Source organism: Pseudomonas sp. 58(2021), from assembly GCF_017491585.1.
Lineage (GTDB): Bacteria > Pseudomonadota > Gammaproteobacteria > Pseudomonadales > Pseudomonadaceae > Aquipseudomonas > Aquipseudomonas fluorescens_BT.
Genome location: NZ_JAFGYZ010000016.1, coordinates 1 through 57,343 on the forward strand (window position 1 = coordinate 1; position 57,343 = coordinate 57,343).

At 60.0% G+C, this 57,343-nt stretch carries 55 protein-coding genes (1 of these 55 cut by a window edge); 12 read left to right on the top strand and 43 right to left on the bottom strand.

What is annotated here, in order from left to right:
• From J5M72_RS18865 to J5M72_RS18910, 10 genes are all read right to left on the bottom strand, one after another.
• A partial coding sequence (locus J5M72_RS18865; RefSeq protein ID WP_207866768.1) for a phage tail protein occupies positions 1-1,126 on the bottom strand: 1,126 nt, incomplete at its 3' end.
• Positions 1,127-1,762 carry a phage tail protein I gene (locus J5M72_RS18870; protein ID WP_207866769.1) on the bottom strand — a complete coding sequence of 212 codons (636 nt, stop codon included), beginning with the start codon at positions 1,760-1,762 and terminating at the stop codon, positions 1,127-1,129.
• A complete protein-coding gene (locus J5M72_RS18875) occupies positions 1,759-2,754 on the bottom strand; it encodes a baseplate J/gp47 family protein (RefSeq protein WP_207866770.1) in 996 nt (331 codons plus the stop codon). Before J5M72_RS18875 ends, J5M72_RS18870 begins: the two co-directional genes overlap by 4 nt.
• Positions 2,751-3,083 carry a phage baseplate protein gene (locus J5M72_RS18880; protein ID WP_169429086.1) on the bottom strand — a complete coding sequence of 111 codons (333 nt, stop codon included), beginning with the start codon at positions 3,081-3,083 and terminating at the stop codon, positions 2,751-2,753. The genes J5M72_RS18875 and J5M72_RS18880 overlap by 4 nt, the downstream gene beginning before the upstream one ends.
• Before the next feature lie 14 nt (positions 3,084-3,097).
• Positions 3,098-3,706 (bottom strand): phage baseplate assembly protein V, encoded by a 609-nt coding sequence (locus tag J5M72_RS18885; RefSeq protein ID WP_169429085.1) that lies wholly within the window; start codon positions 3,704-3,706, stop codon positions 3,098-3,100.
• Between the two features lie 3 nt (positions 3,707-3,709).
• On the bottom strand, positions 3,710-4,231 hold the full coding sequence (locus J5M72_RS18890; RefSeq protein ID WP_169429084.1) for a hypothetical protein: 522 nt from the start codon (positions 4,229-4,231) through the stop codon (positions 3,710-3,712).
• A gap of 73 nt (positions 4,232-4,304) precedes the next feature.
• Positions 4,305-4,643: a phage holin family protein gene (locus J5M72_RS18895; RefSeq protein WP_085647806.1), complete on the bottom strand. Its 339-nt coding sequence runs from the start codon at positions 4,641-4,643 to the stop codon at positions 4,305-4,307.
• A 94-nt stretch (positions 4,644-4,737) separates the two neighbouring features.
• Positions 4,738-5,319 (bottom strand): DUF642 domain-containing protein, encoded by a 582-nt coding sequence (locus tag J5M72_RS18900; RefSeq protein ID WP_207866771.1) that lies wholly within the window; start codon positions 5,317-5,319, stop codon positions 4,738-4,740.
• A complete protein-coding gene (locus J5M72_RS18905) occupies positions 5,316-5,510 on the bottom strand; it encodes a Com family DNA-binding transcriptional regulator (RefSeq protein ID WP_169429082.1) in 195 nt (64 codons plus the stop codon). The genes J5M72_RS18900 and J5M72_RS18905 overlap by 4 nt, the downstream gene beginning before the upstream one ends.
• Before the next feature lie 535 nt (positions 5,511-6,045).
• Complete coding sequence (locus J5M72_RS18910) at positions 6,046-6,780, bottom strand: XRE family transcriptional regulator (RefSeq protein WP_169429081.1); 735 nt, start codon at positions 6,778-6,780, stop codon at positions 6,046-6,048.
• A 210-nt stretch (positions 6,781-6,990) separates the two neighbouring features.
• On the opposite strand from J5M72_RS18910, the gene mutS reads away from it, so the two are divergent.
• Complete coding sequence (gene mutS, locus J5M72_RS18920; protein ID WP_169429080.1) at positions 6,991-9,573, top strand: DNA mismatch repair protein MutS; 2,583 nt, start codon at positions 6,991-6,993, stop codon at positions 9,571-9,573.
• 164 nt (positions 9,574-9,737) lie between these two features.
• Entirely contained in the window at positions 9,738-10,061 is a 324-nt protein-coding gene (fdxA, locus tag J5M72_RS18925) for a ferredoxin FdxA (RefSeq protein ID WP_007908827.1), read from the top strand.
• A 510-nt stretch (positions 10,062-10,571) separates the two neighbouring features.
• On the opposite strand, the gene rpoS is transcribed toward fdxA, so the two are convergent.
• The 8 genes from rpoS to J5M72_RS18965 form a co-directional block, all read right to left on the bottom strand.
• Complete coding sequence (rpoS, locus tag J5M72_RS18930) at positions 10,572-11,579, bottom strand: RNA polymerase sigma factor RpoS (RefSeq protein ID WP_007954831.1); 1,008 nt, start codon at positions 11,577-11,579, stop codon at positions 10,572-10,574.
• Between the two features lie 106 nt (positions 11,580-11,685).
• Entirely contained in the window at positions 11,686-12,567 is an 882-nt protein-coding gene (locus tag J5M72_RS18935; protein ID WP_207866772.1) for a peptidoglycan DD-metalloendopeptidase family protein, read from the bottom strand.
• A 211-nt stretch (positions 12,568-12,778) separates the two neighbouring features.
• Positions 12,779-13,414, bottom strand: coding sequence for a protein-L-isoaspartate(D-aspartate) O-methyltransferase (locus J5M72_RS18940; protein ID WP_169432601.1), 636 nt, complete (start codon positions 13,412-13,414; stop codon positions 12,779-12,781).
• A gap of 41 nt (positions 13,415-13,455) precedes the next feature.
• On the bottom strand, positions 13,456-14,205 hold the full coding sequence (surE, locus tag J5M72_RS18945) for a 5'/3'-nucleotidase SurE (protein WP_169429078.1): 750 nt from the start codon (positions 14,203-14,205) through the stop codon (positions 13,456-13,458).
• Entirely contained in the window at positions 14,193-15,251 is a 1,059-nt protein-coding gene (gene truD / locus J5M72_RS18950; RefSeq protein ID WP_134825650.1) for a tRNA pseudouridine(13) synthase TruD, read from the bottom strand. The genes surE and truD overlap by 13 nt, the downstream gene beginning before the upstream one ends.
• Entirely contained in the window at positions 15,248-15,721 is a 474-nt protein-coding gene (gene ispF, locus J5M72_RS18955; RefSeq protein WP_007954821.1) for a 2-C-methyl-D-erythritol 2,4-cyclodiphosphate synthase, read from the bottom strand. Before ispF ends, truD begins: the two co-directional genes overlap by 4 nt.
• Positions 15,722-15,764: 43 nt before the next feature.
• Positions 15,765-16,610 carry an S-formylglutathione hydrolase gene (gene fghA / locus J5M72_RS18960; RefSeq protein WP_114881646.1) on the bottom strand — a complete coding sequence of 282 codons (846 nt, stop codon included), beginning with the start codon at positions 16,608-16,610 and terminating at the stop codon, positions 15,765-15,767.
• 54 nt (positions 16,611-16,664) lie between these two features.
• Complete coding sequence (locus J5M72_RS18965; RefSeq protein WP_007954819.1) at positions 16,665-17,777, bottom strand: S-(hydroxymethyl)glutathione dehydrogenase/class III alcohol dehydrogenase; 1,113 nt, start codon at positions 17,775-17,777, stop codon at positions 16,665-16,667.
• A 115-nt stretch (positions 17,778-17,892) separates the two neighbouring features.
• Here J5M72_RS18965 and J5M72_RS18970 point away from each other — a divergent pair, with 115 nt between their 5' ends.
• Positions 17,893-18,789 carry a LysR substrate-binding domain-containing protein gene (locus J5M72_RS18970; RefSeq protein ID WP_085712852.1) on the top strand — a complete coding sequence of 299 codons (897 nt, stop codon included), beginning with the start codon at positions 17,893-17,895 and terminating at the stop codon, positions 18,787-18,789.
• Here J5M72_RS18970 and ispD read toward each other — a convergent pair.
• From ispD to rpsB, 23 genes are all read right to left on the bottom strand, one after another.
• A complete protein-coding gene (gene ispD / locus J5M72_RS18975) occupies positions 18,786-19,493 on the bottom strand; it encodes a 2-C-methyl-D-erythritol 4-phosphate cytidylyltransferase (RefSeq protein ID WP_169429073.1) in 708 nt (235 codons plus the stop codon). The genes J5M72_RS18970 and ispD overlap by 4 nt on opposite strands.
• Positions 19,490-19,768, bottom strand: a complete 279-nt coding sequence (gene ftsB / locus J5M72_RS18980; RefSeq protein ID WP_003222158.1) for a cell division protein FtsB — start codon at positions 19,766-19,768, stop codon at positions 19,490-19,492. Before ftsB ends, ispD begins: the two co-directional genes overlap by 4 nt.
• A gap of 329 nt (positions 19,769-20,097) precedes the next feature.
• Complete coding sequence (gene eno, locus J5M72_RS18985) at positions 20,098-21,387, bottom strand: phosphopyruvate hydratase (protein ID WP_007954808.1); 1,290 nt, start codon at positions 21,385-21,387, stop codon at positions 20,098-20,100.
• Between the two features lie 156 nt (positions 21,388-21,543).
• Positions 21,544-22,389, bottom strand: coding sequence for a 3-deoxy-8-phosphooctulonate synthase (gene kdsA / locus J5M72_RS18990; RefSeq protein ID WP_007954807.1), 846 nt, complete (start codon positions 22,387-22,389; stop codon positions 21,544-21,546).
• Between the two features lie 4 nt (positions 22,390-22,393).
• Entirely contained in the window at positions 22,394-24,025 is a 1,632-nt protein-coding gene (locus J5M72_RS18995; RefSeq protein ID WP_085697338.1) for a CTP synthase, read from the bottom strand.
• 274 nt (positions 24,026-24,299) lie between these two features.
• Positions 24,300-25,628: a tRNA lysidine(34) synthetase TilS gene (gene tilS, locus J5M72_RS19000; protein WP_207866773.1), complete on the bottom strand. Its 1,329-nt coding sequence runs from the start codon at positions 25,626-25,628 to the stop codon at positions 24,300-24,302.
• A gap of 147 nt (positions 25,629-25,775) precedes the next feature.
• Positions 25,776-26,723, bottom strand: coding sequence for an acetyl-CoA carboxylase carboxyltransferase subunit alpha (locus J5M72_RS19005; protein WP_011332694.1), 948 nt, complete (start codon positions 26,721-26,723; stop codon positions 25,776-25,778).
• A gap of 139 nt (positions 26,724-26,862) precedes the next feature.
• Positions 26,863-30,384 (bottom strand): DNA polymerase III subunit alpha, encoded by a 3,522-nt coding sequence (gene dnaE / locus J5M72_RS19010; protein ID WP_169429071.1) that lies wholly within the window; start codon positions 30,382-30,384, stop codon positions 26,863-26,865.
• A gap of 76 nt (positions 30,385-30,460) precedes the next feature.
• Positions 30,461-31,087, bottom strand: a complete 627-nt coding sequence (gene rnhB, locus J5M72_RS19015) for a ribonuclease HII (RefSeq protein WP_243433398.1) — start codon at positions 31,085-31,087, stop codon at positions 30,461-30,463.
• Between the two features lie 11 nt (positions 31,088-31,098).
• The gene (gene lpxB, locus J5M72_RS19020) at positions 31,099-32,229 is read right to left on the bottom strand and encodes a lipid-A-disaccharide synthase (RefSeq protein ID WP_207866775.1); all 1,131 of its coding nucleotides are present in this window, start codon (positions 32,227-32,229) and stop codon (positions 31,099-31,101) included.
• Between the two features lie 2 nt (positions 32,230-32,231).
• Positions 32,232-33,008: an acyl-ACP--UDP-N-acetylglucosamine O-acyltransferase gene (lpxA, locus tag J5M72_RS19025; RefSeq protein WP_169429068.1), complete on the bottom strand. Its 777-nt coding sequence runs from the start codon at positions 33,006-33,008 to the stop codon at positions 32,232-32,234.
• Positions 33,005-33,445, bottom strand: coding sequence for a 3-hydroxyacyl-ACP dehydratase FabZ (gene fabZ, locus J5M72_RS19030; RefSeq protein WP_003222142.1), 441 nt, complete (start codon positions 33,443-33,445; stop codon positions 33,005-33,007). Before fabZ ends, lpxA begins: the two co-directional genes overlap by 4 nt.
• A gap of 106 nt (positions 33,446-33,551) precedes the next feature.
• Complete coding sequence (lpxD, locus tag J5M72_RS19035) at positions 33,552-34,607, bottom strand: UDP-3-O-(3-hydroxymyristoyl)glucosamine N-acyltransferase (RefSeq protein ID WP_169429067.1); 1,056 nt, start codon at positions 34,605-34,607, stop codon at positions 33,552-33,554.
• A 3-nt stretch (positions 34,608-34,610) separates the two neighbouring features.
• Positions 34,611-35,114 (bottom strand): OmpH family outer membrane protein, encoded by a 504-nt coding sequence (locus J5M72_RS19040; protein ID WP_003222140.1) that lies wholly within the window; start codon positions 35,112-35,114, stop codon positions 34,611-34,613.
• 45 nt (positions 35,115-35,159) lie between these two features.
• Positions 35,160-37,550: an outer membrane protein assembly factor BamA gene (gene bamA, locus J5M72_RS19045; RefSeq protein WP_169429066.1), complete on the bottom strand. Its 2,391-nt coding sequence runs from the start codon at positions 37,548-37,550 to the stop codon at positions 35,160-35,162.
• Positions 37,551-37,624: 74 nt separating this feature from the next.
• Complete coding sequence (gene rseP / locus J5M72_RS19050; RefSeq protein ID WP_207866776.1) at positions 37,625-38,977, bottom strand: sigma E protease regulator RseP; 1,353 nt, start codon at positions 38,975-38,977, stop codon at positions 37,625-37,627.
• 56 nt (positions 38,978-39,033) lie between these two features.
• A complete protein-coding gene (ispC, locus tag J5M72_RS19055) occupies positions 39,034-40,224 on the bottom strand; it encodes a 1-deoxy-D-xylulose-5-phosphate reductoisomerase (protein WP_207866777.1) in 1,191 nt (396 codons plus the stop codon).
• Complete coding sequence (locus tag J5M72_RS19060; RefSeq protein WP_169429063.1) at positions 40,221-41,027, bottom strand: phosphatidate cytidylyltransferase; 807 nt, start codon at positions 41,025-41,027, stop codon at positions 40,221-40,223. Before J5M72_RS19060 ends, ispC begins: the two co-directional genes overlap by 4 nt.
• Entirely contained in the window at positions 41,027-41,782 is a 756-nt protein-coding gene (gene uppS / locus J5M72_RS19065) for a polyprenyl diphosphate synthase (protein ID WP_207866778.1), read from the bottom strand. Before uppS ends, J5M72_RS19060 begins: the two co-directional genes overlap by 1 nt.
• A gap of 14 nt (positions 41,783-41,796) precedes the next feature.
• Positions 41,797-42,354 carry a ribosome recycling factor gene (gene frr / locus J5M72_RS19070; protein WP_008019552.1) on the bottom strand — a complete coding sequence of 186 codons (558 nt, stop codon included), beginning with the start codon at positions 42,352-42,354 and terminating at the stop codon, positions 41,797-41,799.
• Positions 42,351-43,094, bottom strand: coding sequence for a UMP kinase (gene pyrH, locus J5M72_RS19075; RefSeq protein ID WP_011332683.1), 744 nt, complete (start codon positions 43,092-43,094; stop codon positions 42,351-42,353). Before pyrH ends, frr begins: the two co-directional genes overlap by 4 nt.
• Positions 43,095-43,304: 210 nt before the next feature.
• A complete protein-coding gene (tsf, locus tag J5M72_RS19080; RefSeq protein ID WP_169429061.1) occupies positions 43,305-44,168 on the bottom strand; it encodes a translation elongation factor Ts in 864 nt (287 codons plus the stop codon).
• A gap of 190 nt (positions 44,169-44,358) precedes the next feature.
• A complete protein-coding gene (gene rpsB, locus J5M72_RS19085; protein WP_207866779.1) occupies positions 44,359-45,096 on the bottom strand; it encodes a 30S ribosomal protein S2 in 738 nt (245 codons plus the stop codon).
• Between the two features lie 373 nt (positions 45,097-45,469).
• Between rpsB and map the strand changes: the two genes are divergently transcribed.
• From map to J5M72_RS19110, 5 genes are all read left to right on the top strand, one after another.
• Positions 45,470-46,252: a type I methionyl aminopeptidase gene (gene map / locus J5M72_RS19090; protein WP_207866780.1), complete on the top strand. Its 783-nt coding sequence runs from the start codon at positions 45,470-45,472 to the stop codon at positions 46,250-46,252.
• 40 nt (positions 46,253-46,292) lie between these two features.
• Positions 46,293-48,995 carry a [protein-PII] uridylyltransferase gene (locus tag J5M72_RS19095; RefSeq protein ID WP_207866781.1) on the top strand — a complete coding sequence of 901 codons (2,703 nt, stop codon included), beginning with the start codon at positions 46,293-46,295 and terminating at the stop codon, positions 48,993-48,995.
• Between the two features lie 43 nt (positions 48,996-49,038).
• Positions 49,039-50,238 carry a succinyldiaminopimelate transaminase gene (dapC, locus tag J5M72_RS19100; protein ID WP_085712836.1) on the top strand — a complete coding sequence of 400 codons (1,200 nt, stop codon included), beginning with the start codon at positions 49,039-49,041 and terminating at the stop codon, positions 50,236-50,238.
• 168 nt (positions 50,239-50,406) lie between these two features.
• Positions 50,407-51,138, top strand: coding sequence for a M12 family metallopeptidase (locus tag J5M72_RS19105; RefSeq protein WP_169429058.1), 732 nt, complete (start codon positions 50,407-50,409; stop codon positions 51,136-51,138).
• Between the two features lie 343 nt (positions 51,139-51,481).
• Entirely contained in the window at positions 51,482-52,072 is a 591-nt protein-coding gene (locus J5M72_RS19110; protein WP_347709523.1) for a hypothetical protein, read from the top strand.
• Positions 52,073-52,095: 23 nt separating this feature from the next.
• On the opposite strand, the gene J5M72_RS19115 is transcribed toward J5M72_RS19110, so the two are convergent.
• Positions 52,096-53,727: a Na+/H+ antiporter gene (locus J5M72_RS19115; protein ID WP_169429056.1), complete on the bottom strand. Its 1,632-nt coding sequence runs from the start codon at positions 53,725-53,727 to the stop codon at positions 52,096-52,098.
• 236 nt (positions 53,728-53,963) lie between these two features.
• Between J5M72_RS19115 and J5M72_RS19120 the strand changes: the two genes are divergently transcribed.
• The 4 genes from J5M72_RS19120 (at position 53,964) to J5M72_RS19135 (ending at position 57,092) form a co-directional block, all read left to right on the top strand.
• A complete protein-coding gene (locus tag J5M72_RS19120) occupies positions 53,964-54,272 on the top strand; it encodes an arsenate reductase (RefSeq protein WP_042607053.1) in 309 nt (102 codons plus the stop codon).
• Between the two features lie 31 nt (positions 54,273-54,303).
• Positions 54,304-55,338, top strand: a complete 1,035-nt coding sequence (gene dapD / locus J5M72_RS19125) for a 2,3,4,5-tetrahydropyridine-2,6-dicarboxylate N-succinyltransferase (RefSeq protein ID WP_207866783.1) — start codon at positions 54,304-54,306, stop codon at positions 55,336-55,338.
• A 147-nt stretch (positions 55,339-55,485) separates the two neighbouring features.
• Complete coding sequence (locus J5M72_RS19130; protein ID WP_207866784.1) at positions 55,486-56,691, top strand: cysteine desulfurase; 1,206 nt, start codon at positions 55,486-55,488, stop codon at positions 56,689-56,691.
• Positions 56,688-57,092 (top strand): SufE family protein, encoded by a 405-nt coding sequence (locus tag J5M72_RS19135; RefSeq protein ID WP_207866785.1) that lies wholly within the window; start codon positions 56,688-56,690, stop codon positions 57,090-57,092. Before J5M72_RS19130 ends, J5M72_RS19135 begins: the two co-directional genes overlap by 4 nt.
• A gap of 25 nt (positions 57,093-57,117) precedes the next feature.
• Here the strand turns inward: J5M72_RS19135 and tcdA are convergent, their stop codons facing one another.
• Positions 57,118-57,343, bottom strand: the final stretch of a protein-coding gene (gene tcdA / locus J5M72_RS19140) for a tRNA cyclic N6-threonylcarbamoyladenosine(37) synthase TcdA (protein WP_207866786.1). 593 nt of this gene lie beyond the right edge of the window; 226 of the gene's 819 nt are visible here — the last part of the coding sequence; its start codon lies beyond the right edge, outside the window; it ends in the stop codon at positions 57,118-57,120.

Consider the following 57,343-nt stretch of genomic DNA (forward strand, 5'->3'; position numbering starts at 1 on the left):
ACCGGAAATTCCCGACCCCCTCATCCCCCTTGTTGAACTTGCCACCCAGATAGGCGCTCAAGTCAGGGTAGGTCGCGCTGCTCTTGACGCTGTTGTCCAGCTCCAGAAAACCCGGTGGCGGTGTATCGACAGGGAACGCCACAATCGATCCCACCGGCAACGCAGAAGCCTTGGCAATCAGCGCCTCGACTTCAGCCTTGGTGTACGAATCTTTGATGCCAAACCCGGACAACGTGTCGGGATTCGAGCCGGCCGTCGCGCGGCCGTATTCGTCGACGCTCAGACTCTTGTAAGTCCCGGCGGCAATCCCGGTGCGCCCTGCCAGCATCTTGAATGTCAGCGCGGTTGTGCCAAGAGTGATCGGCGCGTTGGTGGTCAGGTGCCACAGCGAATCGCCGTTGAGCGTACCCTCCTCCACCATCACCGTCAGGCCCGGTGTGACCTTGGCGCTGACGTTGGCATCGTTGGCCCGAATCCAGTCACCGTTGGCGACGATCCACAGGCCGTTGTCCTTGGCCAGGGTCTGGTTCGGCAGCAGCACGCGGTCGCCGGCAATCACCGCCACGCCGTCGATCTGCTGCGCACCGTTCAACACCACGTTGGCGGTGGCGGCGACACGTACCGATTGCTTGCCGTCGAGTTTGCCGAGTTCTTCGGCGAGGTAGCTCATGACCCACGCACGAGTGGCCTTGACCACGGTGTCGTCGATCAGCAGCGTCACCAGCGAGGCATTGCTGGTCTCGAAAATCGAGCGGATGTAGAACTCTTTGCCCGAGCCCGACGTGGCCAGCACCGGTTTGAACGACTCCGGGTATTTGACGATGGCGTAGAGAATCCCGGTGTCGGTCCACAGACCGGCTTCACGCACGTACCAGCCGCCGACGTCCGGCGGGATGGTGACTTCGGCGAGCAGCCAGCTCGGATTCTTCTCGTCCTGGAACAGCGCATTGAGCGGTCCGCGCCAGACTTCGCGTTTCAGCGCGGTAGCCGTCGCGGCCGGGTTGTAGACCGCGCCGCTGCCATCGCCGACGGAAATCTGCGTCAGCTTGATCGGTACGCCCGCCGCCTTGCAGGCGGTTTCGTAGGCAATCCCTGCGTTGGTGAGCAGGGTGTAATAGTCAGCCATTCAGGCCCCCTGAGGATAAATAGTGGATGTTTCGACGGTGTACAGCGCAGCCGCCATGAAGGCCTCTCCCGAGGTTTCGAGCCCTTCGAGGAACACCGGATAAACCGTGGTCAGCTCACCGCAAAAGGTCGCGGCGCCGATCACATGAGAGCCGAAGGCGCTGAGGCCGACCGACACCGACAGCACGTCCCGTTCGCTCTTGGCATCGGCCAGGCGTCGGTCGAGACGGGCATCGATTTCTTCGCTGTAGGGTTGTTCGCTGAAGGCCCGCACGGAAAAGCTGTAGGGTTCGCCGGGCGGTGTCTGTTCATACCAGGCGCGGACTTCAGGCCTGAGTTGCAAGCCCTTGGCAGCGTTTTCCAGTGCCTTGCGGGTGCCGGCCTGACGCGCGGTTGGCCAGGCCAGTTCGACGGTCAGGCGCTTCTCGGCTTCCGGTGCGTCGGTGCTCCATTCGGCCACGCCGCGATCCGCTGCGAGATACGGCAGGAATGCGAGGGGTGTCGAGCTCGGGTTCATCAGTTCGGGGAACGGCGGTGCGATGCGGTCAAGCAAAGCGCCGAAGCCGATGTCGAGTGCCCGTTCCAGCGCCGAGCTGTTGGCCGGCAGCAGGGTCGGACGCGGTGTCTGGTCCGTCATAGTGTCTGCACCTCGACCTCGACCGCCGTGCAGTACGGCGCTTGAAACGCGCTGCAGACGATGGGCGTCAGCGGTTCAAGAATCTGCAATTGCACGGCGCCGGCGCTGTGCAGCGTGTAGTCGATCCAGCTCGGGTCGACCCGACCTTCCAGGCGATGGCAGCTGTCGGCGTAGGCTTGCAGATGTTGCTCGGCGGCGACTTTGGTCAGGCCCGAATCGGGGCCGGAATTGATCTTTGCCACGACGCGGATTTTGTAGCGCTGAATCTCGGCGCCTTTGACCGTGACCTTGTCGGTTTCCGGACAGACATCGGGCCGGGCGAAGTGCTGGCGCACGCCGTCGAGCAGTGCGGTGGACGGTGTGCCGTCGGCGTCGCGGGACAGCACCGTCACCTGCACTTCACCGGGGGCCGTACGGCGGCCATTGCCATCCTTGACCTGTGCGGCGAGGCCGTCCGGGGCAAAGGTGTAGGTGACGTTGACGACGCCGGCATCGGTGGATTCGACTTTCACCGCCGGCCGTTCGCCGAGGGTGAACACCTCGCGGCGATACTGCATCCGCGACCCCGCTGCCGGCGCATGGGGCGCCAGGTAATAACGCAACCGGGCATCATCGTCGCTCTCGTAAATCGCCGGCACTGGCGGAAACGCTGCCGGGTCGCCCGGGTCGAGCAACTGCCGCTCCAGCCCCATGTCCGCGAGCCGCGCATCAAGGTTGCTGCCGGTGGCCCACCACGCCAGCATTTGCTTGATGCGAGCGTTGTATTTGCGTTCGTGGCTTTGCAGGCGAACGCAAAACGCTTCGAGCGCCATCGTCAGCAATTCGCTTTCGTTGTCCAGGCTGGTCTTGAGTTTCGCAGCGCTCTGCGGCGAGCGGGTACCGACGTATTCCAGGACGAAGGTCTTGAACTCGGCCAGCAGATCCTCGAAGGCCTCGACCTTGATCAATGAGGGTTCGGCCAGTTGGTTCTGGCCCGGGATCAACATGCTCATGTCACGACCTCGAAAGTCTGTTGGCGGTTTTTCCAGGTGCCGGCGAAGCGCAGCAGCAGACCGGCGCCCTGACGCGTGGCGACGATCACGCCTGGCTGGAAATCGCCGATGCCGTTCTGCGCGTTGTAGAAAGCCTGCGCAGCGTGACTCTGGGCCAGAAGCAGAACGTCATCACCCAGGTTTTGCCCCAACAGCGTGGGGATCAACGAACCATAAAGGGGCCTTTTTTGCCGGGTGCCCAGCGGCGTGGTCAGGGCCCGGGTCGCGCGCTGCACGAATTGCAGCCAGTCGTCGACCGTGGCCCCGGTGTCTCTATCGATTCCGATCATGGGAAGCTCTTGATTCAGGGGCTGATGACGCGACCCTGGTGATCCACCAACGGGCCGCTGAAGTGCACGCCCGAGGCGTCGATGGTCAGGCCGACCGCGCCCAGCTGCAGGTTGATCGCTTGCGCTGTCATCGCCAGCCGCGCCGGGCCGATGCTCAGTTCAAGCGATTCTCGGGAGCCGTTGAAGGCGGCCGGACCGTTTTGCCAATGCAGCGTGTGAGTGGCGTCGTCGTAGCCGCTTTCGCTGCCGTCCTGATGGACGCGACGGGTCAACGTCGGCACCGTCGAGGTCGGTGGAAAACGGTCGCTGTTCAGGCCGAACAACGCCACGCTTTGTGCGCCGCTTTCGCCGCTGCCGTAGTTGAACAGCAGGCATTGTTCGCCCACCGTCGGGATCCGCGACTCGCTCTGCGCGCCGGCGCTGGGGTTGAAGAATTTGATGGCCGGGGTGAGCAATCCACCGTGGCTGACCTTGCAGGTGTTGCTCGCGGCATCGACCTCCTGACAGATGCCGATGCGGCAATAACTCTCGGCGCGTCGGTGCAGGTCTTCGATCTCCGCTTCCATCTCGGCCAAGCGTTCGATGATCGGGCCCAGTTGCATACGCAGTAACGCGTCGAACATCGGTCAGGCCTCCAGCGTGGTGTATTGGTCGGGATCATCGATGTCGCTGACTTCCCAGGTGCGGGCGAATTTCGGTGTGCCGAGCGGGTCGTCCAGCAGGGTCGGGCCCAGGTACAGGGTCTGATTGAAGGTCAGTGTCCAGGCCTTGTTGGGCTGATCGGCGCGAATCGCCAGTGACGGCAAACCATCGATATTCATCGGCAGATCGCATTGATCGCCGGGCAGGCCCCAACGATTGTCGGTGATCAGGTTTTTCAGGGCGGCGATCAGGTCACAGGCAGCGAACGCCGTGGCGGAAAGCGCCGGGATGACTTGCAGTGACAGCGTCAGCACATGGGCGATACGCCCGTTGGCAGCGCGTTCTCCTGGTGCATTGCGTTCGATGTCGATCAGCACCCAGGCCTTGTCGCCGGGGGCCGTGAAGTCATCCTGACTGCCGACCTGCACGTTCAGGTCGGCGTTGTTGCGCAAGGCTGTCGCCATTGCCGTGAACAGTTGCGACGGCTGCCGGATCGGTGTGGGCATGCATGACCTCCTTTTCGAATGTCCACGCGCAGTCCCACCGCACAGCGTGCAGCGAGACAGGAAAGTGAAAGGGTTACTGCGGATCGCGCGGGGGAACTTCGCAGACGCCAATGCGCTTGGCGGCCCAGCGTTCGTACAGACCGATGGCCACGTCGGCGCCGGCCATGGCTGTCAGGCAGCCAAACGCGCCAGCAGCCCAGATCGACATGCCGGCGGCGTACAGCAGCATGATCGCCGAGACGCCGCAGATCATGCAGGCGCCGGAGCGCAGGGCGAGCCGCCGAAGCAGTGGCCAGCCACGGGCGCCCTCCTTGTCGGCGCGCCACATTTCGCCGGACACCCCGCCCACGACGGCAAGGAGGATGACCAGCCAGATCGGCATGTCAGCCAACGCTTGTTGCTCGTTTGTCATGTCACGCCTCCTTGAAAGTTTGATGTGTGATGTATTTTGGTTTCAAACGATGTCTCTGAAAGCGGGCACTCAAGGAGTGCCCGCAGGCTATCTCTTAAAGAGGTACTACGCTGACCTTGTCAATGAACGCGAAATGAGCATTGGGATTCTGCTCGTTCCAGAAGCTCAGGGTCGTTTGCGAAGTAGTGGCGGTGAAGTCCAGAGTTCTGGTTTCCCATACGGTTGCATCACCTGTCGCCACAGGCGTGTCGAAGCTTGTGGTTTGTCCGGCTATCTTGACGTTGATGACACCATTGCCGGTGCGATTCACATACTTCGAGTTACCGGCGCTAAAAGTCAGGCGATACTTTGCGCCCACGACGGTGTTGATGTTTTGCTGAATTCCGCCGCCGTTTTCGTAAACATAGTTGGCAAGATCAACGGCCATTGCGCCATCGGCAGCAACCGAACTGCCGATGGCGGCGCGGACGTTCATGTACTCGACACCGGACAGGAACGTTGTCCAGCCGTTGATGAAGTCAGCCTGAGCGGGTGTATTCAAGATGCAGTCGTTAGCGCAACCGGGGGTTTCAAAGCTTCCATTGACGACCAGTTCGGCCGCAAAGGCGGAACCGCTGGCAGCCAGCAGCGTCAGGGACAACAGCATCGAACCCAGATGAGTTTTGATCGATTTCATTTTTTACCTATAGAGTCGGATAGTCTTGTGCACTTGATTGTGCTCATGTCGCTCACAGGCGATCGCTCGAGACTCGTGGCCTTCACATGATTCAATGTTCCGCAGCGGGAACATTTGATCTGGAGTTCTGTGTACTCACCCACCCGGGCGAGCAGTCGTTTGCAATAGCCGCAACGGCAGTCTTTCAACATCTGCAAATCCTTTTGATTCTCCGCCTGACTGCGTTTATGCCGTGAAGCTTCGGTGAAGCGGCGTGCGCCAGGTAGGCATTCCAAAAAGCCCGGCAGTCCGCCGGGCTTTTCAGTAATGCGCTCCTTCGCCTTCCTTCAATCCTGTGTACGTGTGAAGGAAGCTGACTTTTCGGCGCTACTGGCGCGGTACGAGTCCATTCAAATTGTTTTTCCGACCGCGGTCCCTGCCCGCCGGATAACTGCTTCTGGTGCTTTACGCTGCACACCCGGGTCAGTTGCCAACCCTCTGAACCGTTGAGGCCGGTTCATCGCTGCCTGTTCTTGTGGAACTAAAGAGCTGTTGTTGCCAGCCGCTTTGTCGAGCGGCTTGGTGGCAAGAATATGCATGTATGCATATACAGTCAATGCGTAAATGCATTTATTTATGCATGAGAAATGCGCGAATGCATGAAAGCCCCGCCATTCAAGGGTTGTCCGGTTTTCCAGGGGCGAAAAAAAACCCGCCGTGGGCGGGTTCTATCTGAGAGAGGGATCGTTATCGGGCGTACATGCCCCACCAGAAGACGTGACCGAGGATGACGATCTGCTCGTCCTGCATATCCTGGAAGCTGTAGTCCTCGTCCGGATGCTCATCGCGATTGAAGCTGCGCAGACGGATACCGGTAGGCAGGCGGTAGAGCTGTTTCACCCGCAATTGACCGTTGTGGTTGATCGCATAAAGGTCGCCATCAATGATGTCGCCGATCCCGCACTTGCCGGCGTTGACACCGACCGTGGCGCCGTCGCGCAGCACCGGCAACATGCTGTTGCCCCGTACGGTCACGCATTTGGCCTGGTCGAACTGCACGCCATTATGGCGCAGGCTGCGCTTGCCAAAGCGCAGGCTGGAGCGCTCGCTCTCTTCGATGACGAATCTTCCTGATCCAGCAGCCAATTCAACCTCGCGAAGGAAGGGCACGGACACCTCGTCGTCATCGACGGGCGTGTCATCGTCCCACAGGCTTATGTCCTTGAGTTCGGAATGCAACTCCTCGCGCCCGCCGCCGGCAACCGGCGCAACATCCGCGCGCCCGCGCAACTGATCGGTGCTCACGGCGAAGTACTCGGCAATCTTGGAAATATGTTTATCCGAAGGATCGACGATCTTCCCGCTGAGAATCCGCGAGAGAGTGGATTGAGGCACGCCGGTGCGACGGTGGAGCTCCGTGGGGGAGATCCCGTGCTGATCGAGCAGTGCTCTTAAGACGGAGGATACGTTGCGTTTTTGCATAACGCGCATAGTGCTTGAAGTTTTTCGGGATGACAAATGCTGATTTGCATAAATCGTGCATAGTCGAGCTTTTTGCGCCATAAACCTGTCACCCGGCCGCGATGCCTGCGTCCAACAGACCGCCCATGGTAACCTTGCGCCCATCGCGGAAAAGCCCGGCGACCGCCCCGCTTTTGCCCCACATCTTCCAACGAGTTACCTGACAATCCGATGAATAAAGCCGTCTCCGACCTGTCCTCCCACACTCCGATGATGCAGCAGTACTGGCGCCTGAAGAATCAGCACCCGGACCAGCTGATGTTCTACCGCATGGGCGACTTCTACGAGATCTTCTACGAAGACGCGAAGAAGGCGGCCAAGTTGCTGGACATCACCCTGACCGCCCGCGGGCAGTCGGCAGGGCAGGCAATTCCGATGTGCGGGATTCCGTATCACGCGGCGGAAGGCTATCTGGCGAAACTGGTCAAGCTGGGCGAGTCGGTAGTGATCTGCGAGCAGGTTGGCGACCCGGCCACCAGCAAGGGCCCGGTCGAGCGTCAGGTAGTGCGGATCATCACCCCGGGCACAGTCAGCGATGAGGCATTGCTGGATGAGCGCCGCGACAACCTGATCGCGGCGGTGCTGGGGGACGAGCGCCTGTTCGGCCTCGCGGTACTGGACATCACCAGCGGCAACTTCACCGTGCTGGAAATCAAGGGTTGGGAAAACCTGTTGGCGGAGCTTGAGCGGGTCAACCCGGTCGAGCTGCTGATCCCGGATGACTGGCCAAAGGATCTGCCGGCGGAAAAACGCCGTGGCGTTCGCCGTCGCGCACCGTGGGATTTCGAGCGCGACTCGGCGCTGAAAAGTCTCTGCCAGCAGTTTTCGACCCAGGATCTGAAAGGCTTCGGCTGCGAAACGTTGACCCTGGCCATCGGCGCTGCCGGTTGCCTGCTGGCGTACGCCAAGGAAACCCAGCGTACCGCCCTGCCCCACCTGCGCAGCCTGCGTCATGAACGGCTGGACGACACCGTGGTGCTGGACGGTGCCAGCCGCCGCAACCTCGAACTCGACACCAACCTGGCCGGTGGCCGCGACAACACCCTGCAATCGGTGGTCGACCGTTGCCAGACCGCCATGGGCAGCCGCTTGCTGACCCGCTGGCTGAACCGCCCACTGCGCGATCTCACCGTGCTGCTGGCGCGCCAGACCTCGATCCGTTGCCTGCTCGACGGTTATCGTTTCGAAAAACTGCAACCACAGTTGAAAGAGATCGGTGACATCGAGCGGATTCTCGCCCGGATCGGTCTGCGCAATGCCCGTCCTCGCGACCTCGCCCGTCTGCGTGACGCACTCGGCGCCCTGCCTGAACTGCAAGTGGCGATGACCGATCTCGAAGCGCCGCACCTGCAACATCTGGCAAGCACCACCAGCACCTACCCGGAACTGGCAGCGCTGCTGGAAAAAGCCATTATCGACAATCCACCGGCGGTGATCCGTGATGGCGGCGTGCTGAAAACCGGCTACGACAGCGAACTCGACGAGCTGCAGTCGCTGAGCGAAAACGCCGGACAATTCCTGATCGATCTGGAAGCCCGGGAAAAGGCCCGTACCGGCCTGGCCAACCTGAAAGTCGGTTACAACCGGATTCACGGCTACTTCATCGAATTGCCCAGCAAGCAGGCTGAATCGGCTCCGGCGGACTATATCCGTCGTCAGACCCTGAAGGGCGCAGAGCGCTTCATTACTCCCGAGCTGAAAGAGTTCGAGGACAAGGCACTGTCGGCCAAGAGCCGCGCCCTGGCTCGCGAGAAGATGCTCTATGAGGCGTTGCTGGAAGATTTGATCAGCCAGTTGCCGCCGCTGCAGGACACCGCTGGTGCGCTGGCAGAACTGGATGTGCTGAGCAATCTCGCCGAACGTGCTCTGAATCTCGACCTGAATTGCCCGACCTTCGTCAGCGAACCGTGCATGCGCATCAACCAGGGTCGCCATCCGGTGGTCGAGCAAGTGCTGACCACACCGTTCGTGGCCAACGATCTGAGCCTGGACGACAACACCCGGATGCTGGTGATCACCGGTCCGAACATGGGCGGTAAATCCACCTATATGCGCCAGACCGCGTTGATCGTGCTGTTGGCGCACATCGGCAGCTTCGTGCCAGCGGCCAGCTGCGAACTGTCGCTGGTGGACCGGATTTTCACCCGCATCGGTTCCAGCGACGACCTGGCCGGCGGCCGCTCGACCTTTATGGTGGAAATGAGCGAAACCGCCAACATCCTGCACAACGCCACCGAACGCAGCCTGGTGCTGATGGACGAAGTGGGTCGCGGCACCAGCACGTTCGACGGCTTGTCGCTGGCATGGGCGGCGGCCGAGCGACTGGCGCATTTGCGCGCCTATACTCTATTTGCCACGCACTATTTCGAACTGACCGTGTTGCCGGAAGCCGAGCCGCTGGTTGCCAACGTGCATCTCAACGCGACCGAACACAACGAACGTATCGTGTTCCTGCACCATGTCCTGCCGGGGCCGGCGAGCCAGAGCTATGGCCTGGCCGTGGCGCAACTGGCCGGTGTACCCAGCGAAGTGATCGCGCGAGCCCGCGAGCACTTGAGCCGACTGGAAGACACTGCGCTGCCTCATGAAGCGCCAAAGCCGGCCGTCAAAGGCAAGCCGGCCGCCCCGCAACAGAGCGACATGTTCGCCAGCCTGCCGCACCCGGTACTGGACGAACTGGCCAAGCTGGATCTCGATGACGTGACACCGCGCCGGGCACTCGAAATGTTATATGCACTTAAGAACCGGATCTAAGCACTGAAGAACCGGATATAACGCAAACGGCTTCAAGCTGTTAGAATCTCGCGCGGTTCGGGATGCTGCTGGCTATTTAGCCTGGCTGGCAGACATCGCTCCCGAACCTGGCGACCCCAACCGTGAAGGGGCAACGCTGCCGCCGCCTGAGGAGAAAATTAGAAATGACCTTCGTCGTCACCGACAACTGCATCAAGTGCAAGTACACCGACTGCGTAGAAGTCTGTCCGGTGGACTGCTTTTACGAAGGCCCGAACTTCCTGGTGATTCACCCGGATGAATGCATCGACTGCGCACTGTGCGAACCGGAATGCCCGGCCGTCGCCATTTTCTCCGAGGACGAAGTTCCGGAAGAAATGCAGGAGTTCATTCAGCTGAACGTTGAATTGGCCGAAATCTGGCCGAACATCACCGAGAAGAAAGAATCGCTGCCAGACGCCGAAGAGTGGGATGGTGTCAAAGGCAAGATCAAAGACCTCGAACGCTGATTACCCCCGCGTTCACGCAAAAGGCCCCATGAGGGCCTTTTTGCTTTTCTGCGTTTTGCTTTTCTACAGGCAAAAAAAGGGGCGGTTTGACCCGCCCACATTTTTTCCCTATTCCCTGTGTTCCTTTTCATCGTCCTGATGAATCGCGTCCTGCGATGTCCATTCCCCTCTTCCGTGAAGGGCGTGTCTATCCGTCGACACAACCCAGATACTAAAGAGTTCCCCGGTTTGGGCAACCGGCCCGTTCCGGTAAAGTCTCGTGTCATAAGCATTTAACATTTGAAAATATTCATATAAATCAAAAACTTGATCACGGCACCACAGCGCAATGGATGTCTTCCGCAGTGTAAAAATAACGAACACTTACGAAAGAGTAAGCCAGGGCTTACACCGCGAGACTACAAACCCGGGAAATGACGACCGATCGTCAGGTTCCAGGCCGCTGGCCAGAGCCGGACAACAAAAAGCCCCGAACGGTCGGGGCTTTTTGTTGGCGGTCATGCAGAACGCTTACTGGAACAGCGACTCACTCGACAGGCCGTTTTTCTCAAGGATTTCCCGCAGGCGCTTGAGGCCTTCCACCTGGATCTGTCTCACCCGTTCCCGGGTCAGGCCGATCTCAAGGCCTACATCTTCCAGCGTGCTGCTCTCGTGACCGCGCAGACCGAAGCGGCGTACCACCACCTCGCGTTGCTTGTCGGTCAGCTCCGAGAGCCATTGATCGATGCTCTGCGACAGATCGTCATCCTGCAGCAGTTCGCATGGATCGGTCGGACGGTCGTCCGTGAGGGTGTCCAGCAGGGTTTTATCCGAATCCGGACCCAGCGAGACGTCGACCGAAGAAACCCGCTCGTTCAGGCCCAGCATGCGCTTGACTTCGCCCACCGGTTTTTCCAGCAGGTTGGCGATTTCTTCGGGTGAAGGTTCGTGATCGAGTTTTTGCGTCAGCTCCCGTGCCGCCCGCAGGTACACGTTGAGTTCCTTGACCACATGAATCGGCAGCCGGATGGTCCGGGTTTGATTCATGATCGCGCGCTCGATGGTCTGACGGATCCACCAGGTCGCGTAGGTCGAGAAGCGGAAGCCGCGCTCGGGATCGAACTTTTCCACCGCCCGGATCAGCCCGAGGTTGCCCTCTTCGATCAGATCCAGCAGCGACAGCCCCCGGTTGACGTAACGCCGGGCGATCTTGACCACCAGCCGCAGGTTACTTTCAATCATGCGCTTGCGCCCGGCGGGGTCGCCACTTTGCGACAGACGCGCAAAATGAACTTCTTCCTCCGGGGAGAGCAATGGGGAAAAGCCGATTTCGTTGAGGTACAGCTGCGTGGCATCGAGTGCCCGGGTGTAGTCGATGTACTTGTGTTGTTTAAGTGAAGCGGAGTGTTTGGATTTGGCACGAACGGAAGGTGGAGCAGCCCCTTCATCATTCGACATCGAATCCGAATCGATGCCGGTCTCCATCAGGAGAACCTCATCGTCGATGTCAAACTCCGGCACTTCTTTACTGAGAGCCATTGTTATAGTCCTTTGGTGAGTTCGACCCCAAGCTCAAGCGGCGCCTTTATCCTTGGCAACGCTGGAGCCTGTCCCCTCTACGTGAAAGAACAGGCTGGTCTGCAAATCAACGTCTTGGCAGGAACTGCAGCGGATCTACAGGTTTACCTTGTCGGCGAATCTCAAAATGCAGTTTCACCCGGTCTGTACCCGTTGACCCCATTTCGGCAATTGTCTGTCCGACTTTGACCTGCTGCCCCTCCCGTACCAACAGCCGACGGTTGTGTCCGTAAGCACTGACGTAGGTTTCGCTGTGTTTGATGATGACTAATTCGCCGTAGCCCCTTAAGCCACTCCCGGCGTAAACCACAGTCCCATCAGACGCAGCTAAAACAGGCTGTCCCAAATCTCCGGCGATATCAATTCCTTTATTCAAACTACCGTTTGAAGAGAATTTACCAATCAGAATGCCATTAGATGGCCATCCCCAGCCGGTCGGGGCTGGGCCCGGTGGAGGCAATGGAGCCGGTGCCGGCTTGTTGGCGACGGACGGTACAACCGTCGTCGAAGCGGCCCCGGAACCGGTGGTTGTGGTGGTCGTCGTGCCATTCGCCTGGCGCCGGATTATCGTGGTTTTGCTCGACGAAGACGGTGCCGAACCACTGCTGCTGGCCACCGCAGTCGACGTTGAACCCGGGCGCCCATCGAAGCGAATCGTCTGACCCGGGTGGATCGTGTACGGCGTAGGAATATTGTTCCGGGCAGCGAGGGCTTTATAGTCCCAGCCGTAGCGAAACGCGATGGAAAACATCGTGTCACCCGGACGGACTACATACTGTCCGGTCGTCACTGTAGGACGCTGGGCGACCGTGTTGTTGCGATCGACGACCCGAACGTTGTTCGATTTGGTGCTGGAGCAACCGACCAGCAAGGTGCTCAAGACAAGGCCAGTCACCAGGCGCTGAAAGCTCGTGTTACCCATACGCTGCGCAATGACTGTGAGACTCACCCGCCGCTCCCTTTGTGGTGGCTGAAAAATGTGGAATGCCGATTTCGGCCTGTAACGTCGCAAGTATAACGGGCGAATCCGGCTTTACCTTTAATGAAGCGTTATCGCTCGGCGCACACGTTTGCTCATGGACGATGAATTCTGTTTAAACAATCGGTGCCGGTGTAAGACAGGTGCACTCGCAAGGAATTCAGCGCCGAAAAACAAATGCTCAGGCCAGAGGCCCGTTGAGCAATGGCACAAAACGCACTGCCCCGAGGACGTGTCGGGAAAAGCCGTTTTCTTCGCGCACGATCAACATCAATTGCTGAACTTCGCCCGAGCCGACCGGGATGACCATCCGCCCGCCCGGTGCCAGTTGATCGAGCAGCGCCTGCGGCACATCGGTCGCCACTGCGGTGACGATGATGCCGTTGTACGGCGCCAGCGCCGGCCAGCCTTCCCAGCCATCACCCCAGCGGAACACCACGTTGCGCAGGTTGAGCTCGACCAGGCGTTCCTTGGCCCGGTCCTGCAGCACCTTGATGCGCTCCACCGAGAACACCCGCTCGACCAGTTGCGACAACACAGCGGTCTGGTAACCGGAACCGGTGCCGATCTCCAGCACCTTGTCCAGCGGCCCCGCCTCGAGCAGCAGCTCGCTCATGCGCGCGACCATATAAGGCTGGGAGATGGTCTGGTTGTGGCCGATCGGCAGCGCGGTGTCTTCATAAGCACGGTGCGCCAGCGCTTCGTCGACGAAGAGATGACGCGGCGTGCGGCGGATCACTTCCAGCACGTTCGCGTTGGACAAGCCTTCTTCATACAGTCGCTGAATCAGGCGTTCACGGGTGCGCTGGGAGGTCATCCCGATACCACTGCGCAACCGGTCGTCGTGTTCACGAGCCATCAGTTGAGCCCCTCCAGCCAGCCGTCGAGACTTCTGAAAGCATCATTGAAGGTGCGATCGAGCTGCAACGGAGTGATGGAAACGTAGCCCTGCATCACCGCGTGGAAATCGGTGCCCGGCCCGCCGTCCTCTGCATCGCCGGCGGCGGCGATCCAGTAACCGGCCTTGCCACGGGGATCGACCACTTTCATCGGCGCTGCCGCACGGGCGCGATGCCCCAGGCGCGTCAACTGAATGCCACGAATGTGATCGATCGGCAGGTTGGGAATGTTCACGTTCAATACCGTACGCGGTGGCAGATCGAGCCCGGCGTGGGCCTCGATCAGTTTGTGCGCAAAGTGGGCGGCCGTGGGCAGATTGTCCACCTGCCGGGAAACCAGCGAGAAGGCAAACGACGGTCGCTCGAGAAAACGGCCCTCGAGGGCTGCCGCCACCGTTCCGGAATACAGCACGTCGTCGCCCAGGTTGGCGCCGAGGTTGATGCCCGAGACCACCATGTCCGGCTGGCGCTCCAGCAGGCCGTTGAGTCCCAGATGTATGCAGTCGGTCGGCGTACCGTTGAGGCTGATGAAGCCATTGGCCAGGTATTGCGGGTGCAGCGGACGATCCAGCGTCAGCGAACTGCTGGCGCCGCTCTTGTCCTGCTCCGGGGCGATAACCACGCATTCGGTGTAATCCGCCAGCGCAGCATAAAGCGCGGCGAGACCGGGTGCGGTTACCCCATCGTCGTTTGAAATCAGAATACGCATGGGCTGTCCGTCTGCCCCACCGGCACCAGATCAACGAGTTCGCGCACCAATACGGTGGCGAAGCATCCGGCCGGGAGGACGAATTCCAGTTGCAGAATGTCAGGCTCGGGATAATGCCACGTCAACCCGCCAATGGGCAGCCGCAGGATACGACGTTCGTGGCTCATACCGGCATTAATCAACCAATCGCGCAGATCCGCCTCGCGTGCGGCAATCGCCTGCTCCAGATCATGGACAGCGCCGGCGGCCGGTGAGTCACCTTCGCCCCACTGCGGGCCGGTCGGATGCAGGTCGAGAATCGCCAGGCGCGGGTCGCTGCATTCGGCAACACCCGCCGGGAAAAAGCTGCGGCTGTCGGTGAACGCCAGCAGATCGCCGACCTGGGCGCGCTGCCAGGTGCCATCGGCAACACGCGCCGCCAGCACCTGGTTGAACAGAAAACTGCGGGCGGTCGACAGAAGGCGCGAACGCACATTGCGCTGCTCCGGCAAAGCCTTGCGCGCTGCCCATGAACGAGCGTCGACCACGTTGCCGCCGTCATGGCCGAAACGCTGGGCGCCGAAGTAGTTCGGGATACCTTGCTTGGCAATCTGTTGCAGGCGCTCGTCGATGGCGGCCTTGTCACCATTGAACTGGGTCAGGCGCAAGGTGAAACCGTTGGCCGAATGCGCGCCGCGTTGCAGCTTGCGTTTGTGGCGGGTGGTTTTGAGGATCTTCAGCGTGTCGTTTTCCGCCGCCGACAGATCCGGGTCGGCCTTGCCCGGCAATTGCACGCTGAACCACTGGCGCGTCAGCGCCTGACGGTCTTTCAGGCCGGCATAGCTGACCGTGCGCAGCGGCACACCGGCAGCCTTGGCAATGCGTCGAGCCGCTTCCTCGGTGTTCAGACCGCGCTTTTCCACCCAGATCCACAGGTGCTCGCCGTCACCGCTGAACGGAATGTCGAGGACTTCATCGACCTGGAAATCTTCGGCGATGGCTTTCAGTACCGCGGTGCCAAGGGCGTCGCCATAGGCCCGCGGGCCCAGCAGTTGCAGTTCGTTCATGCGCGCAACAACAAGGCAACGGAATGCACGGCGATGCCTTCTTCGCGACCGACGAAGCCAAGCTTCTCGGTGGTGGTGGCTTTTACGTTCACTTGATCCAGTTCTACTTGCAGATCCGCGGCAATCAGCGCGCGCATCGATTCGATATGGGGGGCCATTTTCGGGGCCTGGGCAACGATGGTGTTGTCGACGTTGCCGACCTTCCAGCCTTTGGCGTGGATCAGACTGACCACATGACGCAACAGCACACGGCTGTCGGCGCCCTTGAATTGCGGGTCGGTGTCCGGGAAGTGTTTGCCAATGTCACCTAACGCAGCCGCGCCGAGCAAGGCATCGCTCAAGGCGTGCAGCAGGACGTCACCGTCGGAGTGGGCGAGCAGCCCGAAGCCGTGTGCGATTCGCACGCCGCCCAGAGTAATGAAATCGCCTTCAGCGAAACGGTGCACATCATAGCCGTGGCCAATACGCATAAAAAAACGCCCCGATTTTTGTCAGGGCGTGATTCTACCTGCATTAGCCCTTGAGGGCGCGCGCGTGATGCTGCAAGTGGTCGTCAATGAAGCTCGCAATGAAGAAATAGCTGTGGTCATAACCCGGTTGCAGGCGCAACGTCAGCGGATGCCCCGCCTGTTTTGCCGCTTGTTGCAGCGCTTCCGGTTTGAGCTGGGTGGCGAGGAAGTCGTCGCGATCACCCTGATCGACCAGCAGTGGCAGTTTCTCGTCCGCCTCGGCAATCAGTGCACAGGCATCCCACTCGCGCCACTTCGAACGATCTTCGCCCAGATAGCGGGAGAACGCCTTTTGCCCCCACGGGCAATCCATCGGGTTGTTGATCGGCGAAAACGCCGACACCGACTGGTAACGCCCCGGATTGCGCAATGCACAAACCAATGCGCCGTGACCGCCCATGGAATGGCCGCTGATGCTGCGTTTGTCCGAGGCCGGGAAATGCGCTTCAACCAGTGAAGGCAATTCCTGCACGACGTAGTCATGCATCCGATAGTGCCGCGACCACGGCTCCTGCGTGGCATTCAAATAGAACCCGGCGCCCAGACCGAAATCCCACGCGCCATCCGGATCCCCCGGAACATCGGCGCCACGAGGGCTGGTGTCCGGTGCCACAATGATCAACCCCAGCTCGGCCGCCATGCGCATGGCACCGGCCTTCTGCATGAAGTTTTCGTCCGTGCAGGTCAGGCCCGACAGCCAGTACAGCACCGGCAGTTTGCCGCCCTGCTCTGCCTGCGGCGGCAGATACACGGCGAACACCATGTCGCAGCCCAGCACATCGGAGCGATGGCGATAGCGCTTGTGCCAGCCACCGAAACTCTTCTGACAGGAGATGTTTTCCAGACTCATGTAGGACTCCTACGCAGCCACGGCTGCGCATTGCAGCCGTGGCATCGCGATTGATCAGAAATGAATGACGGTGCGGATGCTCTTGCCTTCGTGCATCAGGTCAAACGCCTTGTTGATGTCTTCCAGACCCATGGTGTGGGTGATGAAAGTGTCCAGCGGGATCTCGCCGCTTTGCGCCATGTCGACGTAGCTTGGCAATTCGGTACGGCCACGCACGCCGCCGAATGCCGAACCGCGCCAGACGCGACCGGTCACCAGCTGGAACGGACGGGTGGCGATTTCCTGGCCGGCACCGGCAACGCCGATGATCACCGACTCGCCCCAACCTTTATGGCAGCACTCGAGGGCTGCGCGCATCAGTTGCACGTTGCCGATGCATTCGAAGGAGAAGTCGACGCCGCCGTCGGTCATGTCGACGATCACTTCCTGGATAGGACGATCGAAGTCCTTCGGGTTCACGCAGTCGGTGGCTCCCAGCTGTTTGGCGATTTCGAATTTGGCCGGGTTGATGTCGATGGCGATGATGCGCGAGGCCTTGGCCTTCACTGCACCAATCACGGCCGACAGACCGATGCCGCCCAGACCGAAGATGGCCACGGTGTCACCGGGTTTGACCTTGGCGGTGTTGATCACTGCGCCGATACCGGTGGTCACGCCGCAACCGAGCAGACAGACCTTTTCCAGCGGGGCATCCTTGGAGATCTTGGCCACCGAGATTTCCGGCAGCACGGTGTACTCGGAGAAGGTCGAAGTACCCATGTAGTGGAAAATCGTTTGGCCCTTGTAGGAAAAGCGCGAAGTGCCGTCCGGCATCAGGCCCTTGCCCTGAGTGGCGCGAATCGCCTGACACAGGTTGGTCTTGCCCGACTTGCAGAATTTGCACTGGCCGCATTCCGGGGTGTACAGCGGAATCACGTGGTCGCCGACGGCCACGGAAGTCACGCCTTCGCCGATCGCTTCAACGATTGCGCCGCCTTCATGGCCGAGGATCGACGGGAAAATACCTTCCGGGTCAGCGCCCGACAGGGTGTAGGCGTCAGTGTGGCAAACCCCGGAAGCCACCACGCGCAACAACACTTCACCGGCCTTGGGCATGGCGACATCGACTTCTACGATTTCCAGCGGCTTCTTGGCCTCGAAGGCAACGGCGGCGCGCGACTTGATCATGCTGACTCTCCAGTGAATCCATTGAATAAAAACCAGACAGGGAGTGTAGTCCAGCGCTGCTTGATGAATAATCCGGACAAAAGCAAAACATTATTGCCACACAGGGATAATCCCCATGTCCGAAAACCGCTGGGAAGGCATCGACGAGTTCGTCGCCGTAGCCGAATGCAGCCAGTTCACCGCCGCTGCCGAACGCCTGGGCGTTTCTTCCTCGCACATCAGTCGACAAATCGTACGGCTGGAAGAGCGTTTGCAGACGCGGCTGCTGTATCGCAGCACCCGGCGCGTCACCCTGACCGAAGCTGGCCAGACGTTTTTGCAACATTGCCAGCGCCTGCAGGATGGTCGCGAAGAGGCGCTGCGTGCAGTCGGTGATTTGACCAGCGAACCCAAAGGCATGCTGCGCATGACCTGCGCCGTGGCGTATGGCGAGCGCTTCATCGTGCCGCTGGTGACCCGGTTCATGGGGCATTACCCGCAACTGCGCATTGATATCGAACTGACCAACCGCCAACTCGACCTGGTGCACGAAGGCCTGGACCTGGCGATCCGCCTCGGGCGCCTTCAGGATTCCCGCCTGGTAGCAACTCGACTGGCCCCACGGCGCATGTACCTCTGCGCATCGCCGTCCTACCTCGAACGGTACGGTCGGCCACACAGCTTGTCGGAACTGAGTCGACACAATTGCCTGATCGGCAGCTCGGACATCTGGCAACTTGAACAGAACGGGCGGGAATTTTCCCAGCGGGTGCAGGGAAACTGGCGCTGTAACAGTGGGCAAGCAGTGCTGGATGCGGCGCTACAAGGTGTCGGACTGTGTCAATTGCCGGACTATTACGTGCTGGAACATCTGCACAGCGGCGCGTTGATCTCTTTGCTGGAAGCGCATCAACCGCCGAATACGGCGGTGTGGGCGCTGTATCCGCAGCAGCGGCACTTGTCGCCGAAGGTGCGCAAACTGGTGGATTTTCTCAAGGAAGGTTTGGCCGAGCGGCCGGAGTACCGGATTTAACGACGGTTGGCCCAGCGCTGGCGCAACCATTCCAAGTCTTCCGGACGGGTGACTTTCAGGTTATCCGCACGGCCCTCGATCAGACGCGGCGCCATGCCGGCCCACTCCATCGCCGAGGCTTCATCGGTGATCAGCGCATCGGCCACCAGACTGTCCGCCAGTGCCCGGTGCAAGGCACCCAGGCGAAACATCTGCGGCGTGTAGGCCTGCCAGATCACGCTGCGATCCACGGTTTCCACCACACGACCGTGCTTGTCGACCCGTTTCAGGGTGTCCTTCGCCGGCACAGCCAGCAAACCACCGACCGGATCGTTCGCCAGCTCAGCGAGCAATTTGTCGAGATCGTCACGGCTCAGGTTCGGCCGCGCCGCATCGTGCACCAACACCCAGTCCTCGTCATCAGCACCTTGCGCGTGCAAATGCAGCAAGGCGTTGAGCACGGAGCCGGAACGTTCGGCACCACCGTCGACCCGTTGAATTCGCGGATCGCTGGCGCTGGCCAAGTTCGGCCAATAAGGATCATCAACGGCAAGACTGACCACCAGGCCCTTGAGGCTCGGGTGATCGAGGAAACAGCCGAGGCTGTGTTCAAGAATGGTGCGCCCGCCCAGTTGCAGGTATTGCTTGGGACGGTCCGCGGCCATACGGGCACCGACGCCCGCGGCAGGAATCACGGCCCAGAAGGCCGGCAGAGAATCGATCATTGGGCCAACTGGTAAAGGGTTTCGCCGTCCTTGACCATGCCCAGTTCGTGACGAGCCCGTTCTTCAACGGTCTCCATACCTTTCTTCAACTCGCTGACTTCAGCGTCCATCACCCGATTGCGCTCCAGCAAGGCTTCGTTCTCGGCGTGTTGATCAGCAATCTGCTGATTCAGTTCGGCGACTTGCGCCAGACTGCCATTGCCCACCCACAGGCGGTACTGCAGACCGGCCAGCAGCAAGAGCAAGACGAGAAACAACCAGTAAGGACTGCGCATCGAATATCAGGTATCCAGTGAAAAAAGACAGCCACGCAAAAAACTTTGAAGCATCTGATAGCACGAAGCCTGGAATATCCAGGCTTGTGCATATAAGGCATCAGATTAGTGGCAAATCCATCGCTGTCACGACTTTTCCGACACAATCCGGTGTCTTTTTAACATGTGTGCCTTGCTTCACCAATACGCTTCACTTTTGGCGAGTGACTGTTGCCGTCAAGCAAGGCGCCGCGACGAGTCATAGCGCGCTATGGCGAGGAGCGGCAACGCTGCGTGACGGCAACAGGCGCCGCCAAAATGAAGCAGTATTGGTGAGGCAGGGCACTTAATCAGCCGCGGAACTCGGAGCGACCGTTGTACTTGGCCTTGCCATTCAACTGCTCTTCGATACGCAGCAGTTGGTTGTACTTGGAAACACGGTCGGAACGGCACAGCGAGCCGGTCTTGATCTGGCCAGCCGAAGTACCCACCGCCAGGTCGGCAATGGTCGAATCTTCGGTTTCGCCCGAACGGTGCGAGATCACGGCGGTGTAACCGGCAGCCTTGGCCATCTGGATGGCTTCCAGGGTTTCGGTCAGGGTGCCGATCTGGTTGAACTTGATCAGGATCGAGTTGGCGATCTTTTTATCGATGCCTTCTTTCAGGATCTTGGTGTTGGTCACGAACAGATCGTCGCCGACCAGCTGGGTCTTCTCGCCGATCTTGTCGGTGAGGATCTTCCAGCCAGCCCAGTCGGACTCGTCCAGACCGTCTTCGATCGAGATGATCGGGTAACGCTCGGTCAGACCTTTGAGGTAGTCGGCGAAACCTTCAGCGGTGAACACCTGGCCTTCGCCGGACAGGTTGTACTTGCCGTCTTCGAAGAATTCGCTGGCTGCGCAGTCCAGAGCCAGGGTCACGTCGGTGCCCAGCTTGTAGCCGGCGTTGGCGACAGCTTCGGAGATCACTTTCAGCGCGTCTTCATTGGAAGCCAGGTTCGGCGCGAAACCGCCTTCGTCACCCACAGCAGTGCTCAGGCCACGGGCCTTCAGAACGGCTTTCAGGTGATGGAAAATCTCGGTGCCCATGCGCAGACCTTCCGAGAAAGACTTGGCGCCAACCGGCTGAACCATGAATTCCTGGATGTCGACGTTGTTGTCGGCGTGTTCGCCGCCGTTGATGATGTTCATCATCGGAACCGGCATCGAGTACACACCCGGGGTGCCGTTCAGGTTGGCGATGTGTGCGTACAGCGGCAGGTCCTGATCCTGTGCAGCCGCCTTGGCCGCAGCCAGGGACACGGCGAGGATGGCGTTGGCGCCCAGGGTCGCTTTGTTTTCGGTACCGTCGAGCTTGATCATCGCGTGATCCAGGGCTTTCTGGTCGCTTGGGTCGGTGCCCAGCAGCAGATCGCGGATCGGACCGTTGATGTTGGCTACCGCCTTGAGCACGCCCTTGCCCAGGTAACGGCTCTTGTCGCCATCACGCAGCTCGAGCGCTTCACGCGAGCCAGTGGATGCACCGGACGGCGCGCAAGCGCTGCCGATGATGCCGTTGTCGAGAAGCACGTCCGCTTCCACGGTGGGATTGCCACGGGAGTCGAGAACTTCACGACCTTTGATGTCGACGATTTTTGCCATTGTTGTAAACACTCCAAAGTTGACGAAAACGACGCAGCTAGAGGAAATCTTTTGACCGTCGGCAAGTGGTGTGCAGCGGGCAGCTTGCAGACGACAACGCTCATACCCGAGGGCATGAGCGACAAATCGTGCGGTACTTTACCGGAGAATTGAGGTTTACGCGGTTTCTACCGTCGGAAAACTCTTCACCAGTTCGTCCAGGGCTTTGAGCTGGGCCAGGAATGGCTCCAGTTTGTCCAGACGCAAGGCGCAAGGGCCGTCGCATTTGGCGTTGTCCGGGTCCGGGTGCGCTTCGAGGAACAGACCCGCCAGCGACTGGCTCATGCCAGCCTTGGCCAGGTCGGTGACCTGGGCGCGGCGACCGCCGGCGGAGTCGGAACGACCGCCAGGCATTTGCAGCGAATGGGTCACGTCGAAGAATACCGGGTACTCGAACTGCTTCATGATGCCGAAGCCGAGCATGTCGACCACGAGGTTGTTGTAGCCGAAGCTCGAACCGCGCTCGCAGAGGATCAACTGATCGTTACCCGCTTCCACGCATTTGTTCAGGATGTGTTTCATTTCCTGAGGCGCGAGGAACTGGGCTTTCTTGATGTTGATGACGGCATTGGTCTTGGCCATCGCGACGACCAGATCGGTCTGGCGCGACAGGAAGGCCGGCAACTGGATGATGTCGCAGACCTCGGCGACGACCGCGGCCTGGTCAGGCTCGTGGACGTCGGTGATGATCGGCACGCCGAAGGCTTGTTTGATGTCCTGGAAGATGCGCATGCCCTCTTCCAGGCCAGGACCGCGATAGGAGGTCACAGAAGAACGGTTGGCCTTGTCGAAGCTGGCCTTGAACACGTAAGGGATACCGAGTTTTTCGGTGACCTTCACATACTCTTCGCAAACCTGCATGGCCATGTCACGGCTTTCCAGCACGTTCATGCCGCCGAACAGCACCATGGGTTTGTCGTTGGCAATCTCGATGTCGCCGACGCGGATGATCTTCTGTGCCATCGGGTTACGCCTTCTTCTGGTGTTGAGCCAACGCTGCTTTCACGAAACCGCTGAACAGCGGGTGACCGTCACGCGGAGTCGAGGTGAATTCCGGGTGGAACTGGCAAGCGACGAACCATGGATGATCCGGTGCTTCGACCACTTCAACCAGCGCTGCATCGGAAGAGCGACCGGAGATTTTCAGGCCGGCCTCGATGATCTGCGGCAGCAGGTTGTTGTTCACTTCGTAACGGTGACGGTGACGCTCGACAATCACATCCTTGCCGTAGCAGTCGTGCACCTTGGAGCCGGGTTCGAGCAGGCATTCCTGAGCGCCGAGGCGCATGGTGCCGCCCAGGTCGGACGCTTCGGTACGCACTTCAACAGCACCGGTGGCGTCTTCCCACTCGGTGATCAGACCGACAACCGGATGGCCGCTGGCGCGATCAAACTCGGTGGAGTTTGCGTCTTTCCAGCCCAGCACGTTACGGGCGAACTCGATGACCGCCACTTGCATGCCCAGGCAGATCCCCAGGTACGGAACCTTGTTTTCGCGAGCGTATTGAACGGCAGTGATCTTGCCTTCCACGCCACGCAGACCGAAGCCGCCCGGTACGAGGATCGCGTCGACGCCTTCCAGCAGCGCAGTGCCCTGGTTCTCGATGTCTTCGGAATCGATGTAGCGCAGGTTGACCTTGGTACGGTTGGTGATGCCGGCGTGACTCATCGCTTCGATCAGCGACTTGTAGGCGTCCAGCAGTTCCATGTACTTGCCGACCATCGCGATGGTGACTTCGTGCTCCGGGTTCAGCTTGGCATCGACGACCTTTTCCCACTCGGACAGGTCGGCGCCATTGCATTGCAGGCCGAAACGCTCGACGACGAAATCGTCCAGACCCTGAGCGTGCAGCACGGCCGGGATCTTGTAGATGGTGTCGACGTCTTCCAGGGAGATCACCGCACGCTCTTCAACGTTGGTGAACAGCGCGATCTTGCGACGCGACGACACGTCCACCGGATGGTCGGAGCGGCAGATCAGCACGTCTGGCTGCAGACCGATCGAACGCAGTTCCTTCACGGAGTGCTGGGTCGGCTTGGTTTTGGTCTCGCCCGCGGTGGCGATGTACGGCACCAGAGTCAGGTGCATCAGCATCGCGCGCTTGGAACCGACTTCCACACGCAGCTGGCGGATGGCTTCGAGGAACGGTTGCGATTCGATGTCGCCAACGGTACCGCCGATTTCCACCAGGGCCACGTCGGCATCGCCGGCACCCTTGATGATGCGACGCTTGATTTCGTCGGTGATGTGCGGAATCACCTGGATGGTTGCACCCAGGTAGTCACCACGGCGCTCTTTGCGCAGCACGTGTTCGTAGACACGGCCGGTGGTGAAGTTGTTGTTCTGGGTCATGGTCGTACGGATGAACCGCTCGTAGTGGCCCAGGTCCAGGTCGGTCTCGGCGCCGTCGTGGGTGACGAACACTTCACCGTGCTGGAACGGGCTCATGGTGCCCGGGTCGACGTTGATGTACGGATCCAGCTTCAGCATGGTGACCTTAAGCCCCCGCGCCTCCAGGATGGCCGCCAATGAAGCCGATGCAATGCCTTTCCCCAAAGAAGAAACAACACCGCCCGTGACGAATATGTAGCGCGTCATGAAAAACCCTAGAAGTCTGCGTTAAAGCGGTCCGAGCCGCCGGGGAAAGCGAAGGAAGGCCGAAGCCCCCGATCACCTGCATTAATCACAGTGCACCTTTCAAAAAAACCGCCGCGTTGGGACAGACCGGAAGTGAAAACACCGGTACGTTGCTCGCTACACATTTTTTGGAATCGCCCAGCAAAGACTGCTTGGTAATCGGCAACTCCTGCAATTCAGGCGAATCCACAGAAGTTGTATCAAGAAGGGAGCGTAGTCTACCGGAATGCCCCCTTCATCTCAAACCTTGATCTTCGTCCGAAGGCTGCCAATCCAATCGCCAGCCTTCCAGCGCATTGCCGTCGAGCCCCGGCAGGTTCGCCACGGCGAGCAATTCTTCCCCGCGAAACAGCAGCGGCAATCTGCCACGCACGAAGGCCGGCACCGCGCGCTCATTGAGCAGGCGCTTGAGATCGCGATGTCCGCGATTCGTCAGATGCATCACTTCACCGCCCTGACGATAGCGGATCTGCAGCGCTCCTGCGGGAGTCTGACCGGTGAACATGACACGCCCGTTATCGGGCAAGCGTAGCGCCAGCGACGGCGCCTGCCAGTCGCCGCAGACCGCCGGCGTACGCAGCCAATGGCCGCTAAGCCACCACAGGCGACCGGCGCTGCGGTGCAACTCGCCATCCGCCAGACGCCAGACCGCCGAAGCATCGTTGCCGGCATCGCGCAGGTCCGCCCAACCCGACCAATGGTCGGTGTCCGGCAGTCGCGTATGCGGTTCGAGCCAGTGACTGAGTGCATTTCGCTGGCGCGCAGCCGACAGTCCCGCCATGGCTGCAAGCTCCAGGGATGGCACTCCCAGCCATGCAAACTCGCTGGATGTCATCGCTGACTTCAGATCGATCTGCGCCAACTCATCAAGCAAGCCCTGCGCCTCGCGCAGATGTGCCGCACTGCGGGCCATGCTGGCGTGTGCCTGCGGCCAGCGACCGGTCAGCAGCGGCATGACCTGATGACGCAGGTAGTTGCGCGAGAACTGTCGATCCTGATTCGACGGGTCGTCTACCCAGTGCAGCTGATGTTCCTGCGCATAGGCTTCAAGTTCAGCACGCGTGACGTCGAGCAAGGGCCGAACCAGACTGCCCTGCCCCAGCGCACGCCGGGCTGGCATGCCGGAGAGCCCCCGAACCCCGGCACCACGCAGCAGACGGAACAGCAGCGTTTCGGCCTGATCGTCGCGGTGCTGGCCAGTCAGCAACACATCATTGACCCGGGTTGCTGCACTGAACACCGCATAACGCGCATCCCGCGCCGCGCGCTCCAGGCTGGCACCCTTTGGCACGGTGACGTGAACAACCGTCAATGGCACGCCCAAGCCGTCACAGACAGACTGACAATGCTCCGGCCACGCATCAGCCACAGCCTGAAGACCGTGATGGACATGGATGGCGCTTAGCGATGGAACGGATTCGGTTTTGGCCAGAGTTGCCAGAAGGTGCAGCAGGACGGTGGAATCGAGGCCACCGGAGAAAGCGATACGCCAATGAGCCGCATCGAGCCAGGGCTTGAGACTGCCCAAAAGCCTGGAAGGTAAATCAATCGAGGGCTGACCCATTTTTCTACCTTTTCACAAACCAAAAGCGGGAGCGGGCTTGCTCGCGAAAGCGGTGAAACAGCCAACACAGTCGTTGAATGTTACATCGCATTCGCGGGCAAGCCCGCTCCCACAGTGTTTTGCGTTGTCAGCCAAAACGGCGTTCGATCAGAGGCCGTAGCTCATCAGACGATCATAACGACGCTTGAGCAGCGCTTCGTTGTCGAACTTCTTCAGCATCGCCAGTTGCGAGCTCAGCTCGGCGCGGATCGATGCTGCGGCAGCGGCCGGATCACGGTGGGCGCCGCCCAGAGGCTCGCTGATCACCTTGTCGACGATGCCCAGGCCTTTCAGACGCTCGGCGGTGATGCCCATCGCTTCAGCGGCATCCGGCGCCTTTTCTGCGGTTTTCCACAGAATCGAAGCGCAGCCTTCCGGCGAGATCACCGCGTAGGTCGAGTACTGCAGCATGTTCAGCTGGTCGCACACACCGATCGCCAGTGCACCGCCGGAACCACCTTCACCAATCACGGTGGCGATGATCGGGGTTTTCAGGCGGGCCATGACGCGCAGGTTCCAGGCGATCGCTTCGCTCTGGTTGCGTTCTTCGGCGTCGATGCCAGGGTAGGCGCCCGGGGTGTCGATGAAGGTCAGGATCGGCATCTTGAAACGCTCGGCCATTTCCATCAGGCGGCACGCCTTGCGGTAGCCTTCCGGACGCGGCATGCCGAAGTTGCGGCGTACCTTTTCACGCACTTCACGGCCCTTCTGGTGACCGATCACCATCACTGGCTGGTCTTCCAGACGTGCCACGCCGCCTACAATGGCCGCGTCGTCGGAGAAGTGACGATCACCGTGCAGCTCGTCGAACTCGGTGAAGATGTGCTCGATGTAGTCCAGGGTGTAGGGACGTTTCGGGTGACGTGCCAGACGTGCGATCTGCCAGCTGGTCAGCTTGCCGAAGATGTCTTCGGTGAGCGTCTTGCTCTTGTCCTGCAGGCGGGAGATCTCATCGCCGATATTCAGCGAATTGTCATTACCGACCAAGCGCAACTCTTCGATCTTGGCTTGCAGGTCGGCGATCGGCTGTTCGAAATCCAGGAAATTCGGGTTCATAGGCGTCCGTCTTGGGTCGAGTCCCAATTGAGCTTGGGCCGGCCGGTTGTCTATTCGCGCCCTACCTTAAGGGAGAGGCGCGCTGAGGTCGAGATTAAAAATTCAGGTTGTGGGCAGGCGGCGTGTTCTCACCTGCCGGTCAACGGTATTGGAGGAAGACGTTGTCTCGCCCGAACTGGTCACGCAGGGCTTGAATCAAGGCATCCGCCGGGTCGATCCGCCAGGTCTCGCCAAACTGCAGCAAGGTCTTCGCATCAGGGCTGGTGTACTCCATGGTAATCGGGCACGCCCCGCGGTGACGCTTGAGCAAATCCCCCAACCAGCGTAGCTGATCGCCTTTCAGGTCCTGGGTCTGCAACTTCAGGCGCAGGCTCTCGGCCAGGTTGGTGCGCGCATCTTCCATGCTCATCACCCGTTTGACCCGCAGGCGCAGGCCGCCGGAGAAGTCGTCGTTGCTGACCTCGCCTTCGACCACCACCATCGCATCGGTCTGCAACAGCGATTGCGCAGAATGGAACGCATCGGCAAACAGCGACGCCTCGATCCGCCCGGAGCGGTCGTCGAGGGTGATGAAGCCCATCTTGTCGCCCTTTTTGTTCTTCATCACCCGCAGGGCAATGATCATCCCCGCCACGGTCTGGGTGTCCCGGGCCGGTTTCAGATCGATGATGCGCTGGCGGGCGAAACGGCGGATTTCGCCTTCGTACTCGTCGATCGGGTGACCGGTCAGGTACAGGCCCAAGGTGTCTTTTTCACCTTTGAGCCGCTCCTTGAGGGTCAGCTCTTTCGCCTTGCGGTGGATCGCGTAAACGTCCGCGTCCTCTTCGACGAACAACCCGCCAAACAGGTCGGCATGGCCGCTGTCACGGGTACGGGCAGTCTGCTCGGCCGACTTGATCGCCTCTTCCATCGCCGCCAGCAACACCGCGCGGTTACGGTCGATGTTGGCCTGATACGCCTTCTGCTCGTCGTGGAAGTACGGGCCGAGGCGATCCAGCGCGCCGCTGCGGATCAGACCGTCCAGCGTGCGCTTGTTGATACGTTTGAGGTCGACCCGGGCGCAGAAGTCGAACAAGTCCTTGAACGGGCCGGCCTGACGAGCCTCGGTGATTGCTTCCACCGGGCCTTCGCCGACGCCTTTGATCGCGCCCAGGCCATACACGATGCGGCCTTCGTCGTTCACCGTGAACTTGAATTCCGACGTGTTCACGTCCGGCGCATCGAGGCGCAGCTTCATCGTGCGCACTTCCTCGATCAAGGTCACTACCTTGTCGGTGTTGTGCATATCCGCCGAAAGCACCGCAGCCATGAACGGCGCCGGGTAGTGAGCTTTCAGCCAGGCGGTCTGGTACGACACCAGACCGTAGGCGGCGGAGTGGGATTTGTTGAAGCCGTAACCGGCGAATTTTTCCACCAGGTCGAAAATGTTACCCGCCAGGTCCGCGTCGATATTGTTCGACGCACAGCCCTCAATGAAACCGCCGCGCTGCTTGGCCATTTCCTCGGGTTTTTTCTTACCCATCGCCCGACGCAGCATGTCCGCACCACCGAGGGTGTAACCGGCCATGACCTGGGCGATCTGCATCACCTGTTCCTGATACAGGATGATGCCGTAGGTCGGCGCCAGCACCGGTTGCAGGCCTTCGTACTGGTAATCCGGGTGCGGATACGCCAGTTCCGCACGACCGTGTTTACGGTTGATGAAGTCATCCACCATGCCGGACTGCAGCGGGCCCGGACGGAACAGGGCCACCAGTGCGATCAAGTCTTCGAGGCAGTCGGGCTTGAGCTTTTTGATCAGTTCTTTCATGCCGCGGGATTCGAGCTGGAATACCGCGGTGGTTTCAGCTTTTTGCAGCAGTTGATAAGTCGGCTTGTCATCCAGCGGGATGAACGCGATGTCCAGCGGCGGCTCGTTGACCTTGGCGCGGTCACGGTTGATGGTTTTCAGTGCCCAGTCGATGATCGTCAGGGTCCGCAGACCGAGGAAGTCGAACTTCACCAGACCGGCCGCCTCCACATCATCCTTGTCGAACTGGGTCACCAGACCGTCGCCGGCCTCGTCGCAATAAATCGGCGAGAAGTCGGTCAGTTTGGTCGGCGCGATCACCACACCACCGGCGTGTTTACCGACGTTACGCACCACGCCTTCGAGCTTGCGCGCCATCTCCCAGATTTCCGCCGCTTCTTCATCCACCTTGATGAAGTCGCGCAGGATTTCTTCCTGCTCGTAGGCTTTTTCCAGGGTCATGCCGACTTCGAACGGAATCATCTTCGACAGGCGATCCGCCAGGCCGAACGACTTGCCTTGGGCCCGCGCCACGTCTCGCACCACAGCCTTCGCAGCCATGGAACCGAAAGTGATGATCTGGCTCACCGCATTGCGGCCGTATTTTTCGGCCACGTAATCGATTACCCGGTCGCGACCGTCCATGCAGAAGTCGACGTCGAAGTCCGGCATCGATACCCGTTCCGGGTTGAGGAAACGTTCGAACAGCAGGTCATATTCCAGCGGGTCGAGGTCGGTGATCTTCTGTACATAGGCCACCAGCGATCCGGCACCCGACCCCCGGCCAGGGCCCACCGGCACACCGTTGTTCTTGGCCCACTGGATAAAGTCCATCACGATCAGGAAGTAACCGGGGAACCCCATCTGGATGATGATATCCAGCTCGAAATTCAGCCGGTCGACGTAGACCTGTCGCTTGGCCTCGTAATCTTCAGTGGTGTCCTTGGGCAGCAGTACGCTGAGACGCTCTTCCAGACCGTCAAACGATACCTTGCGGAAATACTCGTCGATGGTCATGCCATCGGGAATCGGATAGTCCGGCAGGAAGTGTTTGCCCAGCTTCACGTCGATGTTGCAGCGCTTGGCGATCTCGACGGTGTTTTCCACCGCATCCGGCAAGTCGCTGAACAGCTCGGCCATTTCCTCGGCGCTTTTCAGGTACTGCTGATCACTGTAGTTCTTCGAACGCCGCGGGTCGTCGAGGGCCCGGCCCTCACCGATGCAGACGCGGGTTTCGTGGGCGGCGAAGTCTTCCTGCTTGATGAAGCGCACATCGTTGGTGGCGACCAGTGGCGCACCGAGCTTCTCGGCCAGGGCCACGGCACCGTGCAGTTGCTCTTCGTCGTTCGGACGGTTGGTACGCTGGATTTCCAGATAAAAACGATCCGGGAACACCGACATCCACTCGCGGGTGAGGGCCTCGGCCTCGGCGGGGTTGCCGCCGATCATGGCCATGCCGATCTCGCCTTCTTTGGCGGCGGACAGCATGATCAGGCCTTCGTTGGCCTCGGCGACCCATTCGCGCTCGATGATGACCATGCCGTTGCGCTGACCGTCGATGAAGCCACGGGAAATCAGCTCGGTAAGGTTGCGATAGCCCTGGGCATTCATGACCAGCAGACTGATCCGGCTCAATGGCCCGTCCGGATCCTTGTTCGACAGCCACAGGTCGGCGCCGCAGATCGGTTTGATTCCCGCGCCCATGGCGTTTTTATAGAACTTGACCAGCGAACACATGTTGTTCTGGTCGGTAACCGCAACGGCCGGCATGCCCATACCGGTCAGGGCCTTGACCAGCGGCTTGATCCGCACCAGCCCGTCGACCAGGGAGTATTCAGTGTGCAGGCGTAGATGAACGAATGAAGCCGGCATAGTGATCCTGTCCAGTTACATAGAAACAACAAGGCCCGGATTGTACCGGGCCCAGAATAAAACATCAGCCTCGCCGCTAAACCGGCGTGAGACCTTCCAGCGCCTCGTAAGCCTGTCGCACCGGGGCAAACGAACGGCGATGAATCGGCGTGGGCCCGAGGCGCACCAGCGCTTCCAGATGAACGGGGGTCGGGTAGCCTTTGTGGCCACCGATGCCGTAACCCGGATAGATCAACTCGAACGCCGCCATCTCACGGTCGCGGCTGACCTTGGCCAGAATCGACGCCGCCGCAATGGCCGGAACCTTGCTGTCGCCCTTGACCACCGCCTCGGAACGCATCGGCAGTTTCGGGCAACGGTTGCCGTCGATCATCACCAGTTTCGGCTGGATGTGCAGGCCGGCCACCGCACGCTGCATCGCCAGCATGGTGGCGTGCAGAATGTTCAGTTCGTCGATCTCTTCGACCTCGGCGCGGGCGATGCACCAGCTCAGCGCCTTTTCGCAGATTTCGTCGTAGAGCTTTTCACGCCTGGCTTCGGTGAGTTTTTTCGAGTCGTTGAGACCGATAATCGGACGGTTCGGATCGAGGATGACCGCCGCCGTGACGACTGCACCGCACAGCGGGCCGCGACCGACTTCATCAACGCCGGCCACCAGTTCTTCGACTTCGGCGACCAGGGTGAAATCCAGGCCCATCTGCATGCTTGTCTTGCTCATCGTTTTTGCCCGATCAGGTTCAGAACGGCGTCAGCCGCCTGATTGGAGGCGTCCAGACGCAGGGTGCGGTGGATTTCGTCGAAGCCACGAGTCTGTTCTTCACCGCCGTCGATCAGCGGCGAAAGGGTCTGGGCCAGTGCCTCGACCGTCGCATCATCCTGCAACAATTCCGGCACCAACAGTCGCTGGGCCAGCAGATTGGGCAGAGAGACGTACGGGCTCTTGACCATGCGCTTGAGAATCCAGAACGTCAGCGGCGCAAGACGGTAGGCCACGACCATCGGGCGCTTGTACAGCAGCGCCTCAAGGGTCGCCGTACCCGACGCGATCAGGACCGCGTTGCACGCGGCCAACGCCAGGTGGGACTTGCCGTCGAGCAGGGTCACTGGCAGGTCGCGACCGGCCAGCAACGCTTCAAGCTGGGCCCGACGTTCAGGGTTGGCGCACGGCATGACAAAGCACAGCCCCGGGCGCATGGCACGCAGGCGTTCGGCGGTATCGAGGAACAGCGCACCCAGACGACTGACTTCGCCGCCGCGGCTGCCCGGCATCAAAGCCACCAGCGGGCCGTCAGACAGCCCCAGCTCGGCACGCGCGGACGCACGATCAGCCTCCAGTGGAATGGTATCGGCCAGCGTATGACCGACGAACCGCACCGGCACGCCCTTCTCTTCGTAAAACTTTGCTTCGAACGGCAACAACGTGAGCATCAGGTCGCAGCCTTCGCGGATCTTCAGCACCCGCTTCTGCCGCCAGGCCCATACCGAAGGGCTGACGTAGTGCGCGGTCTTGATCCCGGCCTGACGCAGTTTGAGTTCGATATTGAGGTTGAAATCCGGTGCATCAATGCCGATGAAGGCATCCGGCTTTTCGGCGATCAGCGTGGCGATCAGGTCCTTGCGGCGCTTGAGCAACTCGCGCAACCGCCCCAGGACTTCCACCAGCCCCATGACCGACAGACGTTCCATTGGAAAATAGGAGGTCAGGCCTTCGGCCTGCATCAGCGGACCGCCGACTCCGATGAACTCCACCGCAGGATGCTGTGCCTTGAGGGCGCGCATGAGACCGGCGCCCAGAATGTCACCGGAAGCCTCCCCCGCCACCAGCGCAATACGCAGATTGGCCATGGTCAGCGGGTGATGCCGCGGGTCGACGACTGGATGGAGTCACGGAACATCGCGACTTCCGGGAACTGTGCAGACGGCTCGGCCAGTTCGGCCAGCGCCTGTTCGACGGTCAGGCCCTGGCGATACACCGTTTTGTACGCACGGCGCAGGGCGTGAATGGCGTCTTCGCTGAAACCGCGACGGCGCATGCCCTCGAAGTTCATGCTGCGCGCTTCGGCCGGGTTGCCGAATACGGTAACGAACGCAGGAACGTCCTTGCCGATCGCTGTGCCCATGCCGGAAAAGCTGTGGGCGCCAATGTGGCAATACTGATGCACCAGGGTGAACCCGGACAGAATTGCCCAGTCATCAACGTGCACATGGCCGGCCAACGCAGTGTTGTTGACCAGGATGCAATGGTTGCCGATGACACTGTCGTGACCGATGTGGGCATAGGCCATGATCAGGTTGTGGTCGCCCAGCGTGGTTTCGGAACGATCCTGAACCGTGCCACGGTGAATCGTCACACCTTCTCGGATCACGTTATGGTCGCCGATCACCAGACGGGTGTCTTCGCCCTTGTACTTGAGATCCGGCGTGTCTTCGCCTACCGAGGAAAACTGGTAGATGCGGTTGTGCTTGCCGATTCGGGTTGGACCTTTGAGGATCACGTGAGGCCCGATCACTGTTCCCTCGCCGACTTCCACACCTGCGCCGATGATCGACCACGGGCCGACCTCGACACCCTCGGCCAGTACGGCCGAAGGATCGATGATTGCGCGAGGGTCAATCAAACTCATAGCTTGCGTTCCGCGCAGATGATTTCAGCGGAGCAGACCGGCTTGCCATCGACCGAAGCCTGGCATTCGAACTTCCAGATCTGGCGTTTGCAGCTGATGAACTTGGCTTCGAGGATCAACTGGTCACCCGGCAGCACTGGCTGACGGAAACGCAGTTTGTCGGAACCGACGAAATAGTAGAGGGTGCCATCGGCCGGTTTCACATCGAGCATCTTGAAACCAAGGATCCCGGCAGCCTGAGCCATCGCTTCGATAATCAGCACGCCCGGCATGATCGGGTGGGCTGGGAAGTGACCATTGAAGAATGGTTCGTTGATGCTGACATTCTTGTAGGCGCGAATGCGCTTGCCTTCCGTATCCAGCTCCACTACCCGGTCCACCAGCAGGAACGGGTAACGGTGAGGCAGGTATTCGCGAATCTCGTTGATGTCCATCATTTCGGGGGGAAGCCTATGTAAAGATTGGGAGCGCGACTGACGCGCACTCCTCTAGCAAATCAAGGAGGCAGTCCAGAGGCTGTGCACACTTGATATGGAAATGGTATCAGCCTTCAGATGAAGCATTGCCGCCAGGGGTCACTTCCCCTACGCGCTTTTCAAGCTGTTTCAAACGCCGTGCGAGGTCATCGAGCTGACGGATGCGCGCCGCGCTTTTACGCCATTCGGCAGCCGGCTGCATGGCTGTACCGGAAGAGTAGGCACCCGGCTCGGTGATCGAGTGGGTAACCATGGTCATTCCAGTCAGGAAAACGTTGTCACAAATATCGATGTGCCCTACCAGGCCGACACCCCCGGCGAGCATGCAGTGCTTGCCGATTTTGGTGCTGCCCGAAATCCCCACGCACGCTGCCATGGCGGTGTGATCACCGACCTGTACGTTGTGGGCGATCTGAATCTGGTTGTCGAGTTTCACGCCGTTGCCGATCACGGTGTCGGCCAGCGCACCGCGGTCGATGGCGGTATTAACGCCGATCTCCACATCGTCGCCGATGGTCACGCCACCGATCTGGGCGATTTTCTGCCAGATGCCTTTCTCGTTGGCGAAACCGAAGCCTTCACCGCCGAGCACAGCACCCGACTGGATCACCACACGCTTGCCGATACGCACATCGTGATACAGCGTCACCCGCGGAGCCAGCCAGCCGCCCTCGCCGATTTCGCTACGGGCACCGACGACGCAATGCGCACCGAGGGTTACACCGGCCCCGATCCGCGCACCCGCCTCGATCACCACAAAGGGACCGATGCAGGCAGTCGGATCAACGACGGCGTCCGGCGCGATCACCGCACTCGGGTGGATACCGGCAGTGGATTTCGGCTTCGGATCGAACAGGTGGGAAATACGGGCATAAGCCAGGTAAGGATCCGGCACCACCAGTGCATTCCCGGCATAGCCTTCGGCGTCTGCTGCCTTGAGCAACAGCGCTGCAGCTTGGGAGCCGGCCAGGTATTTGCGGTATTGAGGGTTTGCCAGAAAGCTCAACTGAGCTGGGCCAGCCTCCTGCAAGGTGGCTAGCCCAGTAATTTGCTGCTCGGGATCGCCACTCAGGGTGGCGCCGAGGAACTCGGCCAACTGGCCGAGCTTGATAGTCACGGTCATGGGTTACTTCAGCTGATTCATGCGCTCGATAACCTGGCGCGTGATGTCGTACTGAGGTTTGACATCGATGACTGCGCCACGCTCGAACACCAGGTCAAAACCACCTTTCTTGATGACTTCTTCCACTGCGCTATCCAGTTTCGGCTTCAGTTGCTTGAGCATTTCGCGGTCAGCAACGGCCTTGGCTTCGTTCAGCTCCTTGGACTGGAACTGGAAGTCCCGGGCCTTTTGCTTGAATTCCAGCTCCAGACGCTCACGCTCGCCCTGCTGCATCTTGTCGCCACCGGCCATCAGGCGATCCTGAATACCCTTGGCGCTGCTTTCCAGCGTCTTGAGCTTGGTCAGTTGCGGGCCGAACTTCTTCTCGGCATCCACGGCGTACTTCTTCGCCGCATCGGATTCCAGCAGTGCCATTTGATAGTTCAGAACAGCGATTTTCATGTCGGCAAACGCCGGGCCTGCCACCAGTACGGAGGCCAGGAGAACCAATTGAGTCAACTTACGCACGATGCACTCCTACAAAATCCATTGTCGTTATCTTGGGTCAGACGCTTAGAACGTCTGGCCGAGGGAGAATTGGAACACTTGAGTTTCAGCGTTATCCGGTTTCTTGACCGGCGTGGCCAGCGCGAAGCTCAAAGGACCCAGTGCGGTAACCCAGGTCACGCCGACACCGACGGAACTGGCCATGTTGCTGAAGCTGATGTCGTTGCACTGCGTCTTGGACTTGGTGATGCCGTCAGTGTTGAGTGTCTGCTGGCACTTGGAGTCGAAAACGTTACCCACATCCCAGAACACGGAAGTACGCAGCGAACGCTGATCCTTGACGAACGGCATCGGGAACAGGACTTCCACACCACCCTGGATCAGGACGTTGCCACCGAACGGCAGCGGATCCTGGTCCGGGTCTGCGATCGTGCCGACGTTACCGGTCTTATCCTTACCACGGCTAGGCGTACTGCGTGGACCCAAGGTGCTGTCCTTGAAGCCGCGAACCGAGTTGAAACCACCAGCATAGTAGTTTTCATAGAACGGCAAGCCATCGGTCGAACCGTAACCATCACCATAGCCCAGCTCGGTGTGCAGACGCAGGGTGTAGTTCTCGGTGATCGGCTGGAACAGCTGACCACGGTAGTCGAGTTTGTAGAACGACAGGTCGCTGCCCGGAATGGTGCTTTCCAGGGTCAGGCTCTGGGAACGACCACGGGTCGGCAGCACGCCTTTGTTCAGGGTCGATTCAGACCAGCCGGCCGACGCCTTGAAGTTCAGGTACTGGTCGCCTTCGCGGTTCACGAAGTCGAAAATCTCGTCGACGGTGTACTGACCGGTCTTGATCTTGTCCTGTTGCGCGGACAGGCCGAAGGTCAGACGCGAAGTCTCGCTGATCGGGTAACCGACGTTCACGCCGGCACCCAGGCTGTCTACCGCATAGCTTGCTACGTCGACGTCGAGGTCTTTGTAGTCGGTGGTGCGATAGAACGCGTTGTAGCCCAGGCTCACGCCGTCGGCGGTCCAGTAGGGGTCAACGTAGCCGAAGTTGTAGCGGCTCTGGTATTCACTACGGGTGAGGCCGACGCTGACGCGGTTACCGGTACCCAGGAAGTTGTTCTGGGTGATAGAACCACCGAGGATCAGACCGGCGCTCTGGGCAAAACCAACGCTGGCGGTGATCGAACCGGAAGCCTGCTCTTCAACGGCATAGTTCACGTCAACCTGGTCGTCGACACCTGGAACAGCCGGGGTCTCGACGTTGACTTCCTTGAAGAAGCCCAGACGTTCAAGACGGGTCTTGGACTGGTCGATCAGGTAGGTAGAAGCCCAGCCGCCTTCCATCTGGCGCATTTCACGACGCAGCACTTCGTCCTCGGACTTGGTGTTGCCACGGAAGTTGATACGGTTGACGTAGGCACGCTTGCCTGGATCTACAGCGAACAGGATGTCCACGGTGTGGTCATCGTCGTGCGGCTGCGGAACACCGTTGACGTTGGCGAAGGTGTAGCCCTCGTTGCCCAGACGACGGGTAATCAGTTCCGAGGTAGTGGTCATCAGCTTGCGCGAGAACACCTGACCTTTCTGCACCAGCAGCAGGGACTTGACCTGGTCTTCAGGCACTTTCAGGTCACCACTGAGCTTGACGTCACGAACGGTGTACTTCTCGCCTTCGTTGACGTTGACAGTGATATAGACGTGCTTTTTGTCCGGAGTAATGGAAACCTGGGTCGAAGCGATATCCATGTTGATATAGCCGCGGTCCAGGTAGTAGGAACGCAGACGCTCCAGGTCACCGGAAAGCTTTTCACGGGCGTATTTGTCGTCGTTCTTGAAGAACGACAGCCAGTTGGTGGTTTTCAGCTCGAACAGGTCGACCAGGTCTTCCTCGGGGAAAACCGTGTTGCCCACCACGTTGATATGCTGAATGGCAGCAACGGTGCCTTCGTTGATCTTCACTTTCAGGCCGACACGGTTACGCGGCTGCGATACCACTTCGGTATCGACGGTAGCCGAGTAACGACCTTGCGCAACGTACTGACGTTGCAGCTCGTTACGCACGCCTTCGAGGGTCGCGCGCTGGAAGATCTCGCCTTCGGCCAGACCGGATTGCTTGAGGCCCTTCATCAGGTCTTCGGTGGAGATCGCCTTGTTGCCTTCGATCTCGATGCTTGCGACCGATGGACGTTCGACGACGGTGATCACCAGAACGTTGCCTTCGCGGCCCAGCTGGATATCTTGAAAGAAACCGGTTTTGAACAACGCACGAGTGGATTCCACCAGGCGACGATCATCCGCCTGCTCGCCGACGTTCAACGGCAAGGCACCAAAGACGCTACCCGCGGAGACCCGCTGGAGGCCGTTGACGCGAATATCAGAGATAGTGAAGGACTCGGCGTGAACTTCGGCGATCATCAATACGGTGAGAACCGCAGTTAGCAGCAGACGTTTCATGAAGTCCTTTCTTATTCCAACTGGCAATAAACAAACTGCCGCAAAATGCGGCAGATTCGCAATTCAGCGAAGCGTTACAGACGACCCAGGTCGTTGACCAGAGCAAGCAACATCACCCCGACCACCAAACTGATACCGATCTGTATCCCCCAACCTTGCACCCGATCCGACAAGGGACGACCACGCGCCCACTCGATCAGATAAAACAACAAATGCCCCCCATCCAGTACAGGAATGGGCAGCAAATTCAGAACCCCCAGGCTAATACTCAGATAAGCAAGGAAATTCAGGAAATCAGCAACGCCCGACTGGGCAGAAGCGCCCGCCACTTTAGCAATGGTTATCGGTCCACTCAAGTTTTTTACCGAGAGCTCGCCGAACAGCATTTTCTTCAGTGAATCCAGCGTCAGGACACTCATGGTCCAGGTACGACGGGCACCCTCGCCAATCGCGGCCAAAGGGCCGTAGCTGACCTCGCGAATCATCTCCGGTGGCCAGTCGACGGCCTTCACCCCCGCCCCCAGATAACCGCTTGGCGACTTGCTCTCGCCGCGCGCCGCCAGTGTCACCGGGACGTCGATTTGAGCACCGTCGCGCTCGACGTGCAGCATGATTTTGGTATCAGGACGCGTACGTACCGTATCGACGACCTGCTGCCAGTCATCCAGCGCCTTGCCATCAAGGGCCAGAAGGCGATCACCGGTTTTCAGCCCGGCAGCCTGTGCCGGGCCTTTCGGATCGAGCTCAGCGAGCACTGGCGGCAGCGCAGGGCGCCATGGGCGAATACCCAGGGAGCGAATCGGATCCGGCTCGTCAGCCCCTTTGAGCCAATGATCCAGCGCAAGCTCCCGTGGCGAATCAGCAGTAGAGCCCTGCTCGCGCACCAGCACCTGCAGCGAACCACTTTCCCCCAGGCGACGTACCAATTGCAGATTGACCGCAGCCCAGCCGGACGTCGGCTCGCCGTCGATGGCCACGATTTCCTGGCCCGCACTCAGGCCGGCCTTCGCCGCGATACTGCCGGACTCGACTGCACCGATGACCGGACGCACCTGTTCGCTGCCCAGCATGGCCAGCACCCAGAAGAACACCATGGCCAGCAGAAAGTTGGCAACGGGACCGGCGGCGACGATGGCAATGCGCTGACGAACGGACTTGCGATTGAAAGACTGATGGAGCTGATCGGCCGGCACTTCACCTTCACGCTCATCCAGCATCTTGACGTAGCCGCCCAGCGGAATGGCCGCGACGACGAACTCGGTTCCCTGCTTGTCGTGCCAGCGCAGCAACGGCATGCCGAAGCCCACGGAAAAGCGCAGAACCTTGACGCCACAGCGACGCGCGACCCAGAAGTGGCCGAATTCGTGAAAGGTGACCAGCACACCCAAGGCGATCAGGGTGCCGGCAATCATATAGAGCGCGCTCATCTACTTTCTCCGCAATCCTGTTCCGTTCCGCCTGAAGCCGTGTGCTTTCTTCAGGTCTATCGACCGTGGCGAGTCAGCCATTGACCGGCCAGCGTGCGTGCCGCCGCATCCGCGGTAAACACCGCATCAAGATCATTCAGCGCAACCACCGGCTCAAGATTCAACACTTCCTCGATGATACTCGCGATTTCGAGGTAGCGAACCCGCCCGTCGAGAAACGCTGCTACCGCCACTTCATTCGCGGCATTGAGCATGGCAGGCGCACTGTCGCCCGCCTCGGCTGCCTGACGTGCCAGTCGCAGGCACGGAAAGCGCTTCTCATCGGGCGCCTCGAAATCCAGTCGCGCGATGGCAAACAGATCCAGTGGAGCCACACCCGAATCAATACGCTCCGGCCAGGCCAACGCATTGGCGATGGGGGTACGCATGTCGGGATTGCCCAACTGCGCCAGCACCGAGCCATCCACATAGTCGACCAGGGAGTGAATCACGCTTTGCGGATGGATCACCACCTCGACTTGCGACGGTCGGGCATCGAACAGCCAGCAGGCCTCGATCAGCTCAAGCCCCTTGTTCATCATGCTGGCTGAATCCACCGAGATCTTGCGCCCCATGGACCAGTTCGGATGAGCACAGGCCTGATCGGGTGAAACATGCGCCAGTTCGGCCATCGGCGTCTGCCGGAAGGGACCGCCAGAGGCTGTCAGTAAAATCCGACGCACACCGACATTGCTCAAACCACGGGAAAAATCCTGCGGCATGCACTGAAAAATCGCATTGTGCTCACTGTCGATTGGCAGCAGGACCGAACCGCTCTTGCGCACGGCTTCCATGAACAAGGCGCCGGACATCACCAGCGCTTCCTTGTTCGCCAAAAGAATTTTCTTGCCCGCCTCGACCGCGGCGAGGGTCGGGCGCAGACCGGCAGCACCGACGATGGCCGCCATCACCGCGTCCACCTCGGGAGCAGCCGCCACCTGACACAGCCCCTCCTCGCCCACCAGCACGCGAGTCGACAGACCGGCAGCACGCAGATCGTCCTGCAAGCCACGCGCCGCTGCGACTTCCGGCACCACCGCGAATTGCGGCACATGGCGCACGCACAGGGCAAACAGCTCGCTCAGGCGCGTGAAACCACTCAGGGCAAAAACCTGATAACGCTCAGGATGACGAGCAATGACATCCAGAGTGCTCAAACCGATCGAACCGGTCGCCCCCAGAACGGTAATCTGCTGTGGGCGACTCACGGTGCCGCCATCCACAGCAATACCGCGAATACCGGGATCGCCGCTGTCAGGCTGTCAATCCGGTCCAGTACACCGCCATGACCCGGCAGCAGATTGCTGCTGTCCTTGATGCCGGACTGACGCTTGAACATGCTTTCCGTCAGATCGCCCACCACGGAGATGAACACGATCAGCGCTGCACCGATCAAGCCCTTGAACAATTGCGCGACCGTCCAGTCACGAAACAGCGCAACCAGCGTGGTAATCACCAGGCTCAGCGCCAGACCGCCGTACACGCCTTCCCAGCTTTTGCCCGGACTGACTTGCGGGGCCAGCTTGCGCTTGCCGAAAGCACGACCAGAGAAATAGGCACCGATATCAGCGCCCCAGACCAGCACCATCACGGCCAGGATCTGAAGGTTACCCAGCTGGTTCTGCTTGATGTAGATCAGCCCTTGCCAGGCCGGCAGGAGAATCAGCAGGCCGATCACCAACTTGCTGGCAGCACTGGCCCAGCGCTCGCTGGAGCGCGGATAGGTCAGCACCAGCCAGGTCGCCACCGCCCACCAGATTACCGAGGCACCGAGCACCCAGGGCGCCAGCCCCGGCAGGATGTACATGACGAACAGCATCAGCGCGACGATTGCCGCATAACCAACGCGAAACGATTGCGCAGCGAAACCGGCCAGGCGCGCCCATTCCCAGGCACCCAGACTGACAACCAGGCCGATGAACAGCGCAAAGCCGGATCCCTCGAGCAGGAAAAAACCGCCCAGTGCGATCGGCAGCAGGATCAGCGCAGTGATGATTCGTTGTTTAAGCATTAAACCCGGGCTCCAGCTTCGATCTGCTCGCTCGTTTTACCGAAACGACGCTGACGCGAAGCGAAATCGGCCAGCGCATTACGCATGGCATCGTGTTTGAAGTCCGGCCAGAACAGGTCGGAGAAGTACAACTCGGCATAGGCCAGTTGCCACAGCAGGAAGTTGCTGACGCGGTGCTCGCCGCCCGTGCGGATACACAGGTCCGGCAACGGCAGATCACCGGTCGCCAGACAGGCTTGCAGCAGATCAGGCGTGATGTCTTCAGGACGCAGATGTCCGGCCTGAACCTCGCGAGCAAGACGCTGCGCAGCCTGCGCGATATCCCACTGACCGCCGTAGTTGGCGGCGATCTGCAGAATGAAGCGATTGCTTCCCGCGGTCATGGCTTCCGCTTCGCGCATGGCAGCCTGCAGCTCGGGATGGAAACGCGAACGGTCGCCAATGATGCGCAGGCTGATGTTGTTGTCGTTGAGCCGCTTGGCCTCGCGACGCAATGCCTTGAAGAACAGATCCATCAAGGCACTGACCTCATCGGCCGGGCGCTGCCAGTTCTCACTGGAAAAGGCGAACAGCGTCAGCACCTCGACCCCGGCCTCGGCACACACCTCGATCACCGCCCGCACAGCATCCACACCCGCTTTATGCCCGGCAACACCCGGCATAAAGCGTTTTTTCGCCCAGCGATTGTTGCCATCCATGATGATCGCGACATGGCGCGGCACCGCGGACGGCGCAGTCTGCTTGGTCTTTTCCATTTAAAGCTCGACCCTTATACGGCCATCAGGTCTTTTTCTTTCTCGGCAAGCTTAGCGTCGATTTCGGCCACGAACTTCTTGGTCAGATCATCGATCTCGCCAGTTGCGCGACGCTCTTCGTCTTCGCTGATTTCCTTTTCCTTGACCAGATCCTTCAGCGAGCTGTTGGCATCGCGACGGATGTTGCGCACGGCAACACGGGCATCTTCAGCCACGTCACGCGCCTGCTTGGTGAAGCCGCGACGGGTTTCTTCGGTCAGGGCCGGCATGCTGATCAGCAGCAGCTCGCCCAGGTTGGTCGGGTTCAGGTTCAGACCCGCACTGCCGATCGCCTTGTCGACCGCGCCCAGCATGTTGCGCTCGAACGCCACGACCTGCAGGGTACGAGCGTCCTTGACGGTGATGTTGGCCACTTGCTTGATCGGGGTGTCGGCACCGTAGTACGGAACCATCACGCCTTCCAGAATGCTTGGGTGCGCCTGGCCGGTACGGATGCGGCCGAAGTTGTGAGACAGGGACTCGACAGACTTCTGCATGCGCTCTTTAGCGTCTTTCTTGATTTCGTTGATCATTGTTGAACTTCCTCGATCAGGGTTCCTTCAGCGCCGCCGTGCACGATGTTCAGCAGGGCGCCGGGCTTGTTCATGTTAAATACGCGCAGCGGCATCTTGTGGTCGCGGCACAGGCAGATGGCCGTCAGATCCATTACGCCCAGCTTGCGATCCAGCACTTCATCGTAAGTCAGATGATCGAACTTCTCGGCATGCGGGTCTTTGAACGGGTCGGCAGTATAGACACCATCGACCTTGGTCGCTTTAAGCACGACATCCGCGTCGATTTCGATGGCACGCAGGCAGGCTGCCGAATCCGTGGTAAAGAACGGATTGCCGGTACCGGCCGCGAAAATCACCACGTCCTTGGAGTTCAGGTGACGCATGGCCTTGCGACGATCATAGTGATCGGTCACACCGACCATGGAAATGGCCGACATCACGATGGCCGAGATATTGGCACGTTCCAGCGCATCGCGCATGGCCAGGGCGTTCATCACAGTGGCCAGCATGCCCATGTGGTCGCCCGTAACCCGATCCATGCCGGCCTTGCTCAGCGCTTCACCGCGGAACAGGTTGCCGCCGCCGATCACCAGACCGACCTGAACGCCGATACCGACCAGTTGGCCGACTTCCAGCGCCATGCGATCCAGCACTTTCGGATCGATCCCGAACTCTTCCGAGCCCATCAGGGCCTCGCCGCTAAGCTTGAGTAGAATGCGTTTATAGCGAGCCTGATAACCACTGCCCTGCTGAGCCATTGCGAATCTCTCCTGCGGCGTATTTAAAAAATTCTTTGCGAGCTGTTTGCAGCTGCGTTCACTCTAGCGTGGCGCTGCTTCAGCGCCATCGGAACATGGCTTTGTAAGTCAGTTCCAAGGGGAAACCAATTAAAAATTGGTAACCCTATCTGAAAAGAGGCTGCGCGCGTGAGCGGGCAGCCTCTTTCGGGCGACAGTTGAAAAACCGTCTTATTGCTTGGCGGCAGCCAGCTGTGCAGCAACTTCTTCAGCGAAGTTGTCGACTGGCTTCTCGATGCCTTCGCCTACTTTGAAGTAAGTGAAGGAAACGATTTCAGCGCCGCCTTTCTTGGCCAGCTCGCCAACCTTGATCTCAGGGTTCTTGACGAACGCCTGCTCAACCAGGCTCGCTTCTGCCAGGAACTTGCTGATACGGCCTTTGACCATGTTCTCAACAATGTTTTCCGGCTTGCCTTTGATTTTTTCTTCGTTCAGCTGCAGGAACACAGCCTTTTCACGCTCGATCGCTTCGTTCGAAACCTGCGAAGGCAGCAGGAATTCAGGGTTGCTTGCAGCAACGTGCATCGCGATGTCTTTGGCCAGCTCAACGTCGCCGCCTTTCAGGACAACGGCAACACCGATCTTGTTGCCGTGCAGGTAGGTGCCGACTACGTCACCTTCCACGCGCACCAGGCGACGGATGTTTACGTTTTCGCCTACTTTGGCAACCAGCGCTTCGCGAGCAGCTTCTTGAGAAGCGATCAGCGGAGCTGCGTCGGTCAGCTTGTCAGCGAATGCTTTGTCAACGCTGGCAGCAACGAAGTTTTTGAAGTCGTCCTGCAGAGCCAGGAAGTCGGTCTGCGAGTTGACTTCGATCAGAACGGCAGCCTTGCCGTCGTCCTTGATGGCGATAGCGCCTTCAGCGGCAACGTTGCCGGCTTTCTTGGCAGCCTTGATCGCGCCCGAAGCACGCATGTCATCAATGGCTTTTTCGATGTCGCCGCCAGCCTTTTCCAGGGCCTTCTTGCAATCCATCATGCCTTCGCCGGTACGCTCGCGCAGTTCTTTGACCAACGCTGCAGTAATTGCTGCCATTTTCAAATTCCTCTTGGATAGGTTTTCAACCATTCCACCCGATCGAACGGGCGTTCAATTCTTCCCGAACCTGTTTGTAGCCGCTGCACGTTACAGATGCTGTAGCTGCGCTGCCGACAGATGGTTTTCGAGGTGGCAAAAAGGGGGCCAAGCCCCCTTTTTGCTTACTGAGTCAACGCCAGGGCGTCAATTACTCAGCTGCAGCCTGAGTTTCTTCAGCTGCGAATTCAACAGTACCGCCAGCAACATTGTTGCGACCACGGATTACTGCGTCAGCCATCGAACCCATGTACAGCTGGATAGCGCGGATTGCGTCATCGTTGCCTGGGATGATGTAGTCAACGCCTTCCGGGCTGCTGTTGGTATCGACAACGCCGATGACCGGGATGCCCAGCTTGTTGGCTTCGGTGATCGCGATGCGCTCGTGGTCAACGTCGATCACGAACAGTGCGTCTGGCAGACCGCCCATGTCCTTGATGCCGCCCAGGGAGCGATCCAGCTTCTCAAGATCACGAGAGCGCATCAGCGCTTCTTTCTTGGTCAGCTTGGCGAAAGTACCGTCTTCGGCTTGTACTTCAAGGTCACGCAGACGCTTGATGGAAGCACGGATGGTCTTGAAGTTGGTCAGCATGCCGCCCAACCAGCGGTGATCGACGTACGGCGAACCGCAACGTGTTGCTTCTTCAGCAACGATCTTGCCAGCGGAACGCTTGGTGCCGACGAACAGAATCTTGTTTTTGCCCTGGGCCAGGCGCTCTACGAAAGTCAGAGCTTCGTTGAACATTGGCAGGGTTTTTTCAAGGTTGATGATGTGAATCTTGTTACGCGCGCCGAAAATGTACTTGCCCATTTTCGGATTCCAGTAACGGGTTTGGTGACCGAAGTGCACACCGGCCTTCAGCATATCGCGCATGTTGACTTGGGACATGATAGTTCCTTGATAAGTCGGGTTGGGCCTCCACGTATCCCAATGACCAACCCCCGATCCGAGGATCAAAGGCACCCAGGCCATCGTGTCGACACGTGTGTGGGTTAATGCTCCCGGAGCTATCCCCGGAAAGCGGCGCATTTTATACCACAGCAAGGCCGCAAACGGAACCCGGAATCTTTAATCCCGTCAGGGACATGGATGCCGCCCCCTTGGAATCGGCCTTGCGCGCACTATTGTATAGAGAGAAGCGATGCACGCAGGCGCGGATTTGCGCCTTTGGTCTGTTAGAATCGCGTTTTTCAGGGCTGCGAGGCGAAAACCGCCGCCCTGTCCGTATCAGCAAGCGCCGCCGAGCGCAGAGAGAGCCTGTATGACCGTCACCCTCAAAACTCCCGAGGACATCGCTGGCATGCGTGTCGCCGGCAAACTGGCCGCCGATGTGCTGGAAATGATTGCCGAACACGTCAAGCCGGGCGTGACCACCGATGAGCTGAACCGGATCTGCCACGACTACATCGTCGACGTGCAGAAAGCCATCCCTGCCCCGCTCAACTACAAGGGCTATCCGAAGTCGATCTGCACGTCGATCAACCATGTGGTCTGCCACGGCATCCCGAATGACAAGCCGCTGAAAAACGGCGACACCCTGAACATCGATGTCACGGTGATCAAGGATGGCTACCACGGCGACACCAGCCGCATGTTCCACGTCGGCACCGTACCGGTCTGGGCCGAGCGCCTGTCCCAGGTCACCCAGGAATGCATGTACAAGGCGATCGAAATCGTCAAACCCGGCTGCCGCCTCGGCGACATCGGCGAGATCATCCAGAAGCACGCTGAAAAGAACGGCTTCTCCGTGGTGCGCGAGTTCTGCGGTCACGGCATCGGCAAGGTGTTCCACGAAGAGCCGCAGATCCTGCATTACGGCCGCGCGGGCACGGGCATGGAACTGAAGGCCGGCATGACCTTCACCATCGAACCGATGATCAACCAGGGCAAGGCCGACACCAAGGTGCTGGGCGACGGCTGGACCGCGATCACCAAGGACCGCAAGCTGTCGGCACAGTGGGAGCATACTTTGCTTGTCACTGACACCGGCTACGAGATCTTCACCCTGCGCAGCGACGACACGATCCCGCGCGTATCGGCCTGATCCCGACACTGCTCCCAGCCTATAGAAGGAAAGCCAATCAATGCCGCAGGTGGATCCCGAACTCTTCGACCGCGGCCAGTTCCAGGCTGAACTGGCCCTGAAAGCGAGCCCTATCGCCGCGTTCAAGAAGGCGATCCGCCAGGCCCGTGAAGTGCTCGACGCACGTTTTCGTGCCGGCCGCGATATCCGGCGGCTGATCGAAGACCGGGCATGGTTCGTCGACAACATCCTGCAAAAGGCCTGGGACCAGTTCGACTGGAGCGAAGACGCCGACATCGCGCTGGTCGCGGTCGGCGGCTACGGTCGTGGTGAACTGCACCCCTATTCCGACATCGATCTGCTGATCCTGATGGACAGCGCCGATCACGAAATCTTCCGCGATTCCATCGAACGTTTTCTGACACTGCTGTGGGACATCGGCCTGGAAGTCGGTCAGAGCGTTCGGTCGGTCGACGAATGCGCCGAAGAGGCGCGTGCCGACCTGACGGTCGTCACCAACCTGATGGAAAGCCGCACCATCTGCGGCCCCGAGCGTTTGCGTCAGCGCATGCTCGACGTCACCAGCACCGCCCACATGTGGCCGAGCAAGGAATTCTTCCTGGCCAAGCGTGCCGAACAGAAGGCCCGTCACCACAAGTACAACGATACCGAATACAACCTGGAACCCAACGTCAAAGGCTCGCCCGGTGGTTTGCGGGATATCCAGACGATCCTTTGGGTCGCCCGTCGCCAGTACGGCACCCTGAACCTGCGCGCCCTGGCCGGCGAAGGCTTCCTGGTCGAGAGTGAAAACGCCCTGCTGGCGTCGTCCCAGGAATTCCTGTGGAAAGTGCGCTACGCCCTGCACATGCTGGCCGGCCGCTCAGAAGATCGCCTGCTGTTCGATCATCAGCGCACCATCGCCGGGCTGCTGGGGTTTGAAGGCGACGACGCCAAACAGGCCGTCGAAAACTTCATGCAACAGTATTTCCGCGTCGTGATGAGCATTGCCCAGCTCAGCGACCTGATCATCCAGCACTTCGAGGAAGTCATCCTCGCCCCGGAAGACGAAGCGCCGCCGCAGCCGATCAACTCACGCTTCCAGCTGCACGACGGCTACATCGAGGCACGCAACGACAATGTGTTCCGCCGCACGCCGTTCGCCATGCTTGAGATCTTCGTGCTGATGGCCCAGCAGCCGGAGATCAAAGGTGTGCGCGCCGACACCATTCGTCTGTTGCGGGAAAACCGTCACCTGATCGACGACAACTTCCGCAACGACATCCGCAACACCAGCCTGTTCATCGAGCTGTTCAAGTGCAAGATCGGCATCCACCGCAACCTGCGGCGGATGAACCGCTACGGCATTCTCGGGCGCTACCTGCCGGAATTCGGTTTCATCGTCGGGCAGATGCAGCACGACCTGTTCCACATCTATACGGTCGATGCGCATACGCTGAATCTGATCAAGCACCTGCGCAAGTTGCAGTACACCCAGGTGTCGGAGAAATTCCCGCTGGCCGCCAAGCTCATGGCCAAACTGCCGAAACCCGAGCTCATCTACATGGCGGGCCTGTATCACGACATCGGCAAGGGCCGGCATGGCGATCACTCGGAGATCGGCGCGGTCGATGCCGAGGCGTTCTGCCAGCGCCACCAACTGCCGGTGTGGGACAGCCGCCTGATTGTCTGGCTGGTGCAGAACCACCTGGTGATGTCGACCACCGCCCAGCGCAAGGACTTGTCGGACCCGCAGGTGATCCATGACTTCGCCCTGGCGGTCGGTGATGAGACTCGTCTGGATTACCTGTACGTGCTGACCGTGGCCGACATCAACGCGACCAACCCGACCCTGTGGAACTCCTGGCGCGCCAGCCTGCTGCGCCAGCTCTACACCGAGACCAAGCGCGCCCTGCGCCGCGGCCTGGAAAACCCGGTGGATCGCGAAGAGCAGATCCGCCAGACCCAGAGCGCAGCGCTGGATATTCTGGTGCGCGGCGGCACCGATCCGGACGACGTCGAGCAATTGTGGGCGCAACTGGGCGATGACTATTTCCTGCGCCATACCGCCGGCGATGTGGCCTGGCACAGCGATGCGATTCTCCAGCAGCCGGCCGACGGCGGGCCGCTGGTGCTGATCAAGGAAACCACCCAGCGCGAATTCGAGGGCGGTACGCAGATCTTCATCTATGCCCCGGACCAGCACGATTTCTTTGCCGTGACCGTGGCCGCGATGGACCAGCTCAACCTGAACATTCACGACGCCCGGGTCATCACCTCCAGCAGCCAGTTCACCCTCGACACCTATATCGTGCTCGACACCGATGGCGATTCGATCGGCGACAATCCACTGCGGATCAAGCAGATCCGCGACGGTCTGACCGAAGCTCTGCGCAACCCTGACGACTACCCGACGATCATCCAGCGCCGGGTGCCGCGCCAGCTCAAGCACTTTGCCTTTGCGCCGCAGGTGACGATCCACAACGACGCCCAGCGTCCGGTGACGGTGCTCGAACTCACCGCCCCCGATCGTCCGGGCCTGCTGGCACGGATCGGCGGGATTTTCCTGGAGTTCGACCTGTCGCTGCAGAACGCCAAGATCGCCACGCTGGGCGAGCGGGTGGAAGACGTGTTCTTCATCACCGACGCCCACAATCAGCCGCTGTCCGACCCGCTGCTGTGCAGCCGTTTGCAGGATGCCATCGTCGAGCAGCTCAGCGTCAATCAGGAACCCGATATCAACCTGTCGCGCATCAGCATTTGACTGAGCGCCCGGATTCAACCGCTTTGCACGAGATCCCGCACCGATGAACAACGCTCTGACCCAGTTGCAGCCCTACCCGTTCGAAAAGCTCCGCGCCCTGCTCGGCAGCGTCACGCCGAACCCGGACAAGCGCCCGATCGCGCTGTCCATCGGCGAGCCGAAACACCGCTCGCCAAGCTTTGTCGCCGAGGCGCTGGCGAACAATCTGGATCAGATGGCGGTGTACCCGACCACCCTTGGCATTCCGGCCCTGCGCGAAGCCATTGCCGCCTGGTGCGAACGTCGCTTCAACGTGCCGAGCGGCTGGATCGACCCGGCGCGCAACGTGCTGCCGGTCAACGGCACCCGTGAAGCGCTGTTCGCTTTCACCCAGACCGTGGTCAACCGCGGCGACGACGCGTTGGTGGTCAGCCCGAACCCGTTCTATCAGATCTACGAAGGCGCTGCGTTCCTCGCCGGTGCCAAACCGCACTACCTGCCATGCCTGGACGAGAACGGCTTCAACCCGGACTTCGACGCGGTTTCGCCGGACATCTGGAAGCGCTGCCAGATCCTGTTCCTGTGCTCGCCGGGCAACCCGACCGGCGCGCTGATTCCGGTCGACGTGCTGAAAAAACTGATCGCCCTGGCCGACGAATACGACTTTGTGATCGCCGCCGACGAGTGCTACAGCGAGCTGTACTTCGACGAGCAGACCCCGCCGCCGGGCCTGCTCAGCGCCTGCGCCGAACTGGGTCGCAAGGACTTCAAGCGCTGCGTGGTGTTCCACAGCCTGTCCAAGCGTTCGAACCTGCCGGGCCTGCGCTCCGGTTTTGTTGCCGGCGATGCCGACATCCTCAAGGGCTTCCTGCTGTATCGCACCTACCACGGCTGCGCGATGCCGGTTCAGACGCAACTGGCCAGCGTTGCCGCATGGAACGACGAAGTGCATGTACGTGCCAACCGTGCGCTGTATCGGGAGAAGTTCGATGCCGTGCTGGCGATCCTCAGCCCCGTGATGGATGTACAGCGTCCGGATGGCAGCTTCTACCTGTGGCCAAACGTGCAAGGTGATGACGCAGCATTCTGCCGTGATCTGTTTGCCGAGGAACATGTAACTGTGGTGCCGGGTTCGTACCTGTCCCGGGATGTCGACGGGGTCAACCCCGGTGCCGGCCGCGTGCGCATGGCGCTGGTCGCGCCGCTGGCGGAGTGTGTGGAAGCGGCCGAACGCATCCGCGATTTCGTCCTGCGTCACAAGTAATGGCTGAACGTTCGTGCCGGGCAATCCGGCACGGGCACTTCATACATCAGGTTACAGATCCTCCAACTATTTACTCCACTTCCCTGTCGGCCAGACGTTAGTCTTGAACCGCGCACAATCGCGCGCTCAACTGCATTCAAAATTTTAAACTTCAAGGAAGAAGTCGACATGGACACTCTATTGGATTGCCAGCTCGTTCAGTGGCCCGATGATCAAGCCGCCTACACCGCAGCCATCAATGAAAACCCCGCCAATGCCGGTACAAGTTCCGGTACTCGACGTAAACGCTCCATCGTTCACTATTCAAAACTCTGGGCCAACGGGCGAACCCTGAAAGTGGCTTTCATGGATTCACCGGATGCCGACCACAAACAAAAAATTATCGCGGCTGCCAGCCAATGGTTACCGTACATCAACCTTAAATTTGAATTTGTCGATGATTTGAAAGGCGACATCCGGATCGCAACAAAAAACAATAACAACAGCTCGATGCTGGGCACTGACGCCTTGTTGATACACCCCGACCACCCCACCATGAATCTTGGAGTGAAGCCGCAGCACGAAGACTTCGAGGTCATCGTGATCCACGAATTCGGCCACGCACTGGGGGCGATGCATGAGCACCAGCACCCCAGGGCCAATATTCCGTGGGATAAGCCAAAAGTGTACGAGTTCTACAAAACCCGTGAAATGAATCCCCTGACCGAAGAACAGGTGGACAGAAATCTGTTCGCATCTTTCGACACACTGGACGCGATCTACACTTCCTACGATCGAAAATCGATCATGCATCATCCTGTGGCAAATACATTGACTGTGGGCAACTGGGAAATACCGATCAATCGACGGATCAGTAAAAAAGACAAACGGCTCATGCGACTGCTTTACCCGAAACAATAAAAACACCTGTAGTACATCGTTCGCGAGGTGCAACACCTCGCGAACTTTCAACATCACGAAATACCCTTCAACTTCATTCATCCCGCACTCTACATTAACTTATGGCCGCCCCTGCCTTCCGGCTCAACCTGCCCGGAATAAACAGCAGCCCACTGAATCAATATAAGTACGGATAGATAACATGAACGCCACAACACTTTGCCTGACAGAAAAACCGGTGTCTTTCCACCGCGCCCATGAAGTTGCCATCGCCGAGAATCCTGCCAATGCAGGAAACTCGGTATCCGCTCGTAAAAAACGAGCCGTCGGGAAACACACTTACTTCTGGGCGCCAGGCCGGAGCTTGCGTATCGCCTTTCTGAGTGGGGATCAAGCATTCAAGGACGCCGTCAAAGCCGCGGCCAACAACTGGCTGCCCCATATCAACCTGACGTTCGATTTTGTAGAGGGTGAGTCAGGGGATATCCGTATCAGCAGCGAACCCGGCATTTACTGGTCGATGATCGGAACCAACGCGCTGCTGATCGAGGAAGGCCCGACCATGCGGCTGTCGCCTGACTTGCGCGCCCCGGCATTTTTCGCCGCCAATGTCATGCACGAGTTCGGACATGCGCTGGGGGCCGAACATGAGCACCTTCATCCGGCGTCAAACATTCCGTGGAACAAGCCTGCGGTTTACGCCGCGCACGGGGTGGCCGAAGACGCCGATGAGGGCGATTACGCACGCCGATCTGTCGATGAACGCTACTTCAACCTGCTCGACGCCAGCGATTTCGACTACACGCCTTACGATCCGAAGTCGATCATGCATTACGCCGTGCGCCAGAACTGGACCCTTGGCGACTTCAAGATTGATCTGAATCTGGTGCTCAGCGACAAGGACAAGGCGTTCATGGCGAAGGCCTATCCGTTCCCTGCGGCACAAACGGCGTAACCGCATGGGACAGGTCGACGCGATTATTTGACCTGCCCCAGATTCGCCTCACTCAAATCCAGCTCCCCCAACACTTCACGCAACACGTCATCGCCAATCTGGTGCTGACGACTCAGGCTGTACAACTCAAGGCGTTGCGCGCGCAGCGCTTTGAGGCGCAAACGGCGTTCGAGCAGATCCATCTGGAATGCCAGCGCCTGAGCTTCGGCCGAATCGTTGAACACCTCCAGTTGATGGCGATACTCGGACATGATCCGCGCCTTGAGCTCCGCCGACAACGCCGCTTGCGCAGCGTCCTGCGGGGTGACCTCTTCGATCTCCAGCGCATGAATCGCCGCTTCGGCGGTCTTGCGCCAGGCGTCGTGGACTTCCTGGCGGCGCTTGTCGTCGGGGCTTTTCTGGATTCCGCGCAGCAGCAACGGCAAGGCGATGCAGGCTGCCACCAGCGACATCAGGATCACCCCGGCGGCGATGAAGATCAGCAGATCACGTTCCGGAAAGGCCTCGCTGCCCATCAGCATCGGCACCGACATCACGCCCGCCAGGGTGACTGCACCGCGCACCCCGCCGACGGTCAGCAGCCAGCAGGAACGAGCGGTCGGCACCTGCGTCAGCTCGCCCTTGCCGCGTAACCGTCGCAACAGCACCGACAGACGCCAGATGCTTTGGACCCAGATGAAGCGAAGCAGCACCAGCGCCAGGAAAATAGCCATCACGTCGAGGCAGCGGTAAAGCAGCGTCGGCCACAACGACGTTTCGTGGCTGACCACCGCTTTGATGATGTCCGGCAATTGCAGGCCGAGCAGCAGGAAGATCAATCCGTTGAAGGCAAACTCCAGCAGCGACCACACGCTGCGATTGAGCAGGCGGGTGCTGGTCTGGCGCGGCAGCAGATCAAGCCAGCTCTGCATCATCCCCGCTGCCACCGCCGAGAGAATGCCCGAGGCGCCGAGTCGCTCGGCCAATACGTAAGCGGCAAACGGCAGCAGCAACATGAACACCACATGAGTGGCGGGATCGTCCCAGCCCCGGGCGATCATCCAGGCGCGCAAGCGGCCCACCAGCCAGCTCAGTGCAACACCGACCGCCAGCCCGCCAACCGCCACCAGCACAAACGTCAGGCTCGCATTGGCCAGCGAGAATGCACCGGTGACCGCCGCCGCCAGCGCGAACTTGAAGGTCACCAGACCCGATGCATCATTCATCAACGCTTCGCCTTGCAGCATGTGCATCAACGGTGTCGGCAAGCGGTTCTGCGAAATCGCCGACACAGCCACGGCGTCGGTCGGCGACAGTACCGCCGCCAGCGCGAACGCCACCGGCAATGGAATCGTCGGCAGCAGCCAGTGAATGAAGTAGCCGGCACCGACCACGGTGAACAGCACCAGCCCGACCGCCAGCGTCAGCACCGGCCCGCGCAGACGCCACAATTCGCGTTTGGGCATGCGCCAGCCATCAGAGAACAACAGCGGCGGCAGGAACAGAAACAGGAACAGTTCGGGATCCAGAGCCACATGCAGGCCAAGAGTCGGCCAGGCCAGCAAGGCTCCGGCGGCGATCTGCACCAATGGCAGCGGCAACGGGATGACCCGTCCGACCAGACGCGAGACGCTGACCAGCATCAGCAGGATCAGGACGGTATAAGCGGTTTGCATAAAGCGGAAATCCCGGACAATCGACAGCGTTGAACTGCCATATTAGCCGCTTAGGCTGTGCGTGACCGTTGCACCTATGTCGCAGCCCCCGTCCGGGAAATCAACCTCGGCCGCCGCGAAACGGTTTGGTCATGGCATAATCCGACACCATTTTTTTCAGCACCTGTAAAGGGGGCGATTCCTTGACCGTTTCAAGCAAAACGTTGCACCTTTTCGGCATCAAAGCCTGCGACACCATGAAGAAGGCGCGCACCTGGCTCGATGAACACGCTGTCAGCTACGACTTCCACGATTACAAAACCGCCGGCATTGATCGCGAGCACCTGACCCAATGGTGCGACGAGCATGGCTGGCAAACGGTGTTGAACCGTGCGGGCACGACCTTTCGCAAACTCGACGACGAACGCAAAGCCGATCTCGACCAGTCGAAAGCCATCGAACTGATGCTCGCTCAACCCTCGATGATCAAGCGCCCGGTGCTCGATCTCGGTGACCGAACCCTGATTGGCTTCAAGCCAGATATCTACGCGGCCGCCCTCAAGTAAGCAGCCCGTCACTTTTTGTAGAGGTATTCACATGTCCAACTCTCTGTTCAGTATCGCCTTCGGCGTCGGCACCCAGAACCGTCAAGGGGCGTGGCTTGAAGTGTTCTACGCCCAGCCGCTGTTGAATCCTTCGGCCGAACTGGTCGCCGCTGTTGCACCGATTCTCGGCTACACCGAAGGCAACCAGGCCATCACCTTCACCACCGCACAAGCCGCCCAACTGGCTGAAGCCGTGAAAGGCATCGATGCGGTACAGGGCAAGTTGCTGACCCGTCTGGCCGAAAGCCACAAGCCGCTGGTCGCCACCCTGCTGGCCGAAGACACGCAACTGACTTCGACCCCTGAGGCGTACCTCAAACTGCACCTGCTGTCCCATCGTCTGGTCAAGCCCCACGACGTGAGCCTGGCCGGGATCTTCCCGCTGCTGCCAAACGTGGCCTGGACCAGCCAGGGTGCCATCGACCTGAGCGAACTGGCCGAGCTGCAACTCGAAGCCCGTCTGCGCGGCGAGCTGCTGGAAGTGTTCTCGGTGGACAAGTTCCCGAAAATGACCGACTACGTGGTACCGGCCGGCGTGCGTATCGCTGACGCCGCACGTCTGCGTCTGGGCGCCTATGTGGGCGAGGGCACCACCGTGATGCACGAAGGTTTCGTCAACTTCAACGCCGGCACCGAAGGTCCGGGCATGATCGAAGGCCGCGTCTCCGCTGGCGTGTTTGTCGGCAAGGGTTCGGACCTGGGCGGCGGTTGCTCGACCATGGGCACCCTGTCGGGTGGCGGCAACATCGTGATCAAGGTTGGCGAAGGCTGCCTGATCGGCGCCAACGCCGGTATCGGTATCCCGTTGGGCGACCGCAACACCGTCGAGTCGGGCCTGTACGTGACGGCCGGCACCAAGGTGGCGCTGCTGGACGAGCACAACAACCTGGTCAAAGTGGTCAAGGCCCGTGAACTGGCCGGCCAGACCGACCTGCTGTTCCGTCGCAATTCGGAAACCGGTGCCGTGGAATGCAAGACCCACAAATCGGCGATCGAACTGAACGAAGCGCTGCACGCTCACAACTAAGCGCCGCTGTGACCTCTGTGGGAGCGGGCTTGCTCGCGAAGACGGTGTGTCAGTCACCCTTGATTTCGACTGACACGACGCATTCGCGAGCAAGCCCGCTCCCACAAGGTTCGGTGTATATCCGCCCAAGTTCACAGGGCTGAACAGATGATGATTCCCTCCCCCTGGCGCGCCGACTTCCCGGCCATCGCCGCCCTGCAACGGCAAGACCAGACCTATCTGGACAACGCCGCCACCACGCAAAAACCCCAGGCTTTTCTCGACGCGCTGGCGCATTACTACGCCAATGGCGCGGCCAACGTACACCGTGCCCAGCACCTGCCCGGCGCCCACGCCACGCAGGCGTTCGAGGACAGTCGCCTGAAGGTTGCCCAGTGGCTGAATGCCGGTGACAGCGGGCAGATCATCTTCACCCACGGCGCCACCAGTGCGCTGAATCTGCTGGCCTATGGCCTGGAACCTCTTTTCCATCCGGGCGATGAAATTGTCATCAGCGCCCTGGAGCATCACGCCAATCTGCTGCCGTGGCAGCAACTGGCACAACGTCGCGACCTGAAACTGGTGATCCTGCCGCTGGACGATGACGGCGTGATCGACCTCGCTGCTGCCGTTCACCTGATCGGCCCGCGCACCCGCTTGCTGGCGGTCAGCCAGTTGTCCAACGTGCTTGGCGCGTGGCAACCGTTGCCGGCCCTGCTGGCGATGGCCAAGGCACAAAATGCGTTGACCGTCGTCGATGGCGCTCAAGGCGTGGTCCACGGCCGGCATGACGTGCAGGCACTGGGTTGCGACTTTTACGTGTTTTCCAGCCACAAACTCTACGGCCCCGATGGCCTCGGCGTGCTGTTCGGGCGCAACAGCGCACTTGAGCAACTGCGGCCGTGGCAGTTCGGCGGCGAAATGGTTCTGGAAGCCAATTATCACGAATCCCGTTTCCGCCCTGCTCCGCTGGGTTTCGAAGCGGGCACGCCGCCGATTGCCAGCGTGATCGGCCTCGGTGCGACCCTCGACTATCTGGCCGGTCTGGATCAGGACGCGGTGGCCGCCCACGAAGCGGCGCTGCACGATTACCTGTTGCGTGGTCTCGCCGCCCGCAACGGCATTCGTCTGTTGGGCAAACCGCAACTGGCGCTGGCCAGTTTTGTCGTCGAAGGCGTGCACAACGCCGATCTCGCGCACTTGCTGACCGAACAGGGCATCGCTGTACGTGCCGGGCACCACTGCGCGATGCCGCTGCTCAAGCGATTCGAATTGGCCGGGGCGATTCGCGTGTCGCTGGCGCTGTACAACGATTCCGAAGATCTGGAGCGTTTCTTTGAAGCGCTGGATCAGGCGCTGGAGCTATTGCGATGAGCCTGCCGGTCGAGGCCGCCGAAGCGCTGCAATCGTTTCAGAACGCCGCGGGCTGGGAACAGCGGGCGCGGCTGTTGATGCAGTTGGGTGATCGCCTGCCGCCGTTGAGCGATGCGGACAAATGCGAGGCCAACCGCGTGCACGGCTGTGAAAGTCAGGTGTGGCTGGTAGGTGAATTGCGCGACGGTCACTGGCAGTTCGCGGCGAGCAGCGATGCGCGGATGATTCGCGGATTGGTGGCGTTGCTGCTGTTGCGGGTCAACGGCTTGTCTGCCGCTGAGTTGCAGCAAATCGATCTGCCGGACTGGTTCAATCAACTGGGGCTGTCGCGGCAGTTGTCGCCGTCGCGCAGCAACGGCTTGAATGCCGTGCTGCAGCGGATGAACGAGCTGGCGCAGTAAAAGGGCTGCTACGCAGCCCTGGGCTTCAGGCCTGAGGCTTGACCCGATCCGCCGGGCGCCGAACGCCCGCCACAATCTTTTCCACGGCCTTGGTCGCCGCGACCATACCGAACGTCGCCGTCACCATCATCACCGCGCCAAACCCGCCGGCGCAGTCCAGCTTCACGCCATCGCCGACAAAACTCTTCTGCAGGCAGATGCTGCCGTCCGGTTTCGGGTAACGCAATTGTTCGGTGGAGAACACGCACGGC

Excerpts from the sequence above, each read along its gene's own strand:
- J5M72_RS18870 (WP_207866769.1), bottom strand. The coding sequence starts at position 1,762 with ATGACGGACCAGACACCGCGTCCGACCCTGCTGCCGGCCAACAGCTCG.
- J5M72_RS18875 (WP_207866770.1), bottom strand. The coding sequence starts at position 2,754 with ATGAGCATGTTGATCCCGGGCCAGAACCAACTGGCCGAACCCTCATTG.
- J5M72_RS18880 (WP_169429086.1), bottom strand. The coding sequence starts at position 3,083 with ATGATCGGAATCGATAGAGACACCGGGGCCACGGTCGACGACTGGCTG.
- J5M72_RS18885 (WP_169429085.1), bottom strand. The coding sequence starts at position 3,706 with ATGTTCGACGCGTTACTGCGTATGCAACTGGGCCCGATCATCGAACGC.
- J5M72_RS18890 (WP_169429084.1), bottom strand. The coding sequence starts at position 4,231 with ATGCCCACACCGATCCGGCAGCCGTCGCAACTGTTCACGGCAATGGCG.
- J5M72_RS18895 (WP_085647806.1), bottom strand. The coding sequence starts at position 4,643 with ATGACAAACGAGCAACAAGCGTTGGCTGACATGCCGATCTGGCTGGTC.
- J5M72_RS18900 (WP_207866771.1), bottom strand. The coding sequence starts at position 5,319 with ATGAAATCGATCAAAACTCATCTGGGTTCGATGCTGTTGTCCCTGACG.
- J5M72_RS18905 (WP_169429082.1), bottom strand. The coding sequence starts at position 5,510 with ATGTTGAAAGACTGCCGTTGCGGCTATTGCAAACGACTGCTCGCCCGG.
- J5M72_RS18910 (WP_169429081.1), bottom strand. The coding sequence starts at position 6,780 with ATGCAAAAACGCAACGTATCCTCCGTCTTAAGAGCACTGCTCGATCAG.
- mutS (WP_169429080.1), top strand. The coding sequence starts at position 6,991 with ATGAATAAAGCCGTCTCCGACCTGTCCTCCCACACTCCGATGATGCAG.
- fdxA (WP_007908827.1), top strand. The coding sequence starts at position 9,738 with ATGACCTTCGTCGTCACCGACAACTGCATCAAGTGCAAGTACACCGAC.
- rpoS (WP_007954831.1), bottom strand. The coding sequence starts at position 11,579 with ATGGCTCTCAGTAAAGAAGTGCCGGAGTTTGACATCGACGATGAGGTT.
- J5M72_RS18940 (WP_169432601.1), bottom strand. The coding sequence starts at position 13,414 with ATGACCTCCCAGCGCACCCGTGAACGCCTGATTCAGCGACTGTATGAA.
- surE (WP_169429078.1), bottom strand. The coding sequence starts at position 14,205 with ATGCGTATTCTGATTTCAAACGACGATGGGGTAACCGCACCCGGTCTC.
- truD (WP_134825650.1), bottom strand. The coding sequence starts at position 15,251 with ATGAACGAACTGCAACTGCTGGGCCCGCGGGCCTATGGCGACGCCCTT.
- ispF (WP_007954821.1), bottom strand. The coding sequence starts at position 15,721 with ATGCGTATTGGCCACGGCTATGATGTGCACCGTTTCGCTGAAGGCGAT.
- fghA (WP_114881646.1), bottom strand. The coding sequence starts at position 16,610 with ATGAGTCTGGAAAACATCTCCTGTCAGAAGAGTTTCGGTGGCTGGCAC.
- J5M72_RS18965 (WP_007954819.1), bottom strand. The coding sequence starts at position 17,777 with ATGATCAAGTCGCGCGCCGCCGTTGCCTTCGAGGCCAAGAAGCCGCTG.
- J5M72_RS18970 (WP_085712852.1), top strand. The coding sequence starts at position 17,893 with ATGTCCGAAAACCGCTGGGAAGGCATCGACGAGTTCGTCGCCGTAGCC.
- ispD (WP_169429073.1), bottom strand. The coding sequence starts at position 19,493 with ATGATCGATTCTCTGCCGGCCTTCTGGGCCGTGATTCCTGCCGCGGGC.
- ftsB (WP_003222158.1), bottom strand. The coding sequence starts at position 19,768 with ATGCGCAGTCCTTACTGGTTGTTTCTCGTCTTGCTCTTGCTGCTGGCC.
- eno (WP_007954808.1), bottom strand. The coding sequence starts at position 21,387 with ATGGCAAAAATCGTCGACATCAAAGGTCGTGAAGTTCTCGACTCCCGT.
- kdsA (WP_007954807.1), bottom strand. The coding sequence starts at position 22,389 with ATGGCACAGAAGATCATCCGCGTCGGCGACATCGAGATTGCCAACGAC.
- J5M72_RS18995 (WP_085697338.1), bottom strand. The coding sequence starts at position 24,025 with ATGACGCGCTACATATTCGTCACGGGCGGTGTTGTTTCTTCTTTGGGG.
- tilS (WP_207866773.1), bottom strand. The coding sequence starts at position 25,628 with ATGGGTCAGCCCTCGATTGATTTACCTTCCAGGCTTTTGGGCAGTCTC.
- J5M72_RS19005 (WP_011332694.1), bottom strand. The coding sequence starts at position 26,723 with ATGAACCCGAATTTCCTGGATTTCGAACAGCCGATCGCCGACCTGCAA.
- dnaE (WP_169429071.1), bottom strand. The coding sequence starts at position 30,384 with ATGCCGGCTTCATTCGTTCATCTACGCCTGCACACTGAATACTCCCTG.
- rnhB (WP_243433398.1), bottom strand. The coding sequence starts at position 31,087 with ATGCAGATGGGCCTGGATTTCACCCTGGTCGCCGAAGTCGAAGAACTG.
- lpxB (WP_207866775.1), bottom strand. The coding sequence starts at position 32,229 with ATGGCCAATCTGCGTATTGCGCTGGTGGCGGGGGAGGCTTCCGGTGAC.
- lpxA (WP_169429068.1), bottom strand. The coding sequence starts at position 33,008 with ATGAGTTTGATTGACCCTCGCGCAATCATCGATCCTTCGGCCGTACTG.
- fabZ (WP_003222142.1), bottom strand. The coding sequence starts at position 33,445 with ATGATGGACATCAACGAGATTCGCGAATACCTGCCTCACCGTTACCCG.
- lpxD (WP_169429067.1), bottom strand. The coding sequence starts at position 34,607 with ATGACCGTGACTATCAAGCTCGGCCAGTTGGCCGAGTTCCTCGGCGCC.
- bamA (WP_169429066.1), bottom strand. The coding sequence starts at position 37,550 with ATGAAACGTCTGCTGCTAACTGCGGTTCTCACCGTATTGATGATCGCC.
- rseP (WP_207866776.1), bottom strand. The coding sequence starts at position 38,977 with ATGAGCGCGCTCTATATGATTGCCGGCACCCTGATCGCCTTGGGTGTG.
- J5M72_RS19060 (WP_169429063.1), bottom strand. The coding sequence starts at position 41,027 with ATGCTTAAACAACGAATCATCACTGCGCTGATCCTGCTGCCGATCGCA.
- uppS (WP_207866778.1), bottom strand. The coding sequence starts at position 41,782 with ATGGAAAAGACCAAGCAGACTGCGCCGTCCGCGGTGCCGCGCCATGTC.
- frr (WP_008019552.1), bottom strand. The coding sequence starts at position 42,354 with ATGATCAACGAAATCAAGAAAGACGCTAAAGAGCGCATGCAGAAGTCT.
- pyrH (WP_011332683.1), bottom strand. The coding sequence starts at position 43,094 with ATGGCTCAGCAGGGCAGTGGTTATCAGGCTCGCTATAAACGCATTCTA.
- tsf (WP_169429061.1), bottom strand. The coding sequence starts at position 44,168 with ATGGCAGCAATTACTGCAGCGTTGGTCAAAGAACTGCGCGAGCGTACC.
- rpsB (WP_207866779.1), bottom strand. The coding sequence starts at position 45,096 with ATGTCCCAAGTCAACATGCGCGATATGCTGAAGGCCGGTGTGCACTTC.
- map (WP_207866780.1), top strand. The coding sequence starts at position 45,470 with ATGACCGTCACCCTCAAAACTCCCGAGGACATCGCTGGCATGCGTGTC.
- J5M72_RS19095 (WP_207866781.1), top strand. The coding sequence starts at position 46,293 with ATGCCGCAGGTGGATCCCGAACTCTTCGACCGCGGCCAGTTCCAGGCT.
- dapC (WP_085712836.1), top strand. The coding sequence starts at position 49,039 with ATGAACAACGCTCTGACCCAGTTGCAGCCCTACCCGTTCGAAAAGCTC.
- J5M72_RS19105 (WP_169429058.1), top strand. The coding sequence starts at position 50,407 with ATGGACACTCTATTGGATTGCCAGCTCGTTCAGTGGCCCGATGATCAA.
- J5M72_RS19115 (WP_169429056.1), bottom strand. The coding sequence starts at position 53,727 with ATGCAAACCGCTTATACCGTCCTGATCCTGCTGATGCTGGTCAGCGTC.
- J5M72_RS19120 (WP_042607053.1), top strand. The coding sequence starts at position 53,964 with ATGAAGAAGGCGCGCACCTGGCTCGATGAACACGCTGTCAGCTACGAC.
- dapD (WP_207866783.1), top strand. The coding sequence starts at position 54,304 with ATGTCCAACTCTCTGTTCAGTATCGCCTTCGGCGTCGGCACCCAGAAC.
- J5M72_RS19130 (WP_207866784.1), top strand. The coding sequence starts at position 55,486 with ATGATGATTCCCTCCCCCTGGCGCGCCGACTTCCCGGCCATCGCCGCC.
- J5M72_RS19135 (WP_207866785.1), top strand. The coding sequence starts at position 56,688 with ATGAGCCTGCCGGTCGAGGCCGCCGAAGCGCTGCAATCGTTTCAGAAC.